Source organism: Gilliamella sp. BG2 (genome assembly GCF_046635645.1).
In the GTDB taxonomy this organism is placed as follows: domain Bacteria; phylum Pseudomonadota; class Gammaproteobacteria; order Enterobacterales; family Orbaceae; genus Gilliamella; species Gilliamella bombi.
Window position 1 is genome coordinate 1 of sequence record NZ_JBIDFF010000004.1, and the last position, 57671, is coordinate 57671.

The window sequence follows — 57671 nt, forward strand, 5'->3', positions numbered from 1 at the left end:
AACAGCAGAGCTTGTTATGTCGGCATTAAGCCAAATTAAACAACCATTATCAAAATTAGATTTATTTCATTCAGACCGAGGCAAAGAGTTTGATAATCGGTTATTAGAGGCGTGTTTTAAGACATTTAATATCACGCATTCATTAAGCAAGAAAGGATGTCCTTATGACAATGCGGTAGCGGAAGCGACATTTAAAACAATTAAAACGGAATTTGTAAAAGGCCAACGTTTCAACTCAACGGCTGAGTTACAACGCGCTTTTTCGGCTTATGCCTATTGGTATAATCATAAACGATTACATTCTTCGTTAGGCTACTTGCCTCCCGTTGAATTTAAAAAACACTTACCCCTTAATTTTTTTGTTTGAAAATGTGTTGCCATTCTACTAAAACAACTTCTGAACAATAGCTTGAATTTGTTTTAAGTGATGAATTAGCCGATTTCTATTATCGTTAATAATGTTATTGTTCAAAATGATGAATAAATTTGAGTAGTTATCGAATTAATAGAAATGATATGTAATTAGTATTGGCTGTTTTTACAGCCAATAGTTGGATTTTTAAGTTACAATGTCTTAAAAGCAATATCAGGCAAAATAGCTTCACCTTGCCAATATAACTCACTAGCAATACTTCCTGCAATTTGATAATAAAGTTGGCTAAATTCGTTATCAGGGTGGTTAATGACCGTGGGCTTTCCTGTATCAAGATCTTGGCGTAACATTTTTTGAAGTGGAATTTGCCCTAGCAATTTGGTTTGATATTGCTCAGCTAAATGTTTAGCACCACCTTCACCAAAGATGGCCTCATGATGTCCACAATGTTCGCAAATGTGGTAACTCATGTTTTCAATAATTCCTAGTGTTGGTATGTTTACTTTATTAAACATGGTAATACCTTTTTTTGCATCGATTAAAGCAATATCTTGAGGAGTTGTGATAATCACAGCAGCAGTAACTGGAATGTTTTGCGCAAGCGTTAATTGGATATCCCCAGTACCTGGCGGCATATCAATGACAAGATAGTCGAGTTCTGGCCAAAGCGTATCTTGTAAAATCTGTAATAGTGCTTTACTTGCCATAGGTCCACGCCATACCATGGCACCATTAGGATCAACTAAATAACCAATGGAATTACTAGCAAGCCCATATGCCATGATTGGTGTCATATGTTTATTATCGGGTGTTAAGGGTTGCTGGTTTTCTGTACCTAGCATGGTTGGGATCGAGGGACCATAAATATCTGCATCTAAGATCCCCACTTTAGCGCCTTGTTTTTGTAAAGCTAGCGCAAGATTGACCGCTGTTGATGATTTACCCACACCGCCTTTTCCTGAGCTTATTGCGATAATGTTTTTTATATTATTAATGGCATTTTGGTTATTAGCACGTTTTAAAGTAGCAATTTTATATTCAATATGCCAGTCAACTTCATTAACGCTGTTAAGTTTAAGCAATTTTGGAGTGGTTATTTTTTTCAATTCTTCAAAAGTAGATTGCCAAGCGAAAGGCATTGTTAAATTTATAGTTAAATGGTGATTAACTATTTCGCATTTTTTTATTGCATCGAGTTCAAGTAAATTTTTTTGTAGAGTTGAATGAATAAAATTTTCAAGAATTTTTTTTACTTCAGTGTTCATTGTGGTTATCTCTTTATGCCTTAGTATTTATACTCGTTTTATTTTCAATTACCTTGCATTAAAAGCGTAAAATACCTTAAATAATAAGGTGGTAAACAGTAAATTGGTTTACCCTCATAAAAATGATTATTTTCTGTTTGAAATATGAATTGAGTATATAAATTTTATCAAATTATGGCATAAATCTAGCGATAATCCCACGATTGATGTACTATTTCTGCCATTATGTAAAAAAGGGTAATAAATCAACATGACAACTCAACGCAAAATATTGGTGACTTGTGCACTTCCTTATGCCAATGGTGCAATTCACTTAGGTCATATGCTAGAACACATTCAAGCTGATGTATGGGTACGCTATCAACGTATGCGTGGTAATGAGATCTATTTTATTTGTGCTGATGATGCCCATGGCACGCCAATTATGCTCAAGGCTCAGCAATTGGGGATTACTCCAGAGCAAATGATTAGTGAAGTTAAAACCGAACATCAACGTGATTTTTCTGGCTTTAATATTAGTTATGATAATTACCATTCAACACATAGCCCAGAAAATCGTGAGATATCAGAGCAAATTTATAAACGTTTGAAAGCGAATGGTTATATTAAAACTAAAGTTATTTCACAGCTATTCGATCCTGAAAAACAGATGTTTTTACCAGATCGCTTTGTAAAAGGTACTTGTCCACGTTGTAAAGCCCCAGATCAATATGGCGATAACTGTGAAGTGTGTAGTGCAACTTACAATCCGATTGATTTAATTAATCCTAAATCTGTGGTTTCGGGGGCGACACCAATTTTAAAAGAGTCTGAACATTTCTTTTTCGATCTTCCGGCTTTTTCAACTATGTTACAAGAGTGGATTCGCTCAGGAACATTACAAGATCAAGTTGCTAATAAAATGCAAGAATGGTTCGAATCAGGCTTACAACCGTGGGATATTAGTCGTGATGCACCTTATTTTGGATTTGAGATCCCCGATGCTCCAGGTAAGTATTTTTACGTTTGGTTAGATGCGCCAATTGGTTATATGGGATCTTTCTTAAATTACTGTAATAAACAAAATAAACCAATTTTTGATGAGTTTTGGGACAAAAATTCAAATACAGAACTGTATCACTTCATTGGTAAAGATATTGTTTATTTCCACAGCTTATTTTGGCCAGCAATGCTTGAAGGTAGCGAATATCGCAAGCCTTCCAATATTTTTGTACATGGTTATGTGACTGTTGATGGTGCAAAAATGTCTAAATCACGCGGTACTTTTATTCAAGCAAGTACCTATCTAAAACATTTAGATCCTGATTGTTTACGTTATTATTATGCGGCTAAATTGTCGTCACACATTGATGATATTGACTTAAATTTAGAAGACTTTGTTCAACGTGTAAATAGTGATTTAGTTAATAAAGTTGTTAATATTGCTTCGCGTTCGGCTGGTTTTATTTATAAACGCTTTGGCGGCAAATTATCAGATAAAGTGGCAGAGCCTGAACTGTATTCCTTGTTTGTTGAAAAAGCAGAAGTGATTGCTGACTATTTTGAACAACGCGAATCAGGCAAGGCAATTCGTGAAATTATGGCACTTGCTGACGAAGCTAACCGCTATATTGACGAAAAGGCGCCTTGGGTGGTTGCTAAACAAGAAGGGCAAGATCAAGTGTTGCAAGATATTTGCTCAATGGGAATTCACTTATTCCGCATCTTAATGACCTATTTAAAACCAATTGTGCCTTCATTGGCTGAACGTACAGAAGCATTTTTAAATAGCAAATTAGAATGGAATGAAATTGATAATGCTTTAACAAGTCATAAAATTAATCAGTTTAAAGCTTTATTTAATCGTATTGATATGGATAAAATTACAAACATGATTGAAGAAACAAAACAACAAGCTGCATTAGCCCAACCGGCAAAACCTAAAGTTGCAGAGCCTATCGCTGACACGATTAATTTTGATGATTTTGCTAAAGTCGATATGCGCGTTGCTTTAATTAAACATGCTTGCTTTGTTGAAGGATCCGATAAATTACTTCAATTAACGCTTGATATTGGTGACGAAACCCGTAATGTGTTTTCAGGTATCAAGCAGTTTTATCCTGACCCAGAGGTGTTAATTGGGCGTTTAACTATTATGATTGCTAACTTAGCTCCTCGTAAAATGCGCTTTGGTATTTCTGAAGGTATGGTGCTTTGTGCGAGTGGTAAAGGTGATGATGAAGGTGTGTACCTACTATCACCAGATAGTGGTGCTAAACCAGGAATGCGAATTTCGTAATTGATATCTTTATTATAAAAACTGCATCTTAACAAGTTAATATACTTGTTAAGATGTTTCAGGAAACTATGCGTTTCAGTATAAAATTTGCTTATTTGATAAATAATTGTAGCGTTAGTTTTTTTGGGGCTGTTTTTTTTATTATAAATGTGTTGCCATTCAAGTTTTGAATTTATGTCGTTGAGGGGACTGATGGTTGGTTGCTTAAACTTTTTAAAAAGCCTATAAAAACCTTTCCGTTTACACTTAGAAACCTATTTCATATCTGGCGCCCAATTTCATTTAAACGCCATTTTTTGATCGAAGTAAATAAAACTTCACTTTAAATCAATATGCTATGTTTCTCTTTTTATCCTGAAATTTGGCAATCAAAATAACGACTGCCAAAGTTCAATTTTGCTAAAAATCATATTTTGCTGTTCGATTTAACATTACTTGTAAATTCATTATTTTCTTACTTTTGATTTTCTGACGGATTTCCTGAATAGGGAAATATACTGTCTTTTAGTGAAAAAGAGAAATCTTTTGTATTAATCTCACCAATAACTTTGTTGCTATCGTATAAAGCCAGTAAAAAATCGGCCATTTGCTTTGCTGTATGGTACTTGGTAAAACTTGCATCATAATTGTAGTTACTGACATTATTGGCTTTTTCACCAAATTCTGTTTTTGTCGCGGCCGGAGCTAACACCTTTGCGGTTAATTGGGCGTTAGCTTGCTTTAATTCTTGTGCTAGCCCTTCGGTAAAGGCATTGACATAGAATTTTGTTGCGCAATAGGTTACCGCATTAGGAACGAGTGTATATCCACCAGGGAGGAGATGTTTATTAGTTGTGTCCCAGATTCATTTTGATATTTACGTACATACAGTGTTGAAAAAATTGTTAGGACTTCAATATTTAAATGAAGCATTGATTCGATTTTTCCTAAATCTTGATCGCTAACACTGCCGTAATGACCAAAACCGGCATTATTAATCCATGTTTCAATAAAATAGCTGTCTAAATCATTAAAAAGGGAATAAGCGTTGGTTGTGATACAGGTTCATTTGCATCGGCATCTATTTCATTAAATATCTCTCCGCAAATGGTTGCGAAATATATTCTTTTTTTAGAAACGCAATTAGGGTTAAAGTTACTTAATCGAACAACACGTTCACAAAATCTTACTGAATTTGGTAAGCAGTATTATGAGCGCTGTGTGAGTATTTTAGGTGAAGTTAAAGCCACCTCTATGCTTGCGCAACAGTTTTTAGATAAACCTAGTGGTGTGCTTAGAATTAGTGCACCATTTACTTTTGGTAATTTTACTTTAGTGCCATTAATTAGTAGTTTTATGAAGTGTTATCCCCAAATTAGTGTCGATATACAATTAAGTGATCGTTATGTCGATTTAATTAAGGACGGTTTTGATATCGCTTTTCGGATTGGTGATTTGAGTGATTCAGGCCTTATTGCTCGTAAACTTAATCCTCATCAACTTATTTTTGCTGCCTCACCAGATTATTTAGCGCAATATGGTGTTCCATTAATACCTGATGATTTGAAAAAGCATCAATGCTTGATTTACCAATATGTGAATCAGAATAAAAAAGATCATGTTTGGTCGTTTATGATTAATGGTGAAATAGTCAATATTCCTATATCAGGGACATTTAAAAGTAATCAGACTTCAGCGTTAGCAATAGCAATAGCTGCGATTGAAGGACTAGGTATCACCATGTTGCCAGAATCTATGTTACAAGAACCAATTAAGCAGAAAAAATTATTTCCCATATTACAAAAATTTTTACCACCTGCCAAGCCGCTTAATATGCTTTATACTGCTGATCGTCAGCAACCACCAAAACTAAAAGCATTTATTGAATTTGTGTTGAATGCAATATCGTAATAGGTTTGTTTTTATGCATAATAAAAAAGGCGATTTGCTCGCCTTCTTTATAATTACCATAATTGATTCTACAATTATTTTATTGTAGCTAAAGTGCTTACTTCTTTACCTAACATATTGTTTAGATAAACTAAATCATTAGCAGTTAAAGTTCCTACTGCATATTTTAATTGTAGTAAACTGGTTAAATAGTTATATTTTGCATCTGATAAATTTCGTTTAGAACTGTATAGTTGAGTTGTTGCATTTAATACGTCAACAATTGTTCTTGTTCCAGCTTGGTACTCAGAATTGGTTGCTTCTAATGAACTTTGTGCCGAAACAACTGCTTGTTGATAAGCTTTGATGGCACTTATTGATGATGAAATATTATTGTATGATGAGCGGACTTGATTAATTACACCTCGATTGGTGCTTTCTAATTTTTCGCTAAAACTGACGTAATTTTGTTGTGCTTGCTCAACTTTAGACATTGTTGCACCACCTGAAAAGATAGGTAGGTTTACACTGACGCCAACATAGTTATTCCCTGAATAAGATTTACCATGAGCACCAGTCCCTACGCTATTACCGTATCTATCAGTTTTATTCAAATTAGTTGATGCATCTAAACTTGCTGTAGGTAAATGTCCTGCCTGTGAGAGTTTGATTTGTTCACGCGCTATGTCTTGATTTAACCTCATTGTTAATAAATTAAGATTAGATTTTTCAGATTGTTTTAACAGTGCGCTGATTTGTGCTGGCGATTCTGTTTTAAATGTATTGGTATTGACACTTGCTAAACTTGAATAAAAACGACCACTTACTTGTCGCAATGCTTCAATGGCATTATTTAGATCATTTAATGCATTAACTTGTTGTGCAACAGTTAAGTCATAGTTAGCTTGAGCGTTTTGTACATCAGTGATTGCAACTAAACCAACTTGATGTTGTTGACGAGTTTGTTCTAACTGACGGCCAATTGCTTTTTTCTGTGCATCAATAAAGCTTAATGCATCAAGTGCTTTTAATACATTAAAATAAGCGACAGAAGTATTTAAGATTAATGTTTGACCTTGGTATTGATAGGCAATATCAGCAATACTTGCTTGTTTTTTAGTAATATCTAAGGCTTTCCAATTTGAGAAATTAAAAATGCTTTGAGATACTGCGGCTTGGTATAAGTTGCCATTTTTAGATTTTACACCACTTGTATCACGTCGACCATGAGTAACACCGTAGGAAGCACTTAAACCAACTTGTGGTAGTAAACTTGCTCGAGAACCTGAAATTGCTGCGTATGCTTTATTTTTTTCAGCTAATGAACTACGTAGATCTGGGTTAGTTTCTTTTGCTTGTTCATAAACTTGTATCAAATTTTCAGCAAAGACAGATTGGCTTAACGCTAAGCCAATTAAAAAGGTTAAGGTTTTTTTCATCAATCTTCTCTTTAAAAATCATTAAAATATAGTAGTATTTTTAATAGCGTAATTTTAACAGATAATTAGTATATAGTAAGTATTGTTTGTGTGTCATTCGCACTTTTTATTCAAATTCAGTTTAAATTCGGGAGCTTTTATGAAAATTAAAGACAGTTTGGTAAATTTTGACAAAAATGATGTGTTTAATTTAACAAAACGAATCTTGTATAAAGGTTTTTTTTCTTTGCTTGAATATCGTTTTCAATATCGAAAATTTGATGGTTCAATTAGTGAGATTGTAACTCGTGAAATTTTAGAACGTGGGCATGCGGTTGTACTTTTAGCATATGATGTAAAACGTGATGAAGTTGTGCTAATTGAGCAAATCCGGATTGCTGCGATTGAAACCCAAGATAGTCCTTGGATACTAGAACTTATTGCAGGTATGATGGATCATGAGAATGAATCATTTGAAGAAGTAGCAAGACGTGAAGCAATGGAAGAGGCGGGAGTTGTTATTGGTCGATGTAAACCCATCATCAGTTATTTAGCATCTCCTGGAGGTTTAACTGAACAATTGCACATTTTGGTGGGTGAAGTTGACTCATCAACCGCTGAAGGCATTCATGGTCTTGACGAAGAAAGTGAAGATATTAAAGTTCATGTAGTAAGTCGAACTCAAGCTTATCAATGGGTTAAAGATGGAGTGATTAACAATGCTGCATCAATTATTGCGCTTCAGTGGCTAGAACTTAATCATGATCTCTTAAGAAAAGAGTGGAAATAACTTTTTAGGCATCATTTTTAATTATTTCTTTCATAAATGTGAGAACTATTTTACACTTTAATAGAATGCTAGGATTTATAATAAATTGTTTTTTCAGTCACAATGTCTATTGTGTTGTTGACATTATTAACCATGATTATAGATTAATAGACAATTGGGGTGAATTTTGGAGTCATTTCTAAAACTTCCAATCTGTAATAAAAATTACGGTAAAATATTACATATAACTGATACTCATCTTTTCGCTGATGACAATGCTTCATTGCTTGGTGTTAATTCTAATGCAAGCTTTCTAGCGGTTATAAATGAAGTTGAACGTAGTAATAAGAAGTTTGATTTAATTGTAGCAACGGGTGATTTTGTACAAGATGGCTCTAAAAAAGCTTATGCGCGTTTTGCAGAACAAATAATTAAGTTTGACACCCCTTGTGTGTGGTTGGCTGGCAATCATGATAATTATTTGTATATGCAAGATGTGTTTGCAAATTATCAACTTGTTGATAATAAGGTAGTTTTGTTGGGAGATAAATGGCTAATTATTTTATTGAATAGCCAAGTTGTTGGTCAGGCTTACGGTTTTTTGTCTGGATCTGAACTTAAGTTTTTACATAATGTTTTAACTGAACATCCTAATAGAAATGCATTAGTTTTTTTACACCACCATCCAGTTAATTCTGGTTGCTATTGGTTAGATCATCATATTTTAAAAAATAGTGACCAGTTAGAGAAAATTATTCAAAAACATCCCAATGTAAAAGGAATTGGGTGGGGACATATTCATCAAAAACAAGATTATGTTTGGCATAATTGTAAGGCATTTTCAACTCCTTCCACTTGTTTTCAATTTAAACCTGAATGTTACGATTTTCAATTATCAAGCGACGATGCACCAGGTTGGCGGGAAATCACACTTAAGATTGATGGTTCTATTGATAGTGATGTTTATCGATTAAAGGATAATCAGTTTTTGCCAGATGTTTCTCAAAATGGTTATTAGTAGTTAGTAATCATAATAAGTTTAAAATAGGTTAATAATTACAGCAAAGGTGCGAAAAAGTAAAAAAGCCGCTCGACAATGCGTTGCCAAATAGGGCGTTGATTCCACTCTTTGGTGTTTATTTCATCTGAATTAGATAAATATTTTTGTAAAAGATTTGATAAAGATTTAGCGAACTCTGCATCATCAATCACAGTTGTAATTTCAAAATTAAGCCACAAACTGCGCATATCTAAATTGACAGTACCGACAAGACTTAATTGATTGTCAATTAAAACACTTTTAGTATGTAGCAAATTATCATTGAATTGATAGAGTTTTACTCCGCCGTTTAATAATTCAGAAAAGAATGCTCGACTTGCCCATTTTACCATTAATGAGTCATTATTTTTAGGAATGATGATGATGACTTCAACACCTCGCTGTGCAGCTGTGCATACAGCATGTAAAATATCATCACTTGGTACTAAATAAGGTGTAGTGAAAATAATTTGTTCTTGTGCCGAATAAATTGCTGTTAATAATACTTGGTGGATCATGTTTTCCATATAACCCGGACCCGATGCTATTAATTGCATAATGTGTTTATTATCTTCAGGTGGTTCAGCGAAATCAGTGATTTTCGGTAGGGATAAATATTTGCCAGTTTCTAATTCCCAATCACTGGCATATAAGGCACCCATGAGTGTTGTAACAGGGCCATTCATTCTGACCATGATATCAACCCATTTGCCAACATGTTTATTTTGTTTGAAGAAACGCGGATCGACAATATTCATACTACCAGTATAAGATATATAGTTATCGATAATAGCTACTTTGCGGTGTTGACGTAAATCTAACCGCCTAAACATAAATCGAAGTAAATTTACTTGTAAGGCTTCGACAATGATGATGCCTGCAGCACGCATTCTTTTACTAGCATTACTTTTAATAAAATGTCTGCTACCAGCAGAATCAACCATTAATCGGCAAGTTACACCTCGTTTAGTTGCTTGAATAAGTGCTTGCTCGACATCATCAGCACGACCACCTTCATTCCATATATAAAATACCATTTCGATATTTGATGTCGCATGATTTATATCATCAATTAAACGGTTAAAAATTATGTTTGTTTCACTCAGTAACTCAATATGATTGCCATTAATTCCATCAAGACCAGTTTGATGTTTACAAAGCTGAAAAATTGGTTTGCTGACTTGGCTGACTTTGTTGGTGAATATGTCAGGAAAGTCACTTAGTTGGTTAATAAACTTGGAAATAGTCGGGCGCATTTTTTGTGCGCGTTTAACTCGTTGCTGACCTAAGTGAGCTTCGCCCAGTGAAAAATAAAGAATCACACCGACAAGCGGTAAAATATAAATAACCAGCATCCATGCAATAACATAAGTTGTCGGTCTTCGCTTAAAGACAATCCGTAAAGTTGTTGAAACAATGATCAACCAATAAATAAGGAAGATCAAAGTACTAATTAATGCATGAAATGAGGTAAATTGCATATTTAATTAGCTATCAGTTAGGTTTAACTTGGTTATTGGATCTTTAGTACAATCATAATTTTGAAATACTTCAGGTAATGGTTTTGGATTATTATGTTTATCTACTGAAACATATGTGAATACGGCATCTGTTATGCAAAACCGTTGTGTTGAATCCGATGTATCTATGACTTTTTTAACCCAAACTTCAATACCAATTGTGATAGAGGTTTTTCCAGTTTTGATGCAATGAGCATAACAACAAACAACATCTCCTACCATTGCGGGCTTGTAAAATGTAATACTACTAGCATTAACGGTTACAACTCGATTTCTGGCTATTTCTTTTGATAAAATACCTCCAGCGAGATCCATTTGAGACATTATCCATCCACCAAAAATGTGACCATGCGGATTAGTGTCAGCAGGCATTGCTAGCGTTCTAAGTACTAATTGACCTTTAGGGGCTATATTTTGTGTCATGCTAAATTACTCCGTATGTACAATTTATTTATTTTCGGTATCTTTATTCATATTTTTATAGATATAGATACCTGATATCAACGATAATAGTAAGGATGCACCAGGTAAAATAAATACTTTAAATATCCAAAAGAAATCATCTGTCATGTAATAGGTCGCACCTAAACTAATGGTGCCACATAATATAAAAAAGAAGATCCATAATAAATTTAATTTATTCCATATGTTGGTCTCTAGTTGTATTTCTTTACCTAACATTGTTTGAAGTAGGTTTTTTTTGAAAAAAAATTGGCTAACTAATAGGGCTGAGGCAAATAAGAAATTAATAATAGTTACTTTCCATTTAATAATATTGGGATCACGCATATAGAGTGTGAATCCACCAAAAACCATAACCATCAGATAAGAAATTAGTTCTACTTTATCTAATTTTCTATATAAAATTAGAACAAGAAGAAAACACAAGGTAGCAGCAATCATTAATGCTTGAACGCCAACAAAAATATCATACTTGGTTAGAAATACAAAAAAGAATACAAGAGGAATAAAATTTAAAAGTTGTTTCATTCAATTATTGTCCTAGCACTAAAGATGAATTGATATATTTTAAATAAAAAGCCTATTGGAATAGGCTTATTTTTTGTGATGAAGTTCGGGATGGGCTTTGCAATCACCCGACTGGCAATGGCCATATAGATATAAACTGTGAAAAGTTAAATTAACACCATATTGTTCGGCAATCTCTTTTTGTCTAGCATTGATAATATCATCACGAAATTCAAACACTTCGCCACAATCTAAACAAATTAAATGATTATGATGTTGTTGTGTTGCTAGTTCAAATACTGCCTTACCACCCTCAAAGTTATGACGAGTAACAATTCCAGCATCATCAAATTGATTCAAAACACGGTAAACTGTTGCAAGTCCAATTTCTTCCCCCATATTAAGTAGTTTTTTGTAAAGATCTTCTACAGTAATGTGTTGGCATGAAGGATCTCGTAATAATTCTAAAATCTTTAATCGTGGTAACGTAACCTTTAAACCAGCGCTTTTGAGTGCTTCATTATTATCATTATCATGATTTGTCATATTACTTTCCAATTAATTTATTAATCATAATTCATTATAGGAACTATGTAGGGTAAATAAAAGAAATCAATTCAATAGACTAAATTTTCATTTCTGTTTTAACTTGATTTACCCAATTATTAATACGTTCTTCGGTTAATTCAGGTTGACGATCTTCATCAATGGCTAAACCAATGAAATGAGTGTCATCAACTAAGCTTTTAGATGCTTCGAAACTATAACCTTCGGTTGACCAGTGTCCAACAATTTTTGCTCCTTTAGGTTCAATAATATCGCGGAGTGTTCCCATAGCATCACAGAAATATTCTGCATAGTCTTCTTGATCGCCACAACCAAAGATAGCCACTGTTTTACCACTAAAATCAATTTTTTCTAAATTGGGAAAAAAGTCATCCCAGTCAGCTTGAGATTCACCATAGTACCAAGTTGGAATACCGAAAAATAGGTAATCGTATTGTTCAATGTTTTCTTTAGTGGCTTTTGCAATGTCGAAAAGATCAGCTTTGTCACTACCTAAAATGAGTTGGATTTGCTTTGCTACATTTTCTGTATTACCTGTATCACTACCAAAAAAAATACCAACTTGTTTCATATTTGTACCTTTACTATCTATGATATTAAAATATTTTAGGAGTATATCATTGTCACTTATTATCAGCAATAATTCTAAATTACACAGAACATAAGTTATTATGTGCTATACAATTTATTTATCTTGCATTAAAATTATTGCCTATTTTTTATATTAAATTAGGCTGTGGAATTTCATTATGAATTTGCATGAGTATCAATCTAAATATCTTTTTAAACAATATAATTTGCCTGTACCTGAAGGGTATGTTTGTAACTCAATCGGTGAAATACAAGATACATTAGCTGAATTATCTTCAGGGACAAATTTAGGAGCTTGGGTTGCTAAATGTCAAGTTCATGCAGGGGGAAGGGGTAAAGCTGGTGGTGTTATTTGTACTCAAAACTATAGTGAAATAATGCAATTTGCTGAAAAATGGTTAGGGCAAAATCTAGTTACTTATCAAACCACCGATAAAGGTCAACCAGTTAATAAGATTTTAATTGAAAAAGCGTCTAATATTCAGAAAGAACTTTATTTAGGAGCAGTGGTCGATCGTAGTTCCAAGCGTGTAGTAATTATGGCTTCGACAGAAGGTGGTGTTGATATTGAAAGCGTTGCTGAAAAAACACCATATTTAATTTATAAAACTTCACTTGACCCGTTAACTGGCCCTTGTGCTTACCAAGGGCGTGAACTTGCGTTCAAATTGGGATTAACAGGTAAATTAATTAATCAATTTACAAAGTTATTTGTTAATTTTGCAAAACTATTTTTAGAAAATGATGTTTCATTAGCTGAAGTTAATCCATTAGTGATTACTGATTCCGATGAGCTAATTTGTTTGGACGCAAAAGTTGTGTTAGATGATAATGCCATTTTTAGACATCCTAATTTAAATATTTTAAGGGACACAACTCAAGAAGATGAACGTGAGTCAATTGCCGCAAAACAAGGTATTAGCTATGTATCATTAAATGGCAATATTGGTTGTATGGTTAATGGTGCAGGTCTTGCGATGGCAACTATGGATATTATTAAACTACATGGTGGTTCGCCAGCTAACTTTTTGGACGTTGGTGGTGGCACAACGAAAGAGCGTGTTGCTGAAGCATTTAAGTTGATATTATCTGACAAAAACGTGAAAGCGATTTTAGTTAATATTTTTGGTGGTATTGTTCGTTGCGATTTAATTGCCGATGGAATTATTAGTGCAATTAAAGAAATAGGTCTTACTGTTCCTGTTGTTGTTCGCCTTGAAGGTAACAATGCACAGCTTGCTCGAGAAATTTTAGCTAAAAGTAAATTAAATGTTATTACTGCCGAAAGTTTACTAGATGCGGCCCAAAAAATTGTTGCTGTTGCCAAATAATAGGACGCATGGAGAATAGTTATTATGTCAATTTTAGTTAATAAAGAAACAAAAGTTATCTGTCAAGGATTTACTGGTAGTCAGGGAACTTTTCATTCTGAACAAGCGCTTGCCTATGGTACTAAGTTAGTTGGTGGTGTGACACCAGGTAAAGGAGGAACAACCCACTTAGGTTTACCTGTTTTTAATACTGTTAAAGAAGCGGTTGTTGCAACTGGTGCAACAGCTAGTGTTATTTATGTGCCAGCAGCATTTGGTAAGGATTCTATTTTGGAAGCGATTGATGCAGGCATTAAACTAATAGTCTGTATTACCGAAGGTATTCCAACTCTAGATATGCTTGTTGTTAAGGCAAAATTACAACAAAATAATGTTGTAATGATTGGACCAAATTGCCCGGGTATTATTGTTCCTGATGAATGTAAAATTGGTATTATGCCTGGACATATTCATCGTGCAGGAAAGGTTGGCATTGTTTCGCGTTCTGGAACGTTAACTTATGAAGCGGTTAAACAAACAACGGATATTGGTTTAGGGCAATCCGTATGTATAGGTATAGGAGGTGACCCTATACCTGGTAGTGATTTTATTTCTATTTTAGCATTGCTTGAGCAAGATCCTAAAACTGAAGTTATTGTAATGATAGGTGAAATTGGTGGTAGTGCTGAAGAAGAAGCAGCTGAATATGTTAAAAAACATGTAATTAAACCTGTTATAGCTTATATTGCTGGTGTTTCAGCTCCATCAGGAAAACGTATGGGGCATGCAGGTGCAATTATTTCAGGAAAGAAAGGAACAGCGGTAGAAAAATCTAAAGCATTGCAATCTGCAGGTATTACAGTTGTAACAAGCCTTACCGATATAGGTGATGCAGTAAAAAAACAACTCAAAATATAAATTTTTTGATGTATATCAATTTTATTCTGTGATTATCGGTGTATAATGCTTGGCAATAACGTAGAAATTTGTGAGCATTTAAGGATTAGGGAGCGTTTATGCTAGATATAGTAGAACTTTCACGGCTCCAGTTTGCTCTTACTGCAATGTATCATTTTATTTTTGTTCCATTAACGCTAGGATTAGCGTTTATGCTAGCAATTATGGAAACGGTATACGTTGTTAGTGGTAAGCAAGTCTGGAAAGATATGACAAAATTCTGGGGTAAACTGTTTGGTATCAACTTTGCAGTAGGTGTCGCAACAGGTTTAACCATGGAATTTCAATTTGGTACTAACTGGTCTTATTATTCGCATTATGTGGGAGATATTTTTGGTGCACCGTTAGCTATTGAAGGTTTAATGGCATTCTTTTTAGAATCAACCATGGTAGGTTTATTTTTCTTTGGTTGGGATAGATTAAACCGTGGTAAGCATTTAATGGTGACTTGGTGTGTCGCATTTGGTTCTAACCTTTCAGCTCTTTGGATTTTAGTAGCTAATGGTTGGATGCAATTCCCAATAGGTTCTGAATTTAACCCTATTAATTCACGCATGGAAATGGCTAATTTCTATGAGTTAATTACTAATACAGTTGCTCAATATAAATTTGTTCATACTGTTGCAGCAGGTTATTTAACAGGTGCTATTTTTATTTTAAGTATTAGCTCTTACTATTTGTTAAAAAAACGTGATGTTGCCTTTGCCAAACGATCTTTTGCTGTTGCAGCCACATTTGGATTTATTATGTCAATCGTTGTGGCGATTATGGGTGATGAAGCAGGTCATGAGATGACAACTGTTCAGCCTGCTAAACTTGCAGCAATTGAAGCAGAATGGGAAACTCAACCTGCACCAGCATCATTTAATGTTATTGCTTTTCCATCACAAAGCAATAAAGAAAACTTGTTTGCAATAGAGATCCCATATGTTATGGGAATAATGACCACTCGTTCACTTGATACTCAAGTAACAGGATTAAAAGATATTTTAGCAAATAATGAAAAAAGAATTCGCAATGGGATATTAGCCTATAGTAATTTGGAGAAGATCCATCAGGGTAATCAAGACCCTAATGTACTGAAAGCTTTTGAAGATAATAAATCTGATTTAGGTTATGGTTATTTAGTCAAACGTTTTACTGATCGTGATAATTTGGCTATACCTCAGGCTACTGAAGAACATATAAAGGCTGCGGCAGAAGACTCAATTCCTACAGTTTGGCCTCTATTCTGGGCTTTCAGAGTTATGGTTGGCCTTGGTGTATTAATGATTTTGGGGACTGGGTTTGCTTTATGGACCACTTATAAAAATAAAATTGGTGAAAAGCGTTGGTTACACCGCATATTAATTCTTTTTTTACCGTTCCCTTGGCTGGCATGTGAGTCAGGTTGGTTTGTTGCCGAGTATGGACGTCAACCTTGGGCAATTCAAGACATCTTACCGACTGGAGTAGCAAATTCTTCATTAACAGCAGGTGAAGTGTTATTCACTATGGTTCTTATTTGTGGACTTTATACACTATTCTTAATTGCTGAATTATTCTTAATGTTTAAATTTGCTCGCTTAGGGCCAAGTTCTTTAGGCACAGGCAATTATCATTATGAAAAAACACAACCGGTAACAGATAGGACATAGGGAGTATACACAATGATTGATTACGAGATTGTACGCGTCATCTGGTGGGTGCTGATTAGTGTTGTTTTAATCGGTTTTGTTGTAACAGATGGTTTTGATATGGGCGTTGGTATTTTATTACCATTTATTGGTAAGACTGATACAGAACGTCGCATTATGATTAATGCAATTGCTCCTCATTGGGATGGTAACCAAGTATGGTTAATTACTGCTGGTGCAGGAATATTTGCTGCTTGGCCAATGGTATACGCTGCGTCGTTTTCTGGTTTTTATATTGCAATGATTTTAGTTCTTTGTGCGCTATTTTTTAGACCAATTGGTTTTGATTATCGTAGTAAACTAGAAAATTCAAAATGGCGTAATTTATGGGATGCTGGTATTTTTGCAGGTAGCTTTGTGCCAGCATTAGTTTTTGGTGTTGCTTTTGGTAACTTATTAGAAGGTGTTCCTTTCCGATTTGATAACTCTTATCGTGTATTTTATGATGGTAACTTCTTTGGTTTGCTTAATCCTTTTGCATTGTTGACTGGCGTTGTTAGCTTAATGTTATTTGTTGCTCATGGTGGTGCTTGGTTACAAATGAAAACATCAGGGGAACTTTATTTAAGAGCCAGAAAGGCTACACAAATTGCTAGCTTAGTAATGTTAATTGCATTTGTTTTGGCTGGAGTTTGGGTTGCATTTGGCATTCATGGTTATGAAGTTACCAGTGTGATTGATTATAATGCAGCATCTAATCCATTGACTAAAACAGTTTCTACTGATGCTTCATGGTTAGATAACTATCTGAATTATCCAGTTTTATGGATAGTCCCTGTTTTAGGTATGGTGTTACCACTGCTTACTATTCTTTTTTCTAGTCTAAACAAAAATGCATTAGTATTTATTTCATCAGTATTAACAATTGCCTGTGTTTTATTTACCTATGGTATTGCAACTTTTCCATTTATTATGCCTTCAAGCATTATGCCAAATGCAAGTTTAACAATATGGGATGCATCATCAAGCCAATTAACACTTAATATTATGTTTATTGTGGTTCTTATATTTTTACCTATTGTCCTTATATACACTATTTGGTCATATATCAAAATGTTTGGAAGACTAGATAAAAATCATATTGAAAATAATAAACATTCTCTTTATTAAGGAACTATTATGTATTACATTTTGTGGTTTATAGGAATTATTGCTGCATGTATGCTATCGGCTGTTACAGGTTTGTTAGTTGAAAGGGGTAGCGAAAAAGAAACTAATAACAAATAATATCAAGTATAAATTAATAAAAAGGTGACAAATAGTCACCTTTTTAATTAGTAAGTAAAATATTAGCAATAAAGGAAAATGATAATTGTTTTCATTTGCTGTTTTTTATATCATAGTGCAGCGAAGTTTATATTCAGATATAATAACACCAAATTTGATTAGTGTGATTTGGATATGAAACAATTCAATTGGAATGCAAGAGTTTATTATGAAGACACAGATGCAGGCGGTGTAGTTTATCATGCTAGATATCTAGCATTTTTTGAAAGAGCAAGGACTGAAATTTTAAGACAACTAGGAATTAGCCAACAGACCTTATTACAAGAAAATATTGCGTTTGTTGTTAAAAAAATGGATATTAGCTACCATTTTCCTGCTCGTTTAGATGATATGCTTACTATTAGTACTAAGGTGGATCAAACTCGCAAAGCATCTATTATTTTCAAACAGACTATTGTTAATCAAAATGAACGAGTTATCAGCACAGCAGATGTGCTTATTGCCTGTGTAGATATCGCTAAGATGAAGCCATGCGGGCTTCCTAAGTTATTAGTTTTGGAGTTTATATAAGTGGAAAATCTGAACATTATTAATCTATTTTTGCAAGCGGGGTTGTTAGTACAATGTGTTATGTTATTGCTACTTACTTTTTCTGTTATATCATGGGCTATTATATTTCAACGGAGTAAGATTTTAGGAAAAGCTAAAAAACAAGTTGAGGAATTTGATAATAGTTTTTGGGCTGCTGATGATTTAAATATTTTATTTGATAAAGCGAAATTTTATAAAGAAGAAATTAGTGGTACAGAGCATATTTTTTATTCAGGTTTTAAGGAGTTTTCACGGCTTTATCAAATTAATCCAAATATGGCAGAATCTGCTTTAGATGGAGCATTGCGTTCTATGCGTTTAGCTATGAATCGTGAACTTGATATCCTTGAATTACACATTCCTTTTCTAGGTACAGTAGGTTCTATTAGTCCATATATTGGTTTGTTTGGTACTGTTTGGGGAATTATGCATGCATTTATTTCTTTAGGTGCAGTTAAACAGGCAACGTTACAGATGGTTGCGCCAGGGATTGCTGAAGCATTAATTGCAACCGCAATTGGTCTATTTGCTGCTATTCCTGCCGTACTTGCTTATAATCGTTTATCATTGAGTGTGAGTCGAATTGAACAAAGCTATCTTAACTTTATTGATGAATTTTCTGCAATTTTACAACGCCAAGCAGTTGCTGTTAGGAAATAATTATGAGTAGAAGCAGACGTTCTCGTTATTCGACTAAATCTGAGATCAATATAGTACCTTTACTTGATGTACTATTAGTATTAGTGCTTATTTTTATGGCAACGGCACCAATTATTAGTCAAAGTGTTGAAGTTGATCTACCTGAAGCATCGGAATCTAAGACGATTTCACCATCAGAAACTAAACCAATCATTATTGAAGTGTCAGGTGTTGGAGTTTATGCTCTAATTATTGAGCAGGACCGTCAAGCTAATTTACCACAAGAAAAAATTGTTGCAGAAGTTAAGCAACAGATGTTGCTTAATGAAAAGGCCGTGTTTTTAGTTGGTGGAGCTAAAGATGTTCCCTATGAAGAAATTATAAAAGCGTTGAATTTATTACAATCAGCAGGTGTTAAGTCTGTAGGATTAATGACTCAACCAATTTAAATATTATAAAAGATGTCAGCAATGTCTCATAAGTCAAATTCAAAATTAAGTATAGCTATTGTAATATCTATTATACTACATATCATTTTAATTATTATTTTAGGTTACCGAGTTATGTATAGTAATGATGTTAATTATGGTAGCTTTAACGGCAACTCTATCGATGCTATTATGGTTGATCCTTCTGTAATGAATGAACAATACCAAAGACAACTAAAAACACAGATTAGCCAAAAGCGGGCTGAGCAACAAAGGCAGCAACAAATAGAAGAGCAGGCTCAAGCTTTACAAGAACAGCAACTGGCTCAACAGCAACGACTTAAAGAGTTAGAAAGAGAGCGCTTAAAAGTAGAAGAACTACAAAAGAAAGAGGCAGAGGCTGCACAGGCGGCACGGGTAGCAAGGCAAAAAGAAGAAGATGAACGTAAAGCTAAAGAACAGCTAGAAGAACAGCAAAGACAAGCTGAAAAGCAGCGTTTAGAACAACAGCAAGCGGAATTAGCTAAACAAAAAGCTGAGCAAGAAGCTAAATTAAAAGCTGAGCGAGAGTTATTAGAAAAGCAACGTGAGGAAAATCAACGTAAACAAGAAGAGTTAATTAAACAAAAAGCTGAACAAGAAGCTAAAGCTAAAGCCGAACAGGAAATTATAGAAAAGCAGAGAATTGAAAATGAACAAAAACAAGCTAAGTTAGCTAAAGAGAAAGAAGAGCAAGCAAAAAAGCAAGCCGCTGAAAAAGCTGCTGCCGATAAAGCTAAGCGAGCTGCACAAGCTAAAAAAGATAAAGAACTTGATAATTTACTAAACGGGTTAACATCAGGCACATCTAATCCATCAGGTGGTGCTGCTAGTCGTAAAGGTGTTTCTGATGGAGAGCTAAATAAATACAAATCATTAGTTCAAAATGCGATTAGTAATAAGTTTATTAATCCTAATAAATTATATAGTGGCCGAAATTGTGTATTAGAAATTCAAATTGCACCCGATGGTTTATTGCTTGATGTGAGTGCAAAAGGTGGTGATGATGCATTATGTCGAGAAGCCCTTTCTGCAACTAAACAAGCTATTATTCCAAAACCTGCGAGCACATTTTATAATCAAGTAAAAATAATGACAATTGACTTTCAACCAAAATAGTTTTTATTCGCAAACGCTATATTTCCAGAAATTTTTTTAAAATAAATTAACAATATCTTCAAATTAAAATGTTGAAATTATATTAATCATCCCTATATATAGTCTATTCATTCCGAATAAAGTTACTTAAGTGAAAGAAGGAGCAGAATATGACGACAATTGTCAGTGTCCGTCGTGAAGGTCAAGTGGTTATAGGTGGCGATGGGCAAGTTACGCTCGGCGAGCGTATTATTATGAAGGGAAATGCTCGTAAAGTTCGTCGTTTATATAATAACAAAGTGATTGCAGGTTTTGCTGGCGGTACAGCAGATGCTTTTACACTATTTGAACTGTTTGAAAGAAAACTAGAGATGCATCAAGGACATTTAACTAAAGCAGCTGTCGAACTAGCTAAAGACTGGCGAACAGATAGAATGCTACGTAAGCTAGAGGCACTACTTGCTGTTGCTGATGAAAGTGCATCATTGATTATTACAGGTACTGGTGATGTCATTCAACCAGAAGATGACTTAATTGCTATTGGTTCTGGAGGCCCTTATGCGCAAGCAGCGGCACGAGCACTACTAGATAATACCTCACTTTCTGCACATGATATTGTGCAAAAATCATTATCGATTGCTGGAGACATTTGTGTTTATACCAATAATTTCCAAACAATTGAAGAACTTAATTATTAATCTGATTTAAGAGAAATTTAACTATGTCTGAAATGACTCCTCGTGAAATTGTAAGCGAACTAAATCAACATATTATTGGGCAAGAAAAAGCAAAACGTTCTGTTGCAATTGCGTTACGTAATCGTTGGCGCCGTATGCAACTAGATGAAACATTACGTCATGAAGTTACACCAAAAAATATACTTATGATTGGGCCAACAGGTGTTGGTAAAACTGAAATTGCAAGACGTCTAGCCAAATTAGCGCATGCACCGTTTATTAAAGTAGAAGCAACTAAGTTTACCGAAGTTGGTTATGTGGGGAAAGAAGTTGATTCAATTATTCGGGATTTAACTGATTCTGCAGTAAAAATGATCCGTCAAGAGGCGATTGAACGCAATCGTAATCGAGCGGAAGAATTAGCTGAAGAGCGCATTTTGGATGTACTTGTACCGCCAGCTAAAGATGGGTGGGGACAAGTTGAAGATAATAATACAACAGCAAGACAAGCTTTCCGCAAAAAATTACGTGAAGGTTCACTTGATGACAAAGAGATAGAAATCGAATTAGCTGGTGTTAATATTGGTGTTGAAATTATGGCTCCTCCAGGTATGGAAGAGATGACCAATCAATTACAGTCAATGTTTCAAAATTTAGGTGGACAAAAAACAAAACCACGTAAAATGAAGATTAAAGATGCACTCAAACAACTCATTGAAGAAGAAGCTGCTAAATTGGTTAATCCTGATGATCTTAAACATGAGGCGATTGAAGCAGTAGAACAAAATGGAATTGTTTTCATTGATGAAATAGATAAAGTTTGTAAACGTGGTAATTCTTCAGGCCCAGATGTTTCACGTGAGGGAGTACAACGAGATCTTTTACCATTGGTTGAAGGTTGTACAGTGTCGACTAAACATGGATCTGTTAAAACGGATCATATTTTGTTCATTGCATCAGGTGCTTTCCAAACAGCAAATCCATCTGATTTAATTCCTGAATTACAAGGCAGATTACCAATTAGGGTTGAATTACAAGCTCTAACAAGTGAAGATTTTGAACGTATTTTAACCGAACCAAATGCTTCACTTACTGTTCAGTATAAAGCTCTAATGGCAACTGAAGGAGTTAACATCGATTTTACCTCGGATGGTATTCGTAAAATTGCGGAATCAGCATGGCAAGTAAATGAGCAAAATGAAAATATTGGTGCCCGCAGGTTGCATACTGTTTTGGAACGCTTGATGGAAGATGTTTCATTCGAAGCTAGTGAACTCGGTGGAGAAACTGTAACTATTGATGCTAAATATGTAAGCGATCATTTAGATAAGCTTGTTGCAGATGAAGATCTAAGTAAGTTTATTTTATAAAAAGTTTAACTTCTAAACATAAAAAGGTGAAGATGAATTTGCTCAACTTCACCTTTTTTCTTGTTACTTTCTTATTAGCTCGCCTAAGATATCTGCAGCTTTTGATTTAGATTTTGAATTATCTTTAGAGTCATGAGTTTTTAATTTTTCGCGGAGTTTGTCTAAACGGTCTTGTAATTTATCGCTTAGTGCATCGGTAATTAATTTACTCATATCTATTTGATAATGAAGATTAGCAAATTGCCCATAAATACGTAGTGGTATTGTTAACTTTTGCAGTTTACTAATTGTTTCACTTTTACCGTTCCAGCCACCTAATATTTTTAAATTCAAATTAACATCCAAATCTTGTTTTAAAAAACCAACTCGCCCTGATCCATCAATGACATCAAGAGTTTCAGAATTGGCATTTAATGTCGACAATTGCAAATTACCTTGCCTCAAATTACCAATAGCTGAAATTTTATGGAATTCAGTATATTTTTTTTGATTTTCAGGAGTCATGATGTCCTTTGAATATTGAGTTGCCGTATTTTGGATGATTCTTTGAATATTTAAATTATTTAGCCTTGCATTAGTTACTACTATATTCAAATTTCCTTGCAAGTTGGCTAAGATTTTTGAACCAGATAAGCTGTTGCTTTCTAAATCTCCAGTAGCGTTAAATAAACCCTCTAGATCATGTGCTATATTTAATTGATTAAAAAATGTATTTAAATCAACATTGGATATTTTGGTATTAAGCTTCATTAGTGTACTTTTTTGTTTACCATTTGCTAAACCAGTTGCAGCTATATGGCCATTAGCAATATCAAAGTTAATCTTTTTAAATATTGCAATACCTTCCTCATTGGTCATATCAATGTCAATATTATTTAATGTTACTTTGTTAGCATTAATCTGTTTAATATTTAATTTAGCTTTAGCATTAAAATTATTCAGAAAGTTTAATTCATTATTGGTTTTTGTGACATTCGACACCACTGGTGAAGTTTGTTGAGGATTTGCTTCTTTATTTGAATTTTGACTTGTTTTCAAGAACGAAGTGAGATCGATTTTATCTGAATTTAACTGCAAATTTATATATGGTTTATTTGCTAAATCAGCATTTATTGTGGCAGTAAAATGATTTTCATTAATTGAAAAAGTTAAATTTTGGCTTTTAAGTAACATTTGTGGATGATGGTAGTTAAATACACCGCTAATGTTACCTTTTAGCTCTTTTGTTGAATTGTCTACACCTTTATAAATGAAATCTAATTTCTTTAAATCGATTAACGCTTGTTCTGGAAATTGATTTAAATCGACATATGCATGTATCAAATAAGATAAATCTTGTTGATTTTTATCTATATTACCTTTTAAATCGATGGAAATATTTTTTTCACTATTTTGTTCTAACACTAGATTAATATTTCTAAAGTTAATTAAATCATTATTATGTTGTAATGTCACAGTACTATCACTAACTTCAAATTTATTTAAGCTAAATTTCCAATTAGATGAAATTTTTTGATCTTTAGAATCAGTTGGTTTATTCGTGGTTGTATTAGATGATGTTTTTGTACCATTTTTTGCAATATTACCTTTACTTTCATTGGTGATACTGATAACTGCTGATTTTATAAAAACATTTTTGACAGATAATTTTTTGGAGAATAGAGGTAGTAACTCAACGTCTAATCTCATATTATCTGCAGTTAGAAGGGGTTTTGAAGCTCCTGCATCAGTTAGCTTAATTGAATCAGTTAAAATACTCACTTGCGGCCATATATGCCAACGTAAATTTCCATCGATGGATAATTCATATCCTGTTTTATCTTTAACTGTATCAGAAATAAACCCACGAAAGTTGTTGGGATCAACAAAAACAATCAATGAAACAACACTAATTGTTATGACTAAAATTAAAGCAAATAGAATAACCAATATTTTTTTGATCATATTAATGTTCCTTCGTTATGGTTATCGATTATTCAGTCTTTATCAATACGACTGGCAACAGCACCATACTGGTCTTTATATTTTGCATCTAACCTCCGATTGTATGGTCTTGTAGCAGGACCAGTTAGCGTTTCAAAACTGAGCGCGCCGATTGTCATTCCAGGCCTAAGTGCTAATGGAATTTTTCCTGAATTATAAAATTCTAATACAATTTGTCCTTGCCAGCCAGGGTCGATACGATGAGCTGTAACGTGAACCATTAGACCTAATCTAGCAAGTGATGAACGGCCATCTAACCAGCCAACTAAATCGTCAGGAATAGTGACTGATTCTAAAGTTACAGCTAATGCTAACTCACCAGGATGTAAGTAAAAGGCGTCACCTTCAGGTAATACTATTTCTTCACTCATCACTCGTTCCAAGACTGCAGATACTTCTTCTTTTGGACCACTTAAATCTATATAAGGTGTAGTATGTTCTCGAAAAGTACGAAATTGATTACCTAATCTAACATCAACAGTCGCACCATTAATACAGCCTGCTGCAGGCTGTGGTGTTATTTTTAATTTACCATTTTTTAAATATGCTTCGATATCTCTGTCACATAATCTCATGAGTTATCCTTAATTCAGCTTGTATTACTTTATTCTAACAGGTTCTTTTGATGGCGTCGACGTTAGTAGTTTAAGGCTGTAGTACCCATGCGCGTCCATAATGGTTATAGTATCCGGCTAATTTTCCTGCTTTATCTCCTATTCCTAGATAAAGGTCAAAATGTTGACCTTTTATAGCACCACCTACATCAAGTGCAATCATAAGTCGAGTTTCTCGTCTGCCTCGATATTGCCCATCGTCTTCAAGAAGCGGCACATCAACTAATACTACAGATCCTAAAGGAATGACTGATTTATCCGATGCGACTGATGCATTTGCAACCAAAGGTATTTCAGCCGCACCCGTAACTTCAGCATTATATTGTGGATTAAAAAAAACAAATGAACGGTTTTGAATTAGTAAAGCTTTAATTTGATTTTCTGGTTTGTTTTTTGCCCAATCTTTAATTGATTGTATAGAAATTTTTTCTTTTTCTATTTCGCCTTGTTCTACTAATAATCTTCCTATACTAGAATAGCCATAATTATTTTTACCTCCATAGCTGAAGAAGACTAAAGGTGAACCATCTTCAAAATCAATATAGGCACTACCTTGTACTTCCATAATAAAGTTATCCATTAAGGAATTACTGTATGCAATTTCAAGATCTCTATCAGAAAGAGCTCCATTATAAATTTGTTCACGATTTGGTAGTTGTTCTTCATCACTAACAACAGGCATCTTATAAATAGGGTATTTAAATTCTGCTGTTGGTTGATGCCTTGCTTTGATTATCGGAGTGTAGTAGCCTGTTAAATGTACATTGCCATACCCATCTTGTCCAACCATTTCGTAACTGTTAAGTCCTACCTTGTAAAATTCATCAACCATTAAAGAACGGCTAATCCACTCATTTATTGCTTTATAAATATGTTCATTTTTTTTATATAAAGAAGGCGATGACGATTTAATTTTAGCTATTTGAATAATGTAGTCTGATATGTTGACAGGAATATTTAATTGAGGCTGATTAATGTTAAGTGGTAAAGATAATTTCCCATCTTTATATTGTTGGCCTTGATTAGTTGGTTTATTTGAATAGTATTGGCTACCAATAAAAATAGATAAAACAAGTAAAATACTAAAAAAATAAAAATAATAATAACGATCTTTTTTTTTCATCTTGGAAAATAATTATAATAAGTTAAGCAATATGGCTGGTTATGCTACACAATTCTATTATAAGAAACTACAGATAATTATTATGAATCCATAAAAAGTTTTCATAACAATTCAACTTGCGATTTTATTCTATAGACTTTATAGTCCTAGACTCTTAGTAAGTCGAGAAATATAGAAAATAAAAGGAAATAATAGCGATGAGCATTACATCCTCAAAAAATGATCTGAAGCGAAATCTTTCTAACCGTCATATTCAATTAATTGCAATCAGTGGGGCAATTGGGACTGGTTTATTTATGGGTTCAGGAAAGACAATTAGTCTTGCTGGTCCTTCTATTATTTTTGTTTATATGATTATTGGTTTTATCCTTTTTTTTGTTATGCGTGCGATGGGGGAAATCCTTCTTTCTAATTTAAAGTACAAATCTTTTAGTGATTTTGCCAATGACCTTTTGGGGCCTTGGGCTGGATTTTTTACTGGTTGGACATATTGGTTTTGTTGGGTAATTACAGGGATTGCCGACGTTATTGCAATTGCTGGATATGCGCAACATTGGTTTCCTGAACTGCAGTCATGGATACCAATGTTATTAACAGTTGCCTTACTTTTAACACTAAACTTATTAACGGTAAAAATGTTTGGTGAAACAGAATTTTGGTTTTCAATGATTAAGATTATTGCAATTTTAGCATTGATAGGAATTGGACTTGTACTCATTTTGACTGCTTTTCATTCCGAACAAACGGGTACCACAGCTGCATTTTCGAATTTGTGGGAATACGGGGGCTTTTTCCCTCATGGTAGTATGGGTTTTTTTGCTGGATTTCAAATTGCTATTTTTGCTTTTGTTGGGATTGAGTTAGTTGGCACAACTGCAGCAGAAACCGTTGATCCGTGCAAAAATTTGCCTCGTGCAATTAATTCAGTGCCTGCGCGTATCATCTTTTTCTATGTTTTTGCTTTAATCATTATTATGAGTGTAACTCCATGGGAGTTTATTTCTCCAAACAAAAGTCCTTTTGTAGAATTATTCACTCTAATTGGCTTGCCTGCTGCTGCAAGTATTATTAATTTTGTAGTATTAACTTCAGCAGCATCATCTGCTAATAGTGGTATTTACTCAACAAGCAGAATGCTGTTTGGGCTTGCTAAAAAACAAGATGCTCCTGAACCGTTTGGGAAATTATCGAGTCGCTCTGTACCGGCTAATGGGCTATTATTCTCGTGCACATGTTTGTTTGGTGGAGTTGTTTTGATTTATTTAGTGCCTAATGTCATGGAAGCTTTTACTATAGTAACTACAATTTCGGCTATTTTATTTATGTTTATTTGGTCGATGATTCTTATTTCTTATATTGCTTATCGTCGCAAAAAAATAAACTTACATGAACAATCTCAATTTAAAATGCCAGGTGGTATTTTTATGTGCTGCGTCTGTTTGGCTTTTTTTGCCTTCGTGATTGTATTACTTACTTTTGAGATTGATACTCGCCAGGCATTAGTGGCAACACCTATTTGGTTTGTTATTTTAGGTGTAAGTTATTTTATTCGATCTTTAAAACGTCAATAAATTTATACTAAAAATGGCAGGAAAACCTGCCAATATTTTTACTCTAATTATCGCACTTTATTTTTTCGGACAAATGATGCTAGCAATAATTCCTAAAGCTAGTGTGCCTAAAACGATATAAAGACTGGTAATTGGATCTATATCAATACCGTATCCAAATAGATGATTACTTGCATTTAAAGCCAATTTTCCGGCAATAAAAAAGAGTAAACAGATAACTGCCTTATCAAGATGAGCTAAATACTGTTTCATGGCTTGTAAAATAAAATACATAGTTCTAAGACCCAAAATAGCAAAAATCATCGAGCTATAGACAATTAACGGTTCTTGGCTTACAGCAATCACGGCAGGAACAGAATCAAACGCAAAGATAACGTCACTTAACTCAATTACAACAATACATGAAAACAGCGGTGTAGCATAAAAAACACTTTTAGGTATTTTACCAACTAAATTGCTATTCTCAGGTTTTGCAAGTTCTCTATCAAGTTGTTTTTTGGTTAATAAAATGTGATGACCGACAATTTTGGGGTAAGATGGAAAAATACGTTTGGCGATGCGAAAAGTTAAGTGATTTGAATAATCCTTTATGTCTTGACCATTATCTTGATTTTTTAGCATTATTATTCCAGTGCAAGCTACTAATATTGAAAAAGCTAATTCCATCCAAGGACCTAAATATAACAAACCTGTTCCAATTACAACAAATATGGCGCGGAATATAATAGCGCCAATAACTCCCCAATAAAGTAAGCGATGTCGATAATTATTAGGTACTGAAAACCAAGAAAAAATAGCCATAATGACAAACAAATTATCGACAGATAGTGCTTTTTCAAGGACGTAACCAGCAACAAATAAGCTAGCAGTAGTACTCCCATGATGAATGTATAAAAATAGTGCAAACCCCAGTGCAACAATTATCCAAAAAAGTGACCATATAATGGCATTTTTTAAACTGATAGGTTTATCGTTATGGTGAGCATATAAATCAACAATAATTGCAGCCAAGGCTAGCACAACAAATACCAACATGGTCTCTATTGGAAATCCTAATGAACTTTGCATCATATTTATATTACCTAGTTTTAATTGATTTTAGATAATTTGAATAGTTGGTTTATCTAATTTAACCGTAATATATAATTATAAAAGTGATAGAGTATATATTGCTAGCTAAATCAAAAAAAGTTATATTTGCAAGTCTTATTTAACTGTTTTAATTTAATAATATTTTGAGCCAGTATTTATGACAAAATTTAGGATAATTATTCTTACTCTTCTTCCTTTTATTTCGGGATTATTATATGCACAACCAGTAGAGCCTTATATATCTTCTTTACCTAAAGGAAGTGATTTATCCATTTTGGTTCAATCTGTTGGGCGTAATCCTAAAACATTAGCAAAATATAAAAGTAATCAATTCAAACAACCAGCAAGCACTCAAAAAGTGATAACTGCGTTAGCTGCTCAGCTTGAACTGGGTAATGATTTCCGTTTTATAACTCGTATACAAACCAATGGCTCAATAAGTAATAAACAGTTAAATGGTGATCTTATTATTCAATTAAGTGGAGATCCAACTTTTACTCGTGATCGATTAAAAAGCATGATTGCAACACTGAGCCAAAAAGGTATTGAGAAAATTTCAGGAAATGTGATTTTGGATACTTCAATTTTTACAAGTCATGATAAAGCATCGGGTTGGTCCTGGAATAACTTAACTGCATGTTATAGTGCTCCGCCATCTGCAGCTATTATTGATAATAACTGTTTTAATGCAACCATTATTCCGGGTAAGGTCGGTTCCAAAGCCTCTGTTACGGTATCTTCCAATACTCCTATTATTCTTACTGGTGATGTCAGAACTATCGCTGCTAATAGTAAGGATTTAAATGATAAATATTGTGAATTAGATGTAAACTACTCAGATAAAAACCATTACCATTTATCAGGATGCATTGCTGTAAGTTCAGATAAAATACCGTTAAAATTTGCAGTAATTGATAGTGTTGAATATTTTTCGAAAATTTTAAAAAATGAGCTTAAACAAAAAAAAATAATGTATACAGGAACTATTATTGAACGTAATCAAAGGACTAATGCTCAGTTGTCATTATTAGCCTCTAGCCAATCAGCTCAACTTTCTGAACTGTTGACAGTTATGCTTAAAAAATCAAATAATTTGTATGCAGATGCTATATTTAGGACTTTAGGGGCCCATTATTATAATGTTCAAGGTACATGGCGTAATGGCGGTGATGCTGTTAAGCAAATTTTACGTAAAAAAGCGGGTATAAATTTAGAAAATTTAGTTATTGCTGATGGTTCTGGATTATCTAGATTAAACTTGGTTAGCGCCGATAAGTTAATGGAAATTCTACAATATATTGCAGCTAATAATACAAAATTAAGAATTATTGAAATGTTACCAATTGCTGGAGTTGATGGTACTTTGCAGAATCGAAAAAGTCTTAATCAAGCACCTTTTAAAGAAACAATACGAGCCAAAACAGGTTATATTCAAGGTTGCTATAACTTAGCTGGATTTATCCAAAAGTCTGAAGGGGAATATGTTGCATTTGTGCAGCTATTATCAGGATACCAAGCTGATAATAAAGGAGAGCCCAAAAATAGTGCAGTCATGCGATTTGAATCGGAATTCTATAAAAATTTTATTAATTAATAAAGTGTGGTCAGGATATATATATTTTATATTTAGTATAAGTCCTGACCTTCTTTGTAAATTAAAAGTTATCGGCTAAAAAACCACAGCTCTGATGTTTCCAAAGCTGTGCGTATAAACCATTCTTGTTTAATAATTCTTGATGGGTTCCTTGTTCGATTATTTTACCTTGATCAAGTACGATTAGTCTATCCATTGCCGCAATTGTAGATAATCGATGGGCAATAGCAATAACGGTTTTTCCTTCCATTAAAGTATATAGACTTTCTTGAATTGCTTGCTCAATTTCAGAGTCTAATGCACTTGTTGCTTCATCTAATAATAAAATAGGGGCATTTTTTAAAATGACGCGAGCAATGGCAATACGTTGCCTTTGCCCTCCGGATAATTTTATACCTCGTTCACCAACAAAAGCGTCGTATCCTGTTTTACCTCTTGTATCAACGAGTGTTTGAATAAATTTATCTGCATGAGCCTTTTTGGCTGCTTCTCTCATCTCCTTTTCAGAAGCATTTTTGTTACCGTAAAGTAAGTTTTCTCGTACTGAGCGATGCAATAACGAAGTATCTTGTGTCACCATACCGATTTTAGAACGTAAGCTTTCTTGACTAACGGCAGTAATATCTTGACCATCAATAAAAATATTACCACTTTGTAAATCGTAAAAACGAAGTAATAAATTAATAAGCGTTGATTTTCCAGCTCCAGAACGACCGACCAAACCAATCTTTTCACCAGGTTTGATTGTTAAATTTAAATCTTCAATAATTGAGTTGTGTTGTTTTTTATCATAAGCAAAATGGATGTGCTTAAATTCGATTTTCCCTTGGGTAACATGAAGTGATGTTGCATTAGGTTGATCAATAACTGTTTTAGTGGCTGAAAAAGTATTAATCCCATCTTTAACTATGCCAATATTCTCAAATAAAGCTGCCAATTCCCACATGATCCAATGTGAAAAACCGTTTAATCGAAGCGCTACAGCGGTTGTTGTTGCAATTGCACCAACACCAATTAATTGATTGCTCCATAGCCATAAGGCAATACCTGTAGTGCTTAGTATCAACAAAATAGACATTAAATGATTAACAATTTCAAAGCTACTGACTAAGCGCATTTGTTGATTGACAGTGACTAAAAATTCATCCATTGATTCTTTAGCATATTTTGCTTCATTGCCAGCATGAGAAAAAAGTTTTACTGTCATGATGTTGGTATAGGTATCGGTTACTCGTCCTGTCATCGTAGAACGAGCATCAGCCTGCAAACTAGCAATTTTACTTAAACGAGGAATAAAATAATACATAGCAATACCATAAATTAGACACCAGCCTATAAATGGAATTAATAGCCAAAGATCTAATTGCCCGATGATTGTTGCCATAGTAATAAACGAAATAAAGACATAGATAAAAATCTCCGTCACTAAAAAGCAAGTATCACGAACTGCAAGCGCTGTTTGCATGACTTTGGCTGATATTCTACCAGCAAATTCATCTTGGAAAAAACGCATACTTTGATTGAGTACCAACCGATGAAGGTTCCAACGCATTCTCATTGGAAAATTACCAGCCAGGCATTGATGTTTTATAATAGTTTGTAATCCAATAATAATTGTACTTGCTATGATGATTAAAGCTAATATTACTAATGTTGTTTTTTCTTGTTGCCAAAATTTGCTAGGTTCAACAGCTGCAAGCCAATCAATAACCCTACCAAGAGTTGCATATAAAAAGGCTTCAAAAGCACCAGCGAATGCACTAAGAATAATTAATAATAGTAGAAATAAGCGAGTTCCTTTAGTTGATTGCCATATGAAATTAAAAAAATTTTTAGGCATACATTGATATTCAACTTTTGGATAAGGTGATACTAATTTTTCAAAAAATCGATACATATTCGGCCTGACAAATAATAGAGTTTTCCATTGATAATACAATCAATGATATAAAAAACGAGGATAGCGCAAATATATGTAAATTATCTATGCATTAAATTGTTACATGAAATTTTAGATATATCTGCGATTTATAATATTATAAATATTAAAAAGCTGATGAGGAAATATGATGTTTTATATTTCCTCATATTATGATTATATCTTGAACGTCAATATATAGCCACTAATGGTCTTAAAATATATCTTTTATAATAAGTACAACGCGTCCAACAATATGATATTTATGAAAGTCTACTTTAGGTACTTCAATAGTCGGATATTGGCTATTATTGCAGATTAACAACCATCCATTGAGAGTTAAACGAATCTTTCTCAAAAAGGTAATATCTTCATATTCAATTAAATAGATTGCACCATCAATAATCTCATTTATTTCTGTATTAAGAATCAACCCGTTATTATTCTTTATTTCTGGTGACATTAAATCGCCTTTAGCCCAGTATATAATTAATTTTTTAGCATCCAAACCTCGATGCTTAACCCAACCTTCAACAATAGGATAATTCATTACTGGAGGCGTTTCTCTAACAAAACGCTCTTTTTGTGCTTCTTCTTTTGTTGGTAACTGTTTTTTATATACGGGGATACGATAAATATTTTCGTTATAGACTTCTTCACTGTCTTTAGGATCTAATACTTCTAATTTATGTCCAGTAGCAAGCCAATTAAAGGAAACATTACATTTTTCAGCAATAACTTCTAAACGTGTAAGTGATGGATATGTTTTACCAGATAAATAATCTCGGATTACTGTTTCTGACATATCACATTTTTTAGCGAAGGCTGATACAGATAAACCTTGCATTGAGCTATATAGTCTATCTTTAAAAGTTTTAATATTATTATTTTTAATTGTATTCATCTTTGAACCATTATTTCTTGCATAAGTTTATTAATTATAATGTATTTTTTTTGTTTTTGTATACGTTAATAACATTGAAAATCTATTAGTTTGGTTTTATTCCTATGCTAATTTGTTTTTTTATTTTATATCTTGTTTTTTCATTTTTTTATAGTTGTTGATTTTTTTGGAAAAAAACTATTTATTATTTTTTTCTGCTTGAGAATGCGTATTTTTGTGCTAAAAAATTTATTACTGTGTTAATTAAAAGTTTTTTATTGTCTATTTGATATTTATCAAAAGTTACTTTGGTGGTGGTTTTTTGTATTATTATGATTTTATTTAATTTTTATTTTTTGTATGGAAATAAATTAAATTGAAAAAAGAAATAAAAACGTTGACGAAAGCGAAAAAAAATGGATAATAAGCAGGGTAAGGATTTTTCATTGTTTTCTTTCCTTATATTCCTTATATTTCATGTTGGCCTGTATAGTTTTATACAGGTCTTTTTTTATTTTTGAACTATTCATGAAATCCCTTCACAAAAAGAGTATAATCAGTTTCCTATAGAATCTGTTTTAAAGCTTATCCTAACAGAGCGTTGTATTTATTGAGAGGATTTGATTATGTCTTTTAGCATTCCACATCTTTTAGTGTTTCTTGCCGTAGTGATTTTATTATTTGGCACTAAGAAGTTACGTAATTTAGGTTCGGATCTTGGTTTAGCGTTGAAAGGCTTTAAAAAAGCGATGAATGATGACGAAGTTGAATCAAAAAGTGATAATAAGTTAGATGATAATAAATAGTTGCATTTATTTAGTATGAATTTACAATTTGACGTAGTAATTGTTGGTGGTGGATTAGTTGGTTTAGCCACTGCTTGTGCACTTAGCCAATGTGATTTAAACATTGCGATTATAGATACTAAACTTTGTCAGCATGAATTCTTGCCTCATGCTGAAATAAGTATTAGAGCTTCTGCTATTAATGGCGCTAGCCAGCGCTACTTTTCAAAAATTGGTATATGGGATGATTTATGCAATAGCAACCGTGTACAGGAATTTGCTGAGATAGGTGTATGGGAAAAAAATGGTCAAGCCCATTTGTCTGCCCAAGCCAAAGATTACGGTTATTCTAATCTTGGATACATAATTGAAAATAATGTCATTTCTCATTACCTTTACCAGTTTGCCTTAAACTGTTCGAATATTAAGATTTATAGGCATGAAGCAGTTGATTGCACATTTAATGATGATTTTGCCTTTTTAACACTTGCAAATAAAACTGTTTTACAAGCTAAATTAATGATAGGGGCTGATGGTGCTCATTCTTGGGTGCGTAGGAGTGAAAATATTTCTGTTCTTGAGCGTGATTATCTTCATCATGCTGTGATTACAACTGTTCAAACTGAATATCCTCATCAATCCTGTGCTAGACAAGTGTTTTATCCCAATGGAATTATTGCTTTTCTTCCTCTTTGGAATGTAAATAAAAGTTGTTTAGTTTGGTCGACAAAACCAGATAATGCGTCTACTTTAACTTCACTTTCTGAATCAGAATTTTCGAACGAATTATTTCGGTTGACTGGTGATAAAGTTGGTAAATGCCAGTTAATTAACCCTAGAATGGTATTCCCATTAAAAGCGCGATTTGCTAAACAATTTATTAAGCATCGGTTAGTACTTATTGGCGATGCTGCTCATACTATTCACCCTTTAGCAGGACAAGGGGTAAATTTAGGTTTACAAGATTCTGCTTTATTAGTTTCAACCATTAAACAATTAATCGAAACTAATAAAGATATTGGGCTTGTAAAAAATTTAAAATCATTTGAGTTTAATCGTCGCAAAGATGCGTTAGTTATGCTCACGGCCATGCAAACTATTCAAGATATGTTTAATGGAGATAATTTGTTGAAAAAGACGTTAAGAACAATTGGTATGAATGTTATTGATAATAGTCAGCTATTAAAAAAGCAACTGATTAAATATGCTATGCATATTTAATTTAAACTTATATCTAGTTATTATTGTGTCTGTCAAAAACTTTCAGGTAAGTATGTGTTTCAGTATAAAAATCAATTATGATACTTAATAGATTAAGAATCTATTCCAGAAATAACAATCCAACCATAAAATAAGTAAACTGAACTAAAGCCGCATGATCTAATGCGCTTAGCAAATTATAGTTAAACAAGAATAATAATGATGCACTAAAAAGTGCACCAATATTGATAATAAATCGTGATTAAACTGTTTGTTTTAATAAGTTATAAACAGGGGTAGCAAGACCTATTTTTGCGTTGTTAGATTTTAGTTTATACCAATAGCCACTATGTTCATTAAAACATTTTGTATACTTGGTAATGACACAATAAATAGGAAAAATATCTAAGTGAAAATGACTAAATGTGTGGCGAAATGCAACAAGTTGCTTTGGTGCTGTTGTTTCGATACCTTGTTTTTTTAACCAGTCAGTTATTGCTTGTTTACTTGAAAATTGAGGAAAACAATATAATCCTCCCCAAATACCAGACGGAGGCCTTTTTTCAAGCCAAATTGTATGATCATATTCTAGCATTAAAAAATAGGCTGTCTTTTGGGGAATGGCATTTTTAGTTTTTTTTGTAGGATAGAGTTGCCAGCTTTCGGTTTTATATGCTAGACAATGGGTTTGCAATGGGCATAAGGAGCATTTAGGTTTAGTGCGTGTGCAAACCATAGCCCCAATATCCATCATAGCTTGATTAAATTTTGCTACCTTATGTTTTGGTGTGACTTGTTCACTTAATTGCCAAAGTTTATTTTCGACAGTTTTAATACCAGGCCAACCTTCAACAGCAAAATATCGGGTTAAAACACGTTTTACGTTGCCATCTAAAATTGGATAATGTTGATTTTGTGCAAGAGATAAAATTGCACCAGCTGTTGAGCGTCCTATGCCTGGAAGTGCGACGACATCATCGAACTTTGTAGGGAACATGCCATTAAATTTATCCACAATTAATTGTGCTGCTTTATGTAAATTACGTGCTCTTGCATAATAACCAAGTCCTGTCCAAAGATGCAATACATCATCAATTGGCGCTTTTGCTAAATCTGTTATTTGTGGGAAGTGCTCAATAAAACGATTAAAGTAAGGAATAACCGTTGCAACTTGGGTTTGCTGTAGCATCACTTCAGACAACCAAACATGATAAGAGCTTTTTTCGACCTGCCATGGTAGCGATTTTCTGCCATATTGTTCATACCACGTCAGGACAGCTTGCGAAAAGTATTGTATTGTCATAGCCATTACATTGCAGCAACAATAGAATCACTAGGATAGCACCCTAGTACCTTAGTATATAAAGTCATTGATGCCAATTCTTTGAGAGCTGTTTGCATTTCATAAGAATGAATGTTACCTTGCAAATCGATATAAAACATCTCTTCCCAAGGCGTACCATGAATTGGTCGTGATTCAAGTTTAGTCATAACAATGTTGTGGTTACGTAATACCGATAGCGCATCAACTAAAGCACCTGCTTGCTGACCTGTTTTCATGAGAATTGTGGTTTTAGCCGGGATTTGATCAGATACTTCTATTGGCTGACGAGCTAACACAATAAAACGAGTAATGTTTTCTTTTTGATTGGCAAAATTATGTTCAAGGACTTGTAGCCCATATAATTCACCACCATCTTTATTTCCCATAGCTGCAACATTAGGTTGATTCAATTTAGCTACAGTTTCCATTGCTGATGAAGTACTATCGCAGTATATGATTTTCCAATGAGGATAGTTCTCTAAGAAGTTACTACATTGCTGGAATGGTTGTGGATGGCTATAAATAGTATCGATTTGCTCTAGCTGTGAATTTTGTATAGCAAGAACACAATGATCAATAGGTAAAGAGAGCTCACCAATAATATGTAGATTAGTTTTTTGCAATAAATCATAAACTTCATTAATTGAGCCAGAACTTGAATTTTCTATTGGTAAAATTCCATAATCTACGGCATTATTTTCGACTTGTTCAAAAATCTCTTTAAAGGTTGAACAGCTTAATTCAATCATTTCATCTAAGTGAGTGCTAGCATAGCGGCGAGCAGCAGAATGCGAATAAGATCCTTTGGGGCCTAAAAAGGCAACTTTGGCTGTGGTGATTGTGCTGAGATTAAGCTTTTCTTGCAAGATTTTTTGTTGTAATAGTACAGAATCTTCAATAATTAATTGATATAAGCGTTTAATGAAAATATCATCAAGATGATAGTCTTTGCCTTCATTGATTAAGGCTCTGATAAGTGAACGCTCACGATCAATGTCGCGCACAGGAATGTTTGCTTCAATTTTCGTATGAATTACTTGCGTTGAAAGTTGGCGCCTCTGGGCAATAAGCTCTAACAATGTTTTATCTAATTTATTAATTTTATCTCGCAAAGATAATAAAGGATTTGTAGCCATTTTTTATTAGTTATTTAAAAAAGATAGTTTGTATTATAACAAGCAAAAAAATAAAGGCACCATCAAAGTGCCTTTTTATTCAATCAAGAAAATTAACAAATTAAATTTCTTCTTCTAATACTGCGTCTTTTATGCTGTTAACCGCACGCCGAGATTCATTTTTGTGTTGTAGTTTATTAAGTTGTTTTTCAAGCTTATCAATAAGGTCATTTATTGCAGCATACATATCAATATGTTTGGCAGAGGCAACTAATGAAGTTCCTTTGGTGGCAATTGTTGCATCAACAATAAATCCATCTGGTTCTTTCGATAAAATAAAATGAGGGTTGATTAACAGTGCTCTCCATTTATCTAACTTCGAAAATTTATCTTCTAGATAGCTACGAATAGCAGGGGTAACTTCCATTTGTTTACTGGTAATACTTAAAGTCATAATTGACCTCCTCATTTTTTATCAACAAAGTTAATTTTAATGTTGTTATTACATTGGCAAATTATTTTAGTCTCGTTAATAAGATTTTTGTTTTTGCCTGATTTTTATTAGTTTAATTTTAAAATAGATTTCATTGACTAAATATTGCATAACATGTGGACGGGATGAAACTGATTTTACCATGGTTTTAATATATACTGTATTAATAATTATTTAGTTTATCCTGTGTTATAGTAATTATTTAATAATGGGGACAATGTGAGTTATTTAGATAATGTGAAGATTGTTTTGGTTGAAACATCTCATACAGGCAATATGGGCTCTGCTGCGAGAGCAATGAAAACCATGGGATTAACTAACCTTTGTTTAGTTAATCCGATCATCAAGCCTGATTCTCAATCGATTTCGTTAGCTGCAGGTGCCAGTGATATTATAAAAAATGCACAAATCTTTTCTTCACTTGAACAAGCCATTGCCGATTGTACTTTAGTGATTGGTACTAGTGCGCGTTCTCGTAGTTTACAGTGGCCATATTTAACTCCCAAAAAGTGTGGCGATAAGATTATTCAAGAAGCCTCAAATCTCCATACTCAAGTCGCTTTGGTATTTGGGCGTGAGCGTGTTGGTTTAACTAATGAAGAATTGCAAAAGTGCCATTATCATGTTGGAATTCCAGCTAACCCTAGTTATAGTTCTTTAAATCTTGCTATGTCGGTACAGGTTTTGTGTTATGAAATTCGCATGTCAATGCTCAATCTTGAAGATAAGCAATCAGGGTGGGAAAATGAGAATATGGCTGAAACTGAGTTTCCTATAGATGCTGATATAGAGCGCTTTTACCAGCATTTAGAACAAACTTTATTACAGACAGGCTTTATTAATGCCAATCATCCAGGACAAATTATGGGGCGTTTGCGTCGATTATTTACACGTGCACGTATTGAACAACAGGAACTAAATATTTTGCGTGGCATTTTAACTTCGATTAATAAAATTTTACATTGATGTCAAATAGAAACACCCACAGATTTGTGGGTGCTATTTTAAGGTTGATACTGTTTAATATAGTACCTTATCTATTAATCAAAAAATTAATTCTAAGTATGTTAGCCATTAGTTTTTTTGCGCCATGTTGTGCCGTTTGCACTATCTTCAAGAACAATATTCATTGCATTTAGTTTGTCACGAGCTTCATCGGCCTGAGACCAATTTTTGCTTGCTCTTGCTTCGTTACGTTGTTTTATTAATGCTTCGACTAATGCCACATCAACATCATCTTGCTTATTACCTTGTAAAAATTTAACAGGATCTTGCTCTAATAATCCAAGTACTGCTGATAAATAACGTAACTCAGCTGCTAATTCATTAGCGAGCTGCATATTATTATCGGCTTTGGCTTTGTTTATTTCACGAGCCAGATCAAAAAGCGTTGAATAAGCTTCTGGTGTATTAAAGTCATCATCCATTGCGTTACAAAACTGGCGATAATAATTACTGTCAGGTGTCGTATGTGGATGATTCGCATCAGTATCACGCAAGGCTGTATATAGTCGCTCAAGTGCCATTCTTGCTTGTTTTAAATTATCTTCACTATAATTTAACTGACTACGATAATGACCGGATAGTAAAAAATAACGTACTGTTTCAGCATCATAATGCTTTAATACATCGCGAATAGTGAAAAAATTATTGAGTGATTTTGACATTTTTTCTTGGTCGATCATTACCATACCAGAGTGCATCCAGTAATTTACATATTGACCGTTATGCGCACAAGTTGATTGGGCAATTTCGTTTTCATGATGCGGAAACATTAAATCTGAACCACCACCGTGAATATCAAAGTGATTGCCTAATTGATAGCTGTTCATTGCTGAACATTCAATGTGCCAACCAGGGCGACCTTTACCCCATGGTGAATCCCAACTTGGTTCGTTAGGTTTTGACATTTTCCATAATACAAAATCCATTGGATTTTGTTTAACATCAACAACTTCAACTCGAGCACCAGCTTGTAATTGTTCTAAATTTTGGCGAGATAAAATACCGTAATTCGGATCGCTGTCTACCGAAAACATGACATCACCATTATTGGCAATATATGCATGTTTTTTTTCGAGAAGCTCTTCAACTAATTTAATAATTTGTGGCATATGATGAGTTGCACGAGGCTCTATATCAGGCCGACGAATATTTAGTGCATCAAAATCGGCATACATTTCTTGTAGCATTCTATCTGTAAGTTGATCACAGGTTTCACCATTTTCGAACGCACGTCTAATGATTTTGTCATCAACATCAGTAATATTACGAACATAAGTTAAATCGTAACCTAAAAAACGTAAATAACGTGCGACAACATCGAAAGCAACGAAAGTACGTCCGTGACCAATATGACAAAGATCGTAAATTGTCACTCCACAAACATAGAGTCCAACTTTATTAGGGGTAATTGGTTGAAATATTTCTTTTTCGCGTGTTAATGTATTGAATATTTTTAACATTATAATTTACAGGGTAAAATTGATGGATTTTGCTAGATAATATAACAAAATTCTGGATATGACGAAATTACTTATTGAGAACTTTGCAAGCAAAATTGAGAAAATGTATATACCAATATAACTGAATTAAATTTGTTGAGTTCGTATAGATGTTTTTAAGACTGACGATGAGAAATATGATGTACTATAAACCTTAATCTAATTTAAATTGGCGGTTTACCCGCCAATTTAAATTAAAATAACTTATTGTTTTAAATGGCGATAGATATAAATGAGTATAATCGACCCAAGTACTGAAATTAACAAACTAGGGAAATTAAATCCAGTTACACTACCCCAACCAAAGAAGGTGCTAATATACCCACCCACTAAGGCTCCTGCTATGCCTAATAAAATAGTTTTAAAAACCCCTACACGTCCTAGTGGCATAAAAAACTTTGCAATCCAGCCGGCAATTAATCCTAGAATAACCCAACTTATAATAGCCATGATAATTTCCTTCTTTTATTGAAATTAATTTTAGTTTACTCAAATTAATTAAAAAATCTAACAGATGTTGATGCTCAATGTAATAGTTTTAATCAATTGATTAAAAATAATAAATGACGGTAAATTTTTTAATAATCAATGAATAAGGATTTGGTAGGTAAATGCTGTTGGTAATTTGTTATCTTATGATTTTTTTAATTAAAATTAAAGTATTTGACCATGTTTCCAACTATGGACATATACTTGATGAATATAGGAAGATAACTAAACGTAATTAAAAGGGAGGTTTAATCTCCCTTTATATATTATTGTTCGAAAATTGTTTTATGTAGAATTTTAATAATTGACTCGGCATCATTGCTTTTTGCTAATAAACAAAGATTGTGAGTACTTGCCCCATAACAGCAAAGCCTAATAATAAATTCATCTAATACACCAAACACTTCTTTTGCAATACCTCTGGTTGAGGTTAGGTTATTACCAATAATAGCAATGAGAGCTAAATCTTCCTCAATATCGACATGACAAACGGTTGATAATTCATCAAATAATTCTTTTGTTAATAAACTGTTTCCGTTGGTATTGGTACCTGTAGTGTCGATAGTGAGTGCAATACTTACTTCTGATGTAGTTACTAAATCAACCGAAATGTTATGCTTAGCTAATATCGTAAACACATTTGCAAGAAAGCCTTGTGCATGTAGCATATTTAAACTGGTTAGTGTTAGTAAGGTTTGTTTACGACGTAACGCCAATGCTCTGAAAACAGGTAATTTAGATGTGATGCTATTAGTGCTATAAACAATAGTTCCTCCATCTTGTGGTGCTTTACTTGAACCAACAAAGACTGGTATATTGCTACGTACAGCTGGAACTAGGGTTGCTGGGTGTAGTACTTTTGCTCCAAACGTTGCCATTTCGGTCGCCTCCGCAAAAGATATTTCATCAATGCGTTTAGCTGCTGGAGTAATGCGAGGGTCGTTAGTATAAATTCCAGCAACATCAGTCCAAATATCAATTTGAGTTGCACCCAATGCTTCACCTAGTAAAGCTGCTGTATAGTCACTTCCACCTCGTCCTAAAGTAGTGGTTTTTCCAGAACTTTCACTGCCAATAAACCCTTGTGTTACAATGACACAACTATTGTCTAGTGACTTTAAATGGGCACAACAAAGCTGTTTAATATCTTCAATTTTAGGTGTTGCTTTACCAAAGTTATTATTGGTGCGCATAACTTTTCGTACGTCAAACCACATGGCTTTTTTCTGTTTTTCTTTTAATATTTCGACAAACAGTTTTGAAGACATAATTTCACCGTGGCTAACAAGCTCATCGGTTAACGCAGGTGATGTTGCTAAGCTTGCCGCTTCTGACAATGAGGCTATATTGGCAATGATTTGGTCTATTTCAGCACGTAGTTTTGGATTTTCAGGTAATTGTTCTAGAATGTTGTATTGGATAGATTGAATTTTCGCAATATGTTGAGATCTTACTTCAGCGTCACGTCCTTCTGCTAATGCAACTAACAAATTTGTTACGCCAGCGGAGGCTGATAATACAACAACCTTTACGTTAGGGTTAGCTATTACAATATTGGCACTATTAACCATTGCTGGATAATCGGCAACACTAGTACCACCAAATTTAGCTATTACAAATGATGTTTCCATGGATTCCTCATATTAAAAATTTTTATTTTTAACAGAGTTAGAGCGGGCATGTTCTATTTACAATTAAAAAGTACAAACCATGAAGCGCTCCACCTGTTAAGGTGACAACCCAAGGGATTCAGCCCTTGCAGTCGATTTAATTACTTCTGGATGGGTAATCAAACCTCGGCATTACGTCCCCTCGATCATTTATTAGTGGTTCCAGTCCCTAAAATGACTTACCTGAGTAATGCGCCTCTTCGTTTTGCAACTTCTGTTACGAAATCAGCACTATATAGGATTAACGATTTTATTAATTGTGTCAATAGGTTAAAAGTTAAAAATTATTTAGTTGTAATATGGCAAAATGGAAAGATCTATAGCTCTCGTTCAAACAATTCAATAATGGTTTGATATAATTCTTTTACAGTACAATCTTTAGTTGGTGTACTAAAGATTGTATCATCACCAGCAATTGAACCTAAAATACCTTCCGATTTACCAATTGAGTCTAGTAATCGAGCAATGAGTTGAGCTGCGCCTGGGCTAGTACGTATCACCACCATTGAGCTATTGAAATCAATATCAATCACTAAATTTTTTAATGGGCTACTAGTTGTTGGTACGCTTATTTCTGCAGGTAAACAATAGACCATTTCGGATTTTGCATTTCTGGTTCTTACCGCACCAAATTTGGTTAGCATACGTGAAACTTTTGATTGATTAATGTTATCAAATCCTTGTTCTTGTAATGCTTGTACGATTTCTACTTGTGAACTAAACTTCTCTTGACGAAGCATCTCTTTAAATGTTTTTGTGAGATTAGCTTGTTTCATAATGTTCCTTGGCTTCTAATTTGTTACTCTTTACTACTAATAAATGTAGTTATAAGACTGATAATAAAGTCTAACTGATATTTAAACCAAAACAACTACTACCAATTTTAATGTATCAGTAGCAATTATTATATACATAATTATGCGTTAAATATGCATAAAATTAAAGCGTTGATTTAATTGCATCCTTAGGTCTATAAGATTTCACTATTTGGTCATAGGTTTCAATATAAGGTCCTTCTAGTAGTTGTATACAATAAGGGATACTAGCAAATATGCCACTCACAATAACATTACCTTGATCATCTTTAACACCCTCAAGTGTTTCTTTAATTGATTTTGGCCTTCCAGGTAGGTTGATGATTAGACATTTTTTGCGAATAACACCAACTTGCCTAGATAAAATAGCAGTTGGTACAAAATGTAAACTGATCTGACGCATCTGCTCACCATAACCGGGCATTACACGATCAGCGATTGCTAATGTTGCATCAGGCGTTACGTCTCTAGTCGCAGGGCCTGTGCCACCAGTAGTTAAAATTAAATGGCAATGTTGACTATCAACAAGTTCACATAATGTTTGTTCAATAACAACTTGTTCATCTGGAATAATATGGTTTTCGGTTGTAAATGGTGTTTTCAGTGCTGTTTGCAACCATGATATTAATGATGGTATGCCTTCATCTTGATAAATGCCACTTGATGCTCTATCTGACACTGAAACTAATCCAATCTTAAACATGATACTTATTCCTTAAGCAATAACTTAGACGCAGAATGATAATTAAAGATACGTTATTAGTATTTAATTAATAATATGTGTTTTATTTTAGAAATTATAATTTATTTATATTGATATAAATAAAACTAAAAAGCTCTTTACAATGATTGATTATATTGTCGATTCATTAAACATGATATCATATTATTAAAATAACAATTGATTCACTTAGGATATATTCATGCTATCAATTCCTGCACTTGAGTTAATCTCACTCAAGAAAATCTATAAAAACGGTGTAGAAGCATTAAAAGGTATCGATTTAACTGTACAAGCAGGCGATTTTTATGCTTTGCTGGGACCAAATGGCGCTGGTAAATCAACAACAATAGGTATTATTAGTTCATTAGTGACTAAAACTTGCGGGCAAGTAAAAATCTTTGGTTACGACTTAGATACCGATATTGTAAATGCTAAAAGACAATTAGGGATTGTACCGCAAGAATTCAATTTTAACCAATTTGAAGAAGTGTTACAAATAGTCACTAATCAAGGTGGTTATTATGGATTGCCCCGAAAAATCGCATTAGAGCGAGCCGAAAAATATTTGCGAGTTTTAGATTTGTGGGATAAACGTCATAGTCGAGCTAACATGCTATCAGGTGGAATGAAAAGGCGATTAATGATAGCCAGAGCTCTCGTGCATGAACCTAAATTATTAATTCTTGATGAGCCGACTGCAGGCGTTGATATTGAATTACGCCGTTCTATGTGGGATTTTTTACGTGAAATCAATCGTCAAGGTATCACAATTATTTTAACCACACATTATTTAGAAGAGGCAGAAATGCTCTGTAGAAATATTGGTATTATTCAGAGCGGCAAATTGATAGCAAACTCATCAATGCGTGAGCTATTGGCGAAAAGCCAATCTGAAACAATTGTTATTGATTATGTGGCGACGCCTAAGCCGATTGAGTTAAATGGCTATAATTATTTCGATGTTGAGCCTGGGATGTTGGAAGTGAAAGTAGATAAACAAAATGGATTAAATCAATTATTTGAACAATTAAATAAACAAAATATTAAAGTTATCAGCGTACGAAATAAAGCGAATCGATTAGAAGAGTTATTTGTTGAGCTGTTGCATAGTGATACTAAACAAAAAGGTGGCATTAATGAATAATTTATATTGGATTGCCTTAAAAAGTATTTGGCGTAAAGAAGTAACCCGATTTTTAAGAATTTGGATTCAAACCTTAATTCCACCTGTTATTACCATGTCGCTTTATTTTATTATCTTTGGTAATTTAATTGGCTCTCGTGTTGGCGATATGGGCGGTTTTAGCTATATGGAATTTATTGTTCCAGGCTTAATAATGATGTCAGTAATTACTAATTCCTATACCAATGTTTGTTCATCCTTTTTTAGTGCTAAATTTCAACGTAACATTGAAGAAATATTGGTGGCGCCAGTATCAACAAATATTCTTATTCTAGGATATGTCGGTGGTGGTGTGATGCGCGGTATTTTAACGGGTATTTTGGTTACTATTGTATCGCTATTCTTTGTTCGCTTCGATGTACATTCTTGGTTGTTTATTATTTTTACATTGCTATTGACCTCGATTTTATTTTCATTAGCTGGTCTACTCAATGCAGTATTTGCCAAGACGTTTGATGATATAAGCATTATTCCAACATTTGTGTTAACACCATTAACTTATCTAGGCGGTGTTTTTTATTCAATTACAATGCTACCAACATTTTGGCAATGGGTATCGAAAATTAATCCCATTGTTTATATGATTAATGGTTTTCGTTATGGATTTTTGGGAGTGTCAGATGTGCCATTATGGATCACATTTTCAATGCTTATTTTATTTGTAACTGTACTTTATGTAATTGCATGGCGACTGATTGATAGTGGACTAGGATTGAGAAGTTAATTAAAGCTAGGAAATAATAATTAACCGCCGATATTGTATCGGCGGAATATAATTAACTACTGTGCACCAGCAACAGCTTCCTTAGCCATCTCAGTGATTTTAGTAAAATCACCTTTTGCTATGGCATCCGTTGGAATAAACCAAGTTCCACCAACACATAGTACATTATTAAGTGCCAAATAATCGCGGTAGTTTTTAGGATTCACACCGCCTGTAGGGCAAAACTTCATGTATCCGCAAGGGCCAGAAAATGCCTTTAATGCAGCAACTCCGCCATTGATTTCAGCTGGGAAGAATTTTAATGCCGTTAAACCATATTCTTGGGCTTTTAATAATTCAGAAATAGTTGCAATACCAGGAATAACAGGAATAGGGCCTGCAACTGCAGCTTCTAAAATAGCATCGGTAATTCCTGGTGTAATAACAAACTCTACACCAGCTTCAGTAACCTGTTTTAGTTGTTCAACACTAGTTACTGTTCCTGCTCCTACAATTGCTTCAGGAACCTCTTTGATGATTTTCTTAATTGCTTCAATCGCACAAGCTGTTCTTAACGTTACTTCTAGTACCTTCACTCCACCAGCAATAAGAGCTTTAGCTAGAGGTACAGCATCCTCAATTCGTTCAATAACGATAACCGGAACCACTGGTCCCATAGTTAAAATTTCTTCAGCACTTCGTTTCCATTTTTTCATTTGTTTCTACCCATACCTTATTGATACTATAAAGCAATAATCCCTAATAAATAGGGATTATTTTGTTATTCATAAATACCTAATTTCTTTTCTAAATAATGGATATTTGTGCCACCTTTTTGGAAGCCCTTATCGTTCATAATATCAATATGAAGATCAATATTGGTTTTGATCCCATCAATAACCAGTTCGGCTAACGCATTTTTCATACGTGCTATAGCAACCTCACGAGTTTCACCATAAGCAATTAATTTACCAATCATTGAGTCATAGTAAGGTGGGACACTATAACCAGCATAAATATGCGATTCCCAACGAATGCCGAAGCCACCTGGTGCATGGAAGCGAGTGATTTTCCCTGGTGATGGCATAAACGATTTGGGATCTTCAGCATTAATTCTACATTCAATCGCATGACCTTTAATTTCAATATCACTTTGTTTAATTGAAAGTGGTTTGCCAGCTGCAATTAAAATTTGTTCCCTAATTAGATCAACACCGGTTATCATTTCAGTAACAGGATGTTCTACTTGAATACGGGTATTCATTTCAATGAAATAAAACTCGCCATTTTCAAATAAAAATTCGAATGTGCCAGCTCCTCGGTAGCCAATCTCGATACATGCATTAACGCAACGTTCACCGATGAATTTGCGCATTTTTGGCGTAATACCAATAGCTGGTGCCTCTTCAACAACTTTCTGATGTCGTCTTTGCATTGAGCAGTCTCGTTCACCCAAATACACAGCATTTCCTTGACCATCAGAAAGTACCTGAATTTCAATATGACGTGGATTTTCAAGGAATTTTTCCATGTAAACCATATCATTATTGAAAGCAGTTTTGGCCTCTAACTTGGTCATTTTAATAGATTGTTCAAGATCATTTTCTTCACGAACAATACGCATGCCTCGTCCGCCACCGCCACCAGAAGCTTTAATAATAACAGGATAGCCAATTTGCTTGGCAATTTGTTTATTAATTTCAATATCACTACTTAGAGGGCCATCTGAACCAGGTACACAAGGAACACCTGCTTTTTTCATGGCGTGAATTGCTGATACTTTATCACCCATAAGGCGAATAGTATCCGGTTTAGGGCCAACAAAAATAAATCCAGATCGCTCAACTTGTTCAGCAAAATCTGCATTTTCAGATAAGAAACCATAACCTGGATGAATAGCAGCTGCTCCAGTTACTTCCGCAGCTGAAATTAATGCAGGAACGTTAAGGTAACTTTTTACCGAAGCTGCTGAGCCAATACAGACGGTTTCGTCTGCAAGTAATACATGTTTTAAATCTTTATCTGCCGTAGAATGAACAGCGACAGTTTTTATTCCAAGTTCTTTACATGCTCGTAAGATACGTAGAGCTATTTCTCCACGATTCGCAATAAGAATTTTATCAAGCATATTCAATCTCTTAATCGTATTGTCAATAATAAATTCAGATTATTCAATAATGAATAGTGGCTGATCAAATTCAACTGGTTGACCATTTTCAACCAATATGGCTTTTATTGTACCAGCTTTTTCTGACTCAATTTGGTTCATCATTTTCATCGCTTCAACGATGCAAAGCACATCGCCAACATTTACTGTTTGGCCAATTTCAACAAAAGCTTTTGATTCTGGGCTCGGTGTACGATAAAAAGTTCCAACCATTGGGGATTTAATTGTTGTATCATCAGTTACCACATTATCAGTTACAACTTCTGTTTGAACGGTTGGAGCAACTACAACAGGAGCTGGTTGAGGAATTTGAATATTTTGTACTGGCGCAGAATAGTTTGTAGTAGGAGCAGCTCGACTAATTCGAACTGATTCCTCACCTTCAGAAATTTCAAGCTCTGAAATACCTGACTCTTCAACTAATTCAATTAACTTTTTAATTTTGCGTATATCCATGAATTACACCGTGTTTATTTGATATAAGTAACAATTATTTAAATGCATCCTTATTATCGACTAAAGCTGTTTTTTAGTCGGTAATAAAGTTGTAACTCAACATTAACGCGGAAGAATACACTGTAAAACAGATTTTGTCATTATATATCTCCTTTACAATCACTTGTTATACTATTTTCTAGGTATTATTTTATAATTGCGATACAATATCGACCGTTAATTACTATTGAGATTTGCTATGGTTTGAAAGGATTAAATAATACTCCATTTAGCCTTGATAAATTTGAAATATTTATTTTTTGATTCCATGGTGGTTTTTAATACTGAAATATACTTAAACAAGATTAATTCTAGGAAGAGTTTTTATTATGTTCAAAAAAGTTCGTGGCTTGTTTTCAAATGATTTATCAATCGATTTAGGTACAGCGAATACACTTATTTATGTAAAAGGGCAAGGTATAGTATTAAACGAACCTTCTGTTGTAGCGATTCGCCAAGATCATCGCACAGGTACTCGAAAAAGTGTTGCTGCTGTTGGGCATGCTGCGAAACTAATGTTAGGGCGAACACCAGGTAATATAGCAGCCATTAGACCGATGAAAGATGGCGTTATTGCTGATTTTTCTGTTACTGAAGAAATGTTGCAGCACTTTATCCGTCAAGTTCATAGCCATAGTTTTTTAAGACCAAGTCCTCGCGTACTTGTTTGTGTTCCTGTAGGTGCTACACAAGTTGAACGTCGAGCTATCCGAGAGTCAGCCTTAGGCGCAGGTGCTCGTGAAGTGTATTTAATTGAAGAACCAATGGCAGCAGCTATTGGTGCTGATTTACCTGTATCTGCGCCTACTGGTTCAATGGTTGTTGATATTGGTGGTGGAACTACCGAAGTAGCTGTCATTTCGCTAAATGGTGTTGTTTATTCTGCATCTGCTCGTATTGGTGGTGACCGATTTGATGAAGCGATTATTAACTACGTTCGTCGCAATTATGGCGCTTTAATTGGCGAGGCAACAGCCGAAAAAATCAAACATTTTATTGGTAGTGCTTATCCTGGTGATGAAGTTCTCGAAATTGAAGTGCGTGGGCGCAATCTTGCTGAAGGTGTGCCGCGTAGCTTTACTTTAAACTCTAATGAAATTTTAGAAGCATTACAAGAACCATTAAGCGGTATTGTTAGTGCGGTAAAAGTTGCATTAGAGCAGTGCCCTCCTGAGCTTGCTTCTGATATTTCAGAACATGGTATGGTTTTAACCGGTGGTGGTGCTCTATTACGTAATATTGATAAGTTATTATCGGCTGAAACAGGTATTCATGTAGTAGTAGCTGAAGATCCATTAACGTGCGTTGCCAGAGGTGGCGGCAAGGCGCTAGATATGGTTGATATGCATGGTGGTGATCTATTTAGTGAAGAGTAATTAATAAGTTATTGTTGATTAGTTTTATTTTTATAAAACAATAAGTAAGCATGCATATCATATTTTCCCCGCCGACAATCGTGTCGGCGGAGTCATATTTTGAAATAATTAGATCTTGAGCTTTAAACAGGTAAGTACCGGCAATGAAATTACTTTTTTCTAAACGCTCCCCTCTTAGTGTACAATTATTTACTTCTCTGGCGTTAGCCTTGGTTCTAATTGTATTAGATATCAATTATCGTCCATTTAAAGAAATTCGTTATTATTTAGATACCCTTATTTCTCCTCTATATTATGTTTCAAATGCACCAAAGTCGTCGTTTGATTCTCTCTACGAGATGTCCAAAACACGAGAAACATTAATAAATGAAAATGCAAATTTGCATGCAGATTTATTACAACAAAAAAACGATCTATTGTTACTTGAGCATCTAAAACATGAAAATGATAGACTTCGCGAATTGTTAGGTTCACCTTTAAGGCATGATGAACAAAAGATGGCTGCACAAGTATTGCTTATAGACACTGATCCTTATATCTATCAATTTGTTGTAAATAAAGGTAAACAAGATGGTGTTTATGTTGGGCAACCTGTTGTTGATGAAAAAGGGATTGTAGGGCAAATTTATGAAACAGCCCAATCTACTAGTCGTGCAATTTTATTGTGCGATTATCAACATGCGATACCCGTACAAGTATTAAGAAACGACATTGGTATGATTGCTGTGGGAAACGGGTGTAGTAATGACTTAACATTAGAATTTATGCCTAATAACGTTGATGTAAAAGTCGGCGATGTTTTAGTTACTTCAGGGCTTGATGGCCGTTTTCCAGAAGGATATCCGGTAGCCGTAGTTAGTTCAGTAAAACTTGATATTACAGATTCAACCCCAATTATTTCAGCAACACCAACAGCGGATTTGAAGCGTTTACGTTATTTATTGTTATTGTGGGGAAATCAAGGAGTAAAACATGAGGGGTCGTAATCGAATAATAATTATTTGGATAACGCTATTAATAGGCTTATGTTTACAAATCATTCCGTGGTCTCCATCATATAGTATATTTAAACCACATATACTGATCTTAATTTTTGCTTATTGGTTGATAGCGCTTCCTCATCGAGTTGGGATTGGTACTGCATTTGTTTTTGGAACTATAATGGATCTATGTACTGGTTCTATTTTAGGAATCCATGCCTTTATTTATTCATTTATTGCTTATTTATTTGTTTTTAAATTCCAATTGATACGTAATTTAGCGTTATGGCAACAGTCGTTTATCATCTTTGGGATATCGATATGTTATAATTTACTGGTATTTTTATTTCAAGTCTGTATTTATCATACTATAACAATATCGCCATTGATTTTTATATCAAGCTGTATAGATAGTCTATTATGGATTGGTATCTATTTATTTTTACGACTAATAAGACGAAGCTTTGCTATCAATTAAAAGGAAATCTATGTCTGTTGAATTATTAATGAATGTAACGCCATCTGAAACTCGAGTTGCTTATATCGAAGATGGTGTATTGCAAGAAATCCATGTTGATCGTGAGTCTAGACGCGGTATTGTTGGAAATATTTATAAAGGTAAGATCATTCGTATTTTGCCTGGTATGCAAGCCGCTTTTGTAGATATTGGTCTTGATAAAGCTGCCTTTTTGCATGCATCAGATATTATGCCTCATACTGAGTGCGTATCAGATACAGAGCAAGAACAATTTCAAGTAAAAGATATCTCTGAACTTGTTCGCCAAGGACAGGACTTAATGGTACAAGTGGTTAAAGATCCATTGGGAACTAAAGGAGCTAGGCTTACAACCGATATTACTTTGCCATCACGTTATTTGGTATTAATGCCTGGATCAAATTCTGCGCATGTAGCCACATCACAACGCATAGAAAGTGAACAAGAACGTGAAAGGTTAAAAAATATTGTTGAGCAATATGTGACAACAGAAGCTGGCTTTATTGTTAGAACAGCCGCAGAAGGGGCAAGTGCGCATGAGTTAGAACAAGATGCTAATTTTTTAAAACGACTTTGGACTAAAATTCAAGAACGCATGGCTCGCCCAGTAAGTAAGAATCTAGTTTATGGGGAATTGGCATTATCCCAACGAGTATTGCGCGATTTTGTTGGTGATCCAATTGAACGAATTTTAGTAGATTCAAAATTAACTTATGATTTATTGGTTGAATTTACAAAAGAATTTATGCCTGAAGTAACCAATAAACTATCTCTTTATCGTGGTAATATTCCTATTTTCGATCTTTATGATACCGAAAATGAGATTCAAAGAGCATTAGATCGTAAAGTGAAATTAAAGTCTGGTGGGTATTTAATTATTGATCAAACCGAAGCCATGACTACTATTGATATCAATACTGGTGCATTTGTAGGTCATCGAAATTTAGAAGAAACGATTTTTAATACTAATATTGAGGCAACAATAGCAATTGCCCGTCAATTACGTTTGCGTAATTTGGGGGGCATTATTATTATTGATTTTATTGATATGCAAGAAGATTTGCATCGTGAACGGGTGTTACAATCGCTGCATGATTCTTTATCTAAAGATAGAGCTAGAACAACTGTTAATTTATTTTCGAGTTTAGGATTAGTCGAAATGACTCGCAAGCGAACACGTGAAAGTATAGGGCATATTCTGTGTGAAGAATGTCCAGCATGTAAAGGTCGTGGTATGGTCAAATCGGTAGAAACAGTTTGCAACGAAATATTACGTGATATAGTTCGTGTTTATAAAGCGCATCATTCAGAATACTTTTTGGTTTATGCCTCGGCTGCTGTGGCTAATGCTTTAACTAATGATGAGTCCCATGCTTTAGCTGAAGTTGAGGTGTTTGTGGGTAAACGTGTTGAAGTAAAAGTTGAACCACTTTATATTCAAGAACAATATGATGTTGTATTAATGTAGAAGCAATATCTTGTAAAAAAGTTTCAGGTAACTATACGTTTCAGTATAAAAATGATGAAAGTTAAATAATTATTATGATCAACTAGTTATAATCGATTATCAAAAAACTTCTGTTAACAATTAGAATTTAAGGAATTTATGATAGTAACTCAAGTGAGTGAACGACTGCTCAACCCAAATAATCTAAACCAACAAGATCTTTCGCATTTGCTTGATATGTTGAGCTCAAGGAAAATTGATTTTGGTGATTTGTATTTTCTATCTGGTTATTATGAAAACTGGTTACTTGAAGATGGTATTATAAAAAATGCCTCATTTCATCGTGACCAAGGAGTTGGTGTTAGAGCCGTTGTTGGCGAAAAAACAGGGTTTGCTTATACTGATCAGCTTTCATTAGCGCGGTTAGAACAAAGTATATTCGCAGCAAATTCAATCACTAAAATACAAACACTTATCAAAGTGACGCCATTTAAATCTGCTCAAACAGTGTCTATATACTCGTCAATCAACCCGATCAATTCTTTTTCTAAAGAACAGAAAATTGAATTGTTGCAACAAATTGACCACTTAGCACGCTCAATCGATCCTAGAGTTATTGAAGTTTCAGCCAGTTTGACTGGAAGTTATGAAGATATTTTAATAGCAGCAACTGATGGTACATTAAAAGCTGACATTCGTCCTTTGGTGCGTTTATCCGTTTCAGTTTTGGTTGAAAAAGAGGGTAGACGTGAGCGAGGAAGTAGTGGTGGCGGTGGTCGATTTGGGTATGAATATTTTTTAACAATCAACCCAAAAACATCAGAAAGTTATGCTGACAGCTATGCCCGAGAAGCCGTGCGTCAAGCACTTGTTTCTCTTTCTGCTAAAGCCGCACCAGCAGGAACAATGCCTGTTGTTTTAGGTGCTGGTTGGCCTGGAGTTTTGTTACATGAGGCTGTAGGCCATGGCTTAGAAGGCGATTTCAATCGTAAAAATAGTTCAGTTTTTTCTGGGAAAATTGGTGAACAAGTCACCTCAGAAGTTTGCACTATTGTTGATGATGGTACAATTGAAAACCGTCGAGGCTCACTATCTATTGATGACGAAGGTACTCCAAGCCAAAAAACAGTGCTTATTGAAAATGGTATTTTAAAAGGTTATATGTTTGATAAGCTCAACGCAAAATTGATGAATACATGTTCAACTGGTAATGGTCGTCGCGAAGGATATGCTTACTTACCTATGCCAAGAATGACTAATACCTATATGTTGGCAGGAAATTCTTCTTTTGACGATATTATTAGTAGCGTTGATTATGGTCTTTATGCCCCTAATTTTGCTGGTGGACAAGTAGATATCACCTCTGGTAAGTTTGTGTTTTCAACTTCAGAAGCTTACTTGATTGAAAAGGGAAAAATAACAACTCCAGTTAAAGGTGCAACATTAATTGGTTCAGGTATAGAAACTATGCAGCAAATATCTATGGTAGGTAATGATTTAGCATTAGATTCTGGTGTGGGTGTTTGTGGTAAAGCAGGGCAGAGCGTACCTGTTGGGGTTGGGCAACCCACTTTAAAAGTGGATAATTTAACCGTTGGTGGTACCATTAACCACTAATAATAATACATCAATGGGATTTAAAAATAGATGGAAACAATAATTACACTTTATCATGCGTTTGTTAATTTGGACATTGCAACGCTTTCAAACCCTAATGTGCTATGGACACTATATGGGATGTTGTTTGTCATTATTCTTTTAGAAAATGGCGTTTTACCAGCGGCTTTTTTACCTGGAGACAGTCTATTATTCTTAACTGGTGTGTTAATTAGCCAAAATGTATTCCATTTTGGTTTAATTAATTTTATTTTAATTGCTGGCGCTGCTTTAGGTACTTGGTTAGGTTATGCTCAAGGACTTTGGCTTGGTAATACTAAGCTTGTCCAAGGTTGGATGGCACATATACCTGAAAAATATCATCATAAATCTGAAGTATTATTCCATAAGTACGGATTACAAGCGCTATTTATTGGGAGATTTATTGCTTTTGTACGTACATTATTACCGATGATGGCTGGATTATCAGGACTACACAGTCGAAAATTCCATATTTATAATATAATCAGTGCTACATTATGGATTTTCTTGATTGTGACATTAGGTTACCTATTTGGATTATCACCAGTTTTCAAAGAGTATGAAAAGCAGATCATGTCTTTATTAATGCTAATACCTGTTTTGTTGTTGGTGTTAGGGTTAATTTTTTCAATTTTTCTCGCTGTTAAGCGCTCTTTAAGCAATAAAAAGCAATCTAAAATTGGATTAAATGATAACAAGAAGTAGAAAGTGAAATTAACCGATAAGCCGGGTTCTGTCGTGGACAATCATTCCTCTAGGCTAATACTCACGCATTAGCTCAAGCAGTCTACCCGGATTCAACGCGGGCCACGCCAATGAATCCCTATTTGACCTTGCTCCGAGTGGAGTTTACCGTGCCACAACTGTTACCAGTTGCGCGGTGTGCTCTTACCACACCCTTTCACCCTTACCTGATCTTATAAAATAAGCCATCGGCGGTTTTCTCTCTGTTGCACTTGTCGTGAATTTTCACTCTCGCAAAAATCCCCCAGGCGTTACCTGGCACTCTGCCCTATGGAGCCCGGACTTTCCTCCCCTTTGTTTATTTCTTTATAAAAACAACAAAGCAGCGATTGTCTGGTTAATTTCGTTAATGAGTATAACCTAAAGCGCAATATTGTCCAGAGATGTCTTTTCTTTAGGAAATAGATGACTGAAATTTAAACATGAGTAAAGTAATGTAATTCCATAGGATTGAAATAACAAATTCTTAGCACATCTTGTTGATGTGCTATAAAACAAGATAATTTATTACCATTTTTTCTGTCGTTGGTTTTCATCATAATTGAACCATGTTACTACCCCTTTAGACATAATAATATCAAGCTTTCCTTCAATAATATTGTATTGCGTTTCGCCAATTAACATATGACTTGTTGAGCTCTTTTTAGTGTATTGATATGTCCACTGTGTTTCGTTGCTATTGATAGCGGTTTTTGTTGTTGGCTCACCAAATAGGGACAGAATCTGAGCTTCAGTTGATGACCCTTCAACAATTTTGCTTACTTTTGCGTTATTAAGCGGTGTGCCTTGCTCAACAAAATTTTTTTGTGAACATGCTGATAAAGCAAGTATAGAACAAAGGATGAGCAGAAATTTTTTAATATTTTTCATGATATAGTTGCCTATTGTGTTAATTTGTAGTTGATATGAAATGTGAATTGATAATAGCATATGTTTTATAACGTTCAAGATAGAGCAACTGAAGGTATAATTAAAAAATTTAATTCTTTAGTGCTGCACTTTTTTAATGTAATTAGATTTTCTTCTCTATATCATTCACTAAATTTTATTTCCATTTTTTAATTTATCTTAGTTTATAACCATAAGTATCTATGTTATTCTTTTCTACCCAATACAAGAGAAAATTTGATAGTTTAATTTGTTTTAGTATTTATTTTAATCGATTTTGAGTGGTAGCATTTAATTAGCTATCAACTCATGAATAAGCTGTTTGGCTTTTATGCCAAATACATACAGATATTAAAGATTTTATAACAATTTATTAATAAACCGAAAAAGATAGTTAGTGTTATTATATAAGCTGCGATATACTTTAACGCTAGTAAAATTTAGTTGCTATGGAATAACCAATGGAAAAACAGTTTCAATTAACAAATAGTAAAGAGATTATTGCTTATTTAGCTCAACAATTCCCAAATTGTTTTACCCTTGAAGGTGAGGCAAAGCCATTAAAGATTGGAATTTTTCAAGATATTATTTCTCGTTTAGATGGTAATGACGAACTTAGTAAAACTAAACTCCGTGCCGCACTGCGCTCATACACAATGAGTTGGCGTTACTTATATAGTATAAAAGAAGGAGCCAATCGTGTTGATTTAGATGGTAATCCTACTGAGGTTATTAGCCAAGAACAGATAGATCATGCGCTACAACAGTTGAAAGAGAGCAAAGAAAAAGCTAAAGAGCGTTTTAAAGAACGTGAAAAAGAAAAACGTAAAGCTACTCGGATGCTTCCTAAAAAAGCTAAAGCTTTAAAAATTGGTGATTTTGTTAAAGTTATAGTAGGTAATAAACCTATAAAAGTACAAGTCATTAATATTGAAAAAGAGCATATTAAGGTAAAGGTTGGTGCAGGTATGGAGTTAACGGTCAAAC

Annotated in this window: 54 protein-coding genes, 1 other RNA gene, 1 pseudogene and 1 riboswitch (1 of these 57 running past the window's edge); of the genes and pseudogenes, 29 read left to right on the forward strand and 27 right to left on the reverse strand. The window is 34.0% G+C overall.

The window, feature by feature from the left end; all coding sequences use genetic code 11:
- Nucleotides 1-367 (forward strand): transposase (locus ACGH6Q_RS02535; RefSeq protein WP_411591725.1); only part of this gene is annotated, 367 nt, incomplete at its 5' end.
- 197 nt (nt 368-564) lie between these two features.
- Here the strand turns inward: ACGH6Q_RS02535 and apbC are convergent.
- Nucleotides 565-1638 (reverse strand): iron-sulfur cluster carrier protein ApbC, encoded by a 1074-nt coding sequence (gene apbC, locus ACGH6Q_RS02540; protein ID WP_296301298.1) that lies wholly within the window; start codon nt 1636-1638, stop codon nt 565-567.
- Nucleotides 1639-1888: 250 nt separating this feature from the next.
- Between apbC and metG the strand changes: the two genes are divergently transcribed.
- The gene (gene metG, locus ACGH6Q_RS02545) at nt 1889-3916 is read left to right on the forward strand and encodes a methionine--tRNA ligase (protein ID WP_296301299.1); all 2028 of its coding nucleotides are present in this window, start codon (nt 1889-1891) and stop codon (nt 3914-3916) included.
- A gap of 454 nt (nt 3917-4370) precedes the next feature.
- Here metG and ACGH6Q_RS02550 read toward each other — a convergent pair.
- Nucleotides 4371-4954 (reverse strand): annotated as a pseudogene (locus tag ACGH6Q_RS02550) (SDR family NAD(P)-dependent oxidoreductase); the annotation flags it as partial.
- A gap of 48 nt (nt 4955-5002) precedes the next feature.
- Between ACGH6Q_RS02550 and ACGH6Q_RS02555 the strand changes: the two are divergent.
- A complete protein-coding gene (locus tag ACGH6Q_RS02555; RefSeq protein ID WP_411591727.1) occupies nt 5003-5806 on the forward strand; it encodes a LysR substrate-binding domain-containing protein in 804 nt (267 codons plus the stop codon).
- A gap of 74 nt (nt 5807-5880) precedes the next feature.
- Here the strand turns inward: ACGH6Q_RS02555 and tolC are convergent, their stop codons facing one another.
- The gene (gene tolC, locus ACGH6Q_RS02560) at nt 5881-7224 is read right to left on the reverse strand and encodes an outer membrane channel protein TolC (protein WP_411591729.1); all 1344 of its coding nucleotides are present in this window, start codon (nt 7222-7224) and stop codon (nt 5881-5883) included.
- Between the two features lie 139 nt (nt 7225-7363).
- Between tolC and nudF the strand changes: the two genes are divergently transcribed.
- Together nudF and cpdA are read left to right on the forward strand one after the other, a co-directional pair.
- Nucleotides 7364-7993: an ADP-ribose diphosphatase gene (nudF, locus tag ACGH6Q_RS02565; protein WP_411591731.1), complete on the forward strand. Its 630-nt coding sequence runs from the start codon at nt 7364-7366 to the stop codon at nt 7991-7993.
- 166 nt (nt 7994-8159) lie between these two features.
- A complete protein-coding gene (cpdA, locus tag ACGH6Q_RS02570; protein WP_411591732.1) occupies nt 8160-8990 on the forward strand; it encodes a 3',5'-cyclic-AMP phosphodiesterase in 831 nt (276 codons plus the stop codon).
- 38 nt (nt 8991-9028) lie between these two features.
- Here the strand turns inward: cpdA and cls are convergent, their stop codons facing one another.
- The 5 genes from cls to fldA all read right to left on the reverse strand — a co-directional run bounded on the left by cls (nt 9029) and on the right by fldA (nt 12638).
- Nucleotides 9029-10492, reverse strand: coding sequence for a cardiolipin synthase (cls, locus tag ACGH6Q_RS02575; protein WP_411591734.1), 1464 nt, complete (start codon nt 10490-10492; stop codon nt 9029-9031).
- A gap of 6 nt (nt 10493-10498) precedes the next feature.
- Nucleotides 10499-10954 (reverse strand): acyl-CoA thioester hydrolase YciA, encoded by a 456-nt coding sequence (gene yciA, locus ACGH6Q_RS02580; protein WP_065560601.1) that lies wholly within the window; start codon nt 10952-10954, stop codon nt 10499-10501.
- Between the two features lie 24 nt (nt 10955-10978).
- Entirely contained in the window at nt 10979-11521 is a 543-nt protein-coding gene (locus tag ACGH6Q_RS02585) for an inner membrane-spanning protein YciB (RefSeq protein WP_065610175.1), read from the reverse strand.
- Nucleotides 11522-11587: 66 nt separating this feature from the next.
- Nucleotides 11588-12046 carry a ferric iron uptake transcriptional regulator gene (gene fur, locus ACGH6Q_RS02590; RefSeq protein ID WP_034909755.1) on the reverse strand — a complete coding sequence of 153 codons (459 nt, stop codon included), beginning with the start codon at nt 12044-12046 and terminating at the stop codon, nt 11588-11590.
- A gap of 79 nt (nt 12047-12125) precedes the next feature.
- Nucleotides 12126-12638, reverse strand: coding sequence for a flavodoxin FldA (gene fldA / locus ACGH6Q_RS02595; RefSeq protein WP_085164389.1), 513 nt, complete (start codon nt 12636-12638; stop codon nt 12126-12128).
- Nucleotides 12639-12816: 178 nt separating this feature from the next.
- On the opposite strand from fldA, the gene sucC reads away from it, so the two are divergent.
- The 10 genes from sucC to hslU all read left to right on the forward strand — a co-directional run bounded on the left by sucC (nt 12817) and on the right by hslU (nt 22670).
- Nucleotides 12817-13989 (forward strand): ADP-forming succinate--CoA ligase subunit beta, encoded by a 1173-nt coding sequence (sucC, locus tag ACGH6Q_RS02600; RefSeq protein WP_034909752.1) that lies wholly within the window; start codon nt 12817-12819, stop codon nt 13987-13989.
- A gap of 24 nt (nt 13990-14013) precedes the next feature.
- The gene (gene sucD / locus ACGH6Q_RS02605) at nt 14014-14886 is read left to right on the forward strand and encodes a succinate--CoA ligase subunit alpha (protein WP_411591735.1); all 873 of its coding nucleotides are present in this window, start codon (nt 14014-14016) and stop codon (nt 14884-14886) included.
- A gap of 98 nt (nt 14887-14984) precedes the next feature.
- On the forward strand, nt 14985-16562 hold the full coding sequence (locus ACGH6Q_RS02610) for a cytochrome ubiquinol oxidase subunit I (protein WP_411591736.1): 1578 nt from the start codon (nt 14985-14987) through the stop codon (nt 16560-16562).
- A 12-nt stretch (nt 16563-16574) separates the two neighbouring features.
- Entirely contained in the window at nt 16575-17711 is a 1137-nt protein-coding gene (gene cydB, locus ACGH6Q_RS02615; RefSeq protein WP_034909746.1) for a cytochrome d ubiquinol oxidase subunit II, read from the forward strand.
- 291 nt (nt 17712-18002) lie between these two features.
- Nucleotides 18003-18398 (forward strand): tol-pal system-associated acyl-CoA thioesterase, encoded by a 396-nt coding sequence (gene ybgC, locus ACGH6Q_RS02620; protein WP_141671007.1) that lies wholly within the window; start codon nt 18003-18005, stop codon nt 18396-18398.
- Entirely contained in the window at nt 18399-19079 is a 681-nt protein-coding gene (tolQ, locus tag ACGH6Q_RS02625) for a protein TolQ (protein ID WP_034909742.1), read from the forward strand.
- Nucleotides 19080-19081: 2 nt separating this feature from the next.
- On the forward strand, nt 19082-19507 hold the full coding sequence (gene tolR / locus ACGH6Q_RS02630; protein ID WP_065574447.1) for a colicin uptake protein TolR: 426 nt from the start codon (nt 19082-19084) through the stop codon (nt 19505-19507).
- Between the two features lie 21 nt (nt 19508-19528).
- Entirely contained in the window at nt 19529-20644 is a 1116-nt protein-coding gene (gene tolA / locus ACGH6Q_RS02635) for a cell envelope integrity protein TolA (protein ID WP_411591737.1), read from the forward strand.
- Nucleotides 20645-20793: 149 nt separating this feature from the next.
- On the forward strand, nt 20794-21321 hold the full coding sequence (gene hslV, locus ACGH6Q_RS02640; protein ID WP_025316169.1) for an ATP-dependent protease subunit HslV: 528 nt from the start codon (nt 20794-20796) through the stop codon (nt 21319-21321).
- Between the two features lie 23 nt (nt 21322-21344).
- Entirely contained in the window at nt 21345-22670 is a 1326-nt protein-coding gene (gene hslU / locus ACGH6Q_RS02645) for an HslU--HslV peptidase ATPase subunit (RefSeq protein ID WP_174798594.1), read from the forward strand.
- Between the two features lie 63 nt (nt 22671-22733).
- Here hslU and asmA read toward each other — a convergent pair whose 3' ends face one another.
- The 3 genes from asmA to mltA form a co-directional block, all read right to left on the reverse strand.
- Nucleotides 22734-24614 (reverse strand): outer membrane assembly protein AsmA, encoded by a 1881-nt coding sequence (gene asmA, locus ACGH6Q_RS02650; protein ID WP_411591738.1) that lies wholly within the window; start codon nt 24612-24614, stop codon nt 22734-22736.
- Nucleotides 24615-24646: 32 nt separating this feature from the next.
- Complete coding sequence (dcd, locus tag ACGH6Q_RS02655) at nt 24647-25228, reverse strand: dCTP deaminase (RefSeq protein ID WP_296317638.1); 582 nt, start codon at nt 25226-25228, stop codon at nt 24647-24649.
- Between the two features lie 70 nt (nt 25229-25298).
- Nucleotides 25299-26390 carry a murein transglycosylase A gene (mltA, locus tag ACGH6Q_RS02660; RefSeq protein WP_296317636.1) on the reverse strand — a complete coding sequence of 364 codons (1092 nt, stop codon included), beginning with the start codon at nt 26388-26390 and terminating at the stop codon, nt 25299-25301.
- A 197-nt stretch (nt 26391-26587) separates the two neighbouring features.
- Between mltA and cycA the strand changes: the two genes are divergently transcribed.
- Nucleotides 26588-27961 carry a D-serine/D-alanine/glycine transporter gene (cycA, locus tag ACGH6Q_RS02665; RefSeq protein ID WP_174798591.1) on the forward strand — a complete coding sequence of 458 codons (1374 nt, stop codon included), beginning with the start codon at nt 26588-26590 and terminating at the stop codon, nt 27959-27961.
- 57 nt (nt 27962-28018) lie between these two features.
- Here cycA and ACGH6Q_RS02670 read toward each other — a convergent pair whose 3' ends face one another.
- Nucleotides 28019-29032, reverse strand: a complete 1014-nt coding sequence (locus tag ACGH6Q_RS02670) for a TerC/Alx family metal homeostasis membrane protein (protein WP_411578170.1) — start codon at nt 29030-29032, stop codon at nt 28019-28021.
- Between the two features lie 178 nt (nt 29033-29210).
- Here ACGH6Q_RS02670 and dacB point away from each other — a divergent pair, with 178 nt between their 5' ends.
- A complete protein-coding gene (gene dacB / locus ACGH6Q_RS02675; protein WP_174798589.1) occupies nt 29211-30647 on the forward strand; it encodes a serine-type D-Ala-D-Ala carboxypeptidase in 1437 nt (478 codons plus the stop codon).
- A gap of 61 nt (nt 30648-30708) precedes the next feature.
- Here dacB and ACGH6Q_RS02680 read toward each other — a convergent pair whose 3' ends face one another.
- The gene (locus ACGH6Q_RS02680) at nt 30709-32544 is read right to left on the reverse strand and encodes an ABC transporter ATP-binding protein (protein ID WP_411591740.1); all 1836 of its coding nucleotides are present in this window, start codon (nt 32542-32544) and stop codon (nt 30709-30711) included.
- A gap of 235 nt (nt 32545-32779) precedes the next feature.
- On the reverse strand, nt 32780-33469 hold the full coding sequence (locus ACGH6Q_RS02685; RefSeq protein ID WP_034909729.1) for a helix-turn-helix transcriptional regulator: 690 nt from the start codon (nt 33467-33469) through the stop codon (nt 32780-32782).
- Between the two features lie 605 nt (nt 33470-34074).
- Between ACGH6Q_RS02685 and ACGH6Q_RS02690 the strand changes: the two genes are divergently transcribed.
- The gene (locus ACGH6Q_RS02690) at nt 34075-34254 is read left to right on the forward strand and encodes a Sec-independent protein translocase subunit TatA (RefSeq protein ID WP_034909727.1); all 180 of its coding nucleotides are present in this window, start codon (nt 34075-34077) and stop codon (nt 34252-34254) included.
- 15 nt (nt 34255-34269) lie between these two features.
- Complete coding sequence (locus ACGH6Q_RS02695) at nt 34270-35454, forward strand: FAD-dependent monooxygenase (RefSeq protein ID WP_296300738.1); 1185 nt, start codon at nt 34270-34272, stop codon at nt 35452-35454.
- Between the two features lie 241 nt (nt 35455-35695).
- Here ACGH6Q_RS02695 and mutY read toward each other — a convergent pair whose 3' ends face one another.
- From mutY to raiA, 3 genes are all read right to left on the reverse strand, one after another.
- A complete protein-coding gene (gene mutY / locus ACGH6Q_RS02700; protein ID WP_411578201.1) occupies nt 35696-36736 on the reverse strand; it encodes an A/G-specific adenine glycosylase in 1041 nt (346 codons plus the stop codon).
- Nucleotides 36737-36741: 5 nt separating this feature from the next.
- The gene (gene pheA, locus ACGH6Q_RS02705; RefSeq protein ID WP_085164417.1) at nt 36742-37893 is read right to left on the reverse strand and encodes a bifunctional chorismate mutase/prephenate dehydratase; all 1152 of its coding nucleotides are present in this window, start codon (nt 37891-37893) and stop codon (nt 36742-36744) included.
- 100 nt (nt 37894-37993) lie between these two features.
- Nucleotides 37994-38326 carry a ribosome-associated translation inhibitor RaiA gene (gene raiA, locus ACGH6Q_RS02710; protein ID WP_065589529.1) on the reverse strand — a complete coding sequence of 111 codons (333 nt, stop codon included), beginning with the start codon at nt 38324-38326 and terminating at the stop codon, nt 37994-37996.
- 315 nt (nt 38327-38641) lie between these two features.
- On the opposite strand from raiA, the gene trmJ reads away from it, so the two are divergent.
- Nucleotides 38642-39331 (forward strand): tRNA (cytosine(32)/uridine(32)-2'-O)-methyltransferase TrmJ, encoded by a 690-nt coding sequence (trmJ, locus tag ACGH6Q_RS02715; RefSeq protein ID WP_411591840.1) that lies wholly within the window; start codon nt 38642-38644, stop codon nt 39329-39331.
- A 101-nt stretch (nt 39332-39432) separates the two neighbouring features.
- On the opposite strand, the gene cysS is transcribed toward trmJ, so the two are convergent.
- The 5 genes from cysS to mog form a co-directional block, all read right to left on the reverse strand.
- A complete protein-coding gene (gene cysS, locus ACGH6Q_RS02720) occupies nt 39433-40830 on the reverse strand; it encodes a cysteine--tRNA ligase (RefSeq protein WP_065589530.1) in 1398 nt (465 codons plus the stop codon).
- Between the two features lie 243 nt (nt 40831-41073).
- The gene (locus ACGH6Q_RS02725; protein ID WP_065589531.1) at nt 41074-41319 is read right to left on the reverse strand and encodes a GlsB/YeaQ/YmgE family stress response membrane protein; all 246 of its coding nucleotides are present in this window, start codon (nt 41317-41319) and stop codon (nt 41074-41076) included.
- Between the two features lie 305 nt (nt 41320-41624).
- Nucleotides 41625-42989, reverse strand: coding sequence for a lysine-sensitive aspartokinase 3 (gene lysC / locus ACGH6Q_RS02730; RefSeq protein WP_065589532.1), 1365 nt, complete (start codon nt 42987-42989; stop codon nt 41625-41627).
- Between the two features lie 74 nt (nt 42990-43063).
- Nucleotides 43064-43237, reverse strand: a riboswitch (Lysine riboswitch).
- A gap of 108 nt (nt 43238-43345) precedes the next feature.
- Complete coding sequence (gene argR, locus ACGH6Q_RS02735; protein ID WP_065589533.1) at nt 43346-43804, reverse strand: transcriptional regulator ArgR; 459 nt, start codon at nt 43802-43804, stop codon at nt 43346-43348.
- A 163-nt stretch (nt 43805-43967) separates the two neighbouring features.
- A complete protein-coding gene (gene mog / locus ACGH6Q_RS02740) occupies nt 43968-44546 on the reverse strand; it encodes a molybdopterin adenylyltransferase (protein WP_065589534.1) in 579 nt (192 codons plus the stop codon).
- A gap of 220 nt (nt 44547-44766) precedes the next feature.
- Here mog and ACGH6Q_RS02745 point away from each other — a divergent pair, with 220 nt between their 5' ends.
- Both ACGH6Q_RS02745 and ACGH6Q_RS02750 read left to right on the forward strand, forming a co-directional pair.
- The gene (locus tag ACGH6Q_RS02745; protein WP_065589535.1) at nt 44767-45711 is read left to right on the forward strand and encodes an ABC transporter ATP-binding protein; all 945 of its coding nucleotides are present in this window, start codon (nt 44767-44769) and stop codon (nt 45709-45711) included.
- Nucleotides 45704-46474: an ABC transporter permease gene (locus ACGH6Q_RS02750; protein WP_065589536.1), complete on the forward strand. Its 771-nt coding sequence runs from the start codon at nt 45704-45706 to the stop codon at nt 46472-46474. Before ACGH6Q_RS02745 ends, ACGH6Q_RS02750 begins: the two co-directional genes overlap by 8 nt.
- Before the next feature lie 56 nt (nt 46475-46530).
- Here ACGH6Q_RS02750 and ACGH6Q_RS02755 read toward each other — a convergent pair whose 3' ends face one another.
- From ACGH6Q_RS02755 to accB, 3 genes are all read right to left on the reverse strand, one after another.
- The gene (locus ACGH6Q_RS02755) at nt 46531-47169 is read right to left on the reverse strand and encodes a bifunctional 4-hydroxy-2-oxoglutarate aldolase/2-dehydro-3-deoxy-phosphogluconate aldolase (RefSeq protein WP_296207069.1); all 639 of its coding nucleotides are present in this window, start codon (nt 47167-47169) and stop codon (nt 46531-46533) included.
- Nucleotides 47170-47234: 65 nt separating this feature from the next.
- Entirely contained in the window at nt 47235-48581 is a 1347-nt protein-coding gene (accC, locus tag ACGH6Q_RS02760; RefSeq protein WP_174799493.1) for an acetyl-CoA carboxylase biotin carboxylase subunit, read from the reverse strand.
- Nucleotides 48582-48620: 39 nt separating this feature from the next.
- Nucleotides 48621-49076: an acetyl-CoA carboxylase biotin carboxyl carrier protein gene (gene accB, locus ACGH6Q_RS02765; protein WP_065589539.1), complete on the reverse strand. Its 456-nt coding sequence runs from the start codon at nt 49074-49076 to the stop codon at nt 48621-48623.
- A 368-nt stretch (nt 49077-49444) separates the two neighbouring features.
- On the opposite strand from accB, the gene ACGH6Q_RS02770 reads away from it, so the two are divergent.
- The 6 genes from ACGH6Q_RS02770 to ACGH6Q_RS02795 all read left to right on the forward strand — a co-directional run bounded on the left by ACGH6Q_RS02770 (nt 49445) and on the right by ACGH6Q_RS02795 (nt 55757).
- Nucleotides 49445-50491 carry a rod shape-determining protein gene (locus ACGH6Q_RS02770; protein WP_065574434.1) on the forward strand — a complete coding sequence of 349 codons (1047 nt, stop codon included), beginning with the start codon at nt 49445-49447 and terminating at the stop codon, nt 50489-50491.
- Between the two features lie 143 nt (nt 50492-50634).
- Nucleotides 50635-51477, forward strand: coding sequence for a rod shape-determining protein MreC (gene mreC, locus ACGH6Q_RS02775; protein ID WP_065589540.1), 843 nt, complete (start codon nt 50635-50637; stop codon nt 51475-51477).
- Nucleotides 51464-51949, forward strand: a complete 486-nt coding sequence (mreD, locus tag ACGH6Q_RS02780) for a rod shape-determining protein MreD (RefSeq protein ID WP_034909696.1) — start codon at nt 51464-51466, stop codon at nt 51947-51949. Before mreC ends, mreD begins: the two co-directional genes overlap by 14 nt.
- Nucleotides 51950-51959: 10 nt before the next feature.
- Nucleotides 51960-53435, forward strand: a complete 1476-nt coding sequence (rng, locus tag ACGH6Q_RS02785) for a ribonuclease G (RefSeq protein WP_034909694.1) — start codon at nt 51960-51962, stop codon at nt 53433-53435.
- A 138-nt stretch (nt 53436-53573) separates the two neighbouring features.
- The gene (tldD, locus tag ACGH6Q_RS02790) at nt 53574-55031 is read left to right on the forward strand and encodes a metalloprotease TldD (RefSeq protein ID WP_411591745.1); all 1458 of its coding nucleotides are present in this window, start codon (nt 53574-53576) and stop codon (nt 55029-55031) included.
- 30 nt (nt 55032-55061) lie between these two features.
- A complete protein-coding gene (locus ACGH6Q_RS02795; RefSeq protein WP_034909688.1) occupies nt 55062-55757 on the forward strand; it encodes a DedA family protein in 696 nt (231 codons plus the stop codon).
- 1 nt (nt 55758) lies between these two features.
- Here ACGH6Q_RS02795 and rnpB read toward each other — a convergent pair.
- An RNA gene (gene rnpB / locus ACGH6Q_RS02800) (RNase P RNA component class A) lies at nt 55759-56141 on the reverse strand.
- A 162-nt stretch (nt 56142-56303) separates the two neighbouring features.
- The gene (bamE, locus tag ACGH6Q_RS02805) at nt 56304-56666 is read right to left on the reverse strand and encodes an outer membrane protein assembly factor BamE (protein WP_167370055.1); all 363 of its coding nucleotides are present in this window, start codon (nt 56664-56666) and stop codon (nt 56304-56306) included.
- Between the two features lie 479 nt (nt 56667-57145).
- On the opposite strand from bamE, the gene proQ reads away from it, so the two are divergent.
- Nucleotides 57146-57671, forward strand: the 5' portion of a protein-coding gene (proQ, locus tag ACGH6Q_RS02810) for an RNA chaperone ProQ (RefSeq protein WP_065589543.1). The gene runs 23 nt beyond the window's last position; only the first 526 of its 549 coding nucleotides appear in the window; it begins with the start codon at nt 57146-57148; its stop codon lies beyond the right edge, outside the window.

Bases quoted from the DNA above. Each gene is read 5' to 3' on its own strand.
- ybgC (WP_141671007.1), top strand. From the start codon at position 18,003: ATGAAACAATTCAATTGGAATGCAAGAGTTTATTATGAAGACACAGAT.
- nudF (WP_411591731.1), top strand. From the start codon at position 7,364: ATGAAAATTAAAGACAGTTTGGTAAATTTTGACAAAAATGATGTGTTT.
- lysC (WP_065589532.1), bottom strand. From the start codon at position 42,989: ATGGAAACATCATTTGTAATAGCTAAATTTGGTGGTACTAGTGTTGCC.
- tolC (WP_411591729.1), bottom strand. From the start codon at position 7,224: ATGAAAAAAACCTTAACCTTTTTAATTGGCTTAGCGTTAAGCCAATCT.
- ACGH6Q_RS02750 (WP_065589536.1), top strand. From the start codon at position 45,704: ATGAATAATTTATATTGGATTGCCTTAAAAAGTATTTGGCGTAAAGAA.
- sucC (WP_034909752.1), top strand. From the start codon at position 12,817: ATGAATTTGCATGAGTATCAATCTAAATATCTTTTTAAACAATATAAT.
- dacB (WP_174798589.1), top strand. From the start codon at position 29,211: ATGACAAAATTTAGGATAATTATTCTTACTCTTCTTCCTTTTATTTCG.
- hslV (WP_025316169.1), top strand. From the start codon at position 20,794: ATGACGACAATTGTCAGTGTCCGTCGTGAAGGTCAAGTGGTTATAGGT.
- argR (WP_065589533.1), bottom strand. From the start codon at position 43,804: ATGAAACAAGCTAATCTCACAAAAACATTTAAAGAGATGCTTCGTCAA.
- mreC (WP_065589540.1), top strand. From the start codon at position 50,635: ATGAAATTACTTTTTTCTAAACGCTCCCCTCTTAGTGTACAATTATTT.
- tolR (WP_065574447.1), top strand. From the start codon at position 19,082: ATGAGTAGAAGCAGACGTTCTCGTTATTCGACTAAATCTGAGATCAAT.
- ACGH6Q_RS02610 (WP_411591736.1), top strand. From the start codon at position 14,985: ATGCTAGATATAGTAGAACTTTCACGGCTCCAGTTTGCTCTTACTGCA.
- ACGH6Q_RS02725 (WP_065589531.1), bottom strand. From the start codon at position 41,319: ATGGCTATTATAAGTTGGGTTATTCTAGGATTAATTGCCGGCTGGATT.
- cls (WP_411591734.1), bottom strand. From the start codon at position 10,492: ATGCAATTTACCTCATTTCATGCATTAATTAGTACTTTGATCTTCCTT.
- ACGH6Q_RS02685 (WP_034909729.1), bottom strand. From the start codon at position 33,469: ATGAATACAATTAAAAATAATAATATTAAAACTTTTAAAGATAGACTA.
- ACGH6Q_RS02795 (WP_034909688.1), top strand. From the start codon at position 55,062: ATGGAAACAATAATTACACTTTATCATGCGTTTGTTAATTTGGACATT.
- accC (WP_174799493.1), bottom strand. From the start codon at position 48,581: ATGCTTGATAAAATTCTTATTGCGAATCGTGGAGAAATAGCTCTACGT.
- ACGH6Q_RS02585 (WP_065610175.1), bottom strand. From the start codon at position 11,521: ATGAAACAACTTTTAAATTTTATTCCTCTTGTATTCTTTTTTGTATTT.
- ACGH6Q_RS02745 (WP_065589535.1), top strand. From the start codon at position 44,767: ATGCTATCAATTCCTGCACTTGAGTTAATCTCACTCAAGAAAATCTAT.
- metG (WP_296301299.1), top strand. From the start codon at position 1,889: ATGACAACTCAACGCAAAATATTGGTGACTTGTGCACTTCCTTATGCC.
- hslU (WP_174798594.1), top strand. From the start codon at position 21,345: ATGTCTGAAATGACTCCTCGTGAAATTGTAAGCGAACTAAATCAACAT.
- cycA (WP_174798591.1), top strand. From the start codon at position 26,588: ATGAGCATTACATCCTCAAAAAATGATCTGAAGCGAAATCTTTCTAAC.
- yciA (WP_065560601.1), bottom strand. From the start codon at position 10,954: ATGACACAAAATATAGCCCCTAAAGGTCAATTAGTACTTAGAACGCTA.
- mog (WP_065589534.1), bottom strand. From the start codon at position 44,546: ATGTTTAAGATTGGATTAGTTTCAGTGTCAGATAGAGCATCAAGTGGC.
- pheA (WP_085164417.1), bottom strand. From the start codon at position 37,893: ATGGCTACAAATCCTTTATTATCTTTGCGAGATAAAATTAATAAATTA.
- bamE (WP_167370055.1), bottom strand. From the start codon at position 56,666: ATGAAAAATATTAAAAAATTTCTGCTCATCCTTTGTTCTATACTTGCT.
- sucD (WP_411591735.1), top strand. From the start codon at position 14,014: ATGTCAATTTTAGTTAATAAAGAAACAAAAGTTATCTGTCAAGGATTT.
- fldA (WP_085164389.1), bottom strand. From the start codon at position 12,638: ATGAAACAAGTTGGTATTTTTTTTGGTAGTGATACAGGTAATACAGAA.
- cysS (WP_065589530.1), bottom strand. From the start codon at position 40,830: ATGTTAAAAATATTCAATACATTAACACGCGAAAAAGAAATATTTCAA.
- accB (WP_065589539.1), bottom strand. From the start codon at position 49,076: ATGGATATACGCAAAATTAAAAAGTTAATTGAATTAGTTGAAGAGTCA.
- ACGH6Q_RS02690 (WP_034909727.1), top strand. From the start codon at position 34,075: ATGTCTTTTAGCATTCCACATCTTTTAGTGTTTCTTGCCGTAGTGATT.
- ACGH6Q_RS02680 (WP_411591740.1), bottom strand. From the start codon at position 32,544: ATGTATCGATTTTTTGAAAAATTAGTATCACCTTATCCAAAAGTTGAA.
- cydB (WP_034909746.1), top strand. From the start codon at position 16,575: ATGATTGATTACGAGATTGTACGCGTCATCTGGTGGGTGCTGATTAGT.
- ACGH6Q_RS02755 (WP_296207069.1), bottom strand. From the start codon at position 47,169: ATGAAAAAATGGAAACGAAGTGCTGAAGAAATTTTAACTATGGGACCA.
- ACGH6Q_RS02670 (WP_411578170.1), bottom strand. From the start codon at position 29,032: ATGATGCAAAGTTCATTAGGATTTCCAATAGAGACCATGTTGGTATTT.
- trmJ (WP_411591840.1), top strand. From the start codon at position 38,642: ATGGGCTCTGCTGCGAGAGCAATGAAAACCATGGGATTAACTAACCTT.
- ACGH6Q_RS02555 (WP_411591727.1), top strand. From the start codon at position 5,003: ATGGTTGCGAAATATATTCTTTTTTTAGAAACGCAATTAGGGTTAAAG.
- ACGH6Q_RS02770 (WP_065574434.1), top strand. From the start codon at position 49,445: ATGTTCAAAAAAGTTCGTGGCTTGTTTTCAAATGATTTATCAATCGAT.
- mreD (WP_034909696.1), top strand. From the start codon at position 51,464: ATGAGGGGTCGTAATCGAATAATAATTATTTGGATAACGCTATTAATA.
- apbC (WP_296301298.1), bottom strand. From the start codon at position 1,638: ATGAACACTGAAGTAAAAAAAATTCTTGAAAATTTTATTCATTCAACT.
- dcd (WP_296317638.1), bottom strand. From the start codon at position 25,228: ATGAGATTATGTGACAGAGATATCGAAGCATATTTAAAAAATGGTAAA.
- tldD (WP_411591745.1), top strand. From the start codon at position 53,574: ATGATAGTAACTCAAGTGAGTGAACGACTGCTCAACCCAAATAATCTA.
- mutY (WP_411578201.1), bottom strand. From the start codon at position 36,736: ATGACAATACAATACTTTTCGCAAGCTGTCCTGACGTGGTATGAACAA.
- tolA (WP_411591737.1), top strand. From the start codon at position 19,529: ATGTCTCATAAGTCAAATTCAAAATTAAGTATAGCTATTGTAATATCT.
- rng (WP_034909694.1), top strand. From the start codon at position 51,960: ATGTCTGTTGAATTATTAATGAATGTAACGCCATCTGAAACTCGAGTT.
- fur (WP_034909755.1), bottom strand. From the start codon at position 12,046: ATGACAAATCATGATAATGATAATAATGAAGCACTCAAAAGCGCTGGT.
- asmA (WP_411591738.1), bottom strand. From the start codon at position 24,614: ATGATCAAAAAAATATTGGTTATTCTATTTGCTTTAATTTTAGTCATA.
- mltA (WP_296317636.1), bottom strand. From the start codon at position 26,390: ATGAAAAAAAAAGATCGTTATTATTATTTTTATTTTTTTAGTATTTTA.
- raiA (WP_065589529.1), bottom strand. From the start codon at position 38,326: ATGACTTTAAGTATTACCAGTAAACAAATGGAAGTTACCCCTGCTATT.
- ACGH6Q_RS02695 (WP_296300738.1), top strand. From the start codon at position 34,270: ATGAATTTACAATTTGACGTAGTAATTGTTGGTGGTGGATTAGTTGGT.